The organism is Streptomyces sp. NPDC050508 (genome assembly GCF_040655155.1).
GTDB lineage: Bacteria > Actinomycetota > Actinomycetes > Streptomycetales > Streptomycetaceae > Streptomyces.
In genome coordinates, this window is sequence record NZ_JBFAJJ010000001.1 from 818,770 (window position 1) to 874,772 (window position 56,003).

The following is a 56,003-nucleotide window of genomic DNA, read 5'->3' on the forward strand; positions in this document are numbered from 1 at the left end:
GCACCGCCTGCGCCTGTGCCACTCGACCGCGCCCACCGGCCGCATCACGAACCCGTGCGCTGCCGCACGAGGACGGGTGGCACGACGAGCACCTGCGCTCCCTGGTGCGGGGAGACAACTGAGGCGTCTACAGGTCGTTGCCGGCGTAGGAGAGATTGAAGCTTTTGTTGGTCAGCGGGAAGTCCGGGACGATCGTGTCGCTCAACGCGACCGGCAGGGCGGGCCAGTTGAAGAAGGACGGGTCGACCGGCTTGACCCGTTTCAGGGTGCCGTCGGCGGCGAGTTCGACGCGAGTGGCGATGGTGCCGCGCCAGCCCTCGACGAGGCCGACGCCGCTACCAGGGGCGGCCCCCGCAGCGGGCGCGAGAACCGGGCCGGTGGTGACGCGGTCGCGCAGTTCCCGGATCAGTGCGAGGGAGGCGTCGATCTCTTCGGCGCGGACCAGGAAGCGGGCCAGGACGTCGCCGCTGGTGTGGACGGGGACGTTCGCGGGGTGCCCGTGCGGGGTGAAGGGGTGGGCGATCCGGGCGTCCTGGCCAAGGCCGCTGGCGCGGGCGACGTAGCCGAGGCAGCCGATGTCACGGGCGGCCTCATTGCGCAGGATCGCGGTGCCGGTGAAGCGGTCGCGGACGGTGGAGTGGCCCAGCGCCAGCCGGACGATGTCGCGGATGTCGTCGCCGATGGCCTCCAACTGCGTACGACTGGGCAGGGTGCGCAGGACGCTGCCGCCGAGGACCACTCCGCCGCGCAGCAGCCGGTGTCCGGTCACCGTGTCGTTGAGGCGCAGGAGTTGTTCGCGCACGCGCTGGGCGTAGGCGTTGAGGATGCCGTGGCCGACGTCGTTGCAGAGCATGCCGAGGTCGGCAACGTGGTTGTGGAGGCGTTCGAGTTCCAACAGCAACGCCCGTGCGCACTGGGCCTGTTCGGGGACGGCGGTGCCGGTGGCCTCCTCGACGGCCAGGCAGTAGGCCAGCGCGTGGCCGACGGCGGTGTCGCCGCTGATGCGTTCGGCCAGCGGCAGCCCGGCCGCGACGCTACGGCCCTGGAAGAGTTTCTCGATGCCCTTGTGGACGAACCAGAGGCGGGCCTTGAGTTTGAGGATGGTCTCGCCGACGACGGAGAAGCGGAAGTGGCCGGGTTCGATGATCCCGGCGTGGACGGGGCCGACGGGGATTTCGTAGACGCCGTCGCCGGTGACCTCCAGGAAGGGGTAGGGGCCTTCCTGTTCGCCGAAGGCGGGCGGGTCGCCGGCGTCGGGGTGCATCGGGTACCAGCCCTTGGGCCAGTGGAAGTGGCGGACCAGGCGGCGTGGTTGGGGGTGGTCGAGGGGCACGATGCCGTGCAGGTCGTGCATCTCGCGTTCGAACCGGCCTGCGGGGAAGGACAGATGGGCCAGGCTGGGCACTTGGGGGTGGCCGGGGTCGAGGCGCACGTGGAGTTCGATGCGGGTGTCGGGCGGGCCGGAGACGAAGAGGTAGACCAGGCGTACGGCGTTCTCGTCGTGGTGTGCGGCAACCAGGGCCAGGCGGTGCCCGTCGCGCAGCAGCGCCTCGGCCCGCTTGCGCAGTTCGCCGGTGTTCACCTCGTGCATGGTGTGCATCGGTCAGGGCCTTTCCAGGACGGCGGCGGCCTGGGTGAGCAGGTGGCCCAGCGGGCCGGTGGCGATGCCGAGCGCGGCGCAGGCCGCCAGACCGGCAGCGAGGGGCCACAGGGCGGAGGGGCTTTCACCGGCCGCCTCCGCGGGCCCCAGCAGCATGCGCGCGGTGCGGATGGCGAGTGCGGCGAAGGCGACCAGGACCAGCAGGAGGGCGGTGGCCGTGGCCCAGCCGGGGCCCGCTCCGGTGGCGAATCCGGCGCGGGCGATGCCCAGTTCGGAGGCGAAGAGGCTGAACGGCGGGAAGCCCAGCAGCGCCACGACAGCGAGCCCGAACAGCGCACCCAGCCAGGGATATTGAGCCAGCAGCCCGCGCACCCGGCCGATCTTCGTCGTGCCACGCAGGTGCAGGATCTGCCCCGAGGCGCAGAACGCGGTGGCTTTGGCGAGCCCGTGCCCGGCGATGTGCAGCAGGGCGGCGGACAGGGCGAGCGGGCTGCCGATCGCCGCGGCCAGGGCGATCAGGCTCATGTGCTCCATGCTGGAGTAGGCCAGCATCCGTTTGAAGTCGCGCTGGGCCAGCAGCAACCCGGCGGCCAGGGTGAGGGTGAGCAGGGCGATTCCGGCCAGCAGGACACGGGTGAAGTCCGGGCCGAGGGCCGCATCCGCGATGACGCGGTAGCGCAGGATCGCGGCGAAGGCCACGGACAGCAGCACTCCGGACATCAGGGCCGAGACCGGGGCGGGTGCCTGGCTGTGCGCGTCGGGCAGCCACGCGTGCAGCGGGACCAGGCCCGCCTTGGCGCCGTAGCCGAGGACCACCAGGCTGATGCCGAGCCGGGTGACGGCCGGGTCGAGTCGGTCCGCACGGGCCACGAGCGTGGGCCAGTCCAGCGCCCACGCCTCGGAGATGCCCGCCTGCCGGGCCGCGTAATACAGGAGCACGGTGCCCAGGAAGGCGAGGGCGATGCCGGCCGAGCAGATCACCACGTACTTCCACGCGGCCTCGACAGACGTGCGGGTGCGGCGGTGGCCGACCAGGAACGCCGTGACCACGGTGGTCGCCTCGATCGCCACCCACAGCACACCGAGGTTCGCGCTCACCACGGCCAGGCACATCGCGCCGAGGAACGTCTGGACCAGCATGTGGTAGCGCCACATGGTCCAGGCCGTCGCGTTCCCGGCGGCCCGCTCCGCCGCCAGATGGGCAGGCCCCGAAGCACAGGCGATGAAGGCGACGGCGCCGACGACCAGCAGCATCCACACGGTCAGCGCGTCAGCCCGCAGCAGCCCGGAGTACGCGGACACCCACCCGCCGTCGACGCGCGCGGAGGCCAGCAGTGCCGCGCAGGTGAGGATCACCGTCGGGGAGGCCAGTGCGGCCCAGTCGGACGGGTGACCGGCCCGCGCCGGGGAGGCGACGGCCGGCTTCCCGGGTGGGGAAGCGGCTGCCGCTTCTTTCCTCTCCGGAAGGCCCGCAACGCCCGCCGCAGTGAGCACAGTGGCTTTCCGCCCCCGCGGTGGACGGCTCTCCTGCGTCCGCCGGACCGCGGGCAGCCCGCGCGGCACCTCATGCCTGACGAAACCGGTGAGCGCGTACCCGGCGGCCACGGCCGGCGGAACGGCTGCGGGCGCGGTCAGCAACAGCGCGGTGGTGGCGGTCATCAGTCGTGCAGCTCCCGCAGGTCGTCGATGTCGGTGGTGCCGAACGCCTCCCGCACCCGCACGGTGAGCAGCTGCAGCACCAGGACGGCGAGCAACACGTCGAAGGAGACGCCGAGTTCGACGATCAGCGGCACCCCGGAGGCGGCCAGGAACGCGGTCGCGGTGATGCCGTTGTCCAGCAGCAGGAAGCCGACCACCTGGGCCAGCGCGCGGCGCCGGGTGACCAGGACGAAGAAGCCGATCAGTACGACGGCCAGGCCGACCGGCAGCGCACGGGTGGCGGGGGTGGGATCCAGTTCGACCAGGGGTCGGGCGACGGCGTAGGCGAGGAGGGTCAGCGCGGCGGCGGTGAGCAGGGATGCGGCGACATTGACCAGCGGCTGGGTCTCGCGCGCCTCCTCGCTCCCGCCGTGCCTGCCGGGCCCGCCGTCCCGCTCGGCCACGAACGCCGTGAGGGCGCGGCGGATCAGGTACGGCAGCAGGCCGGCCCGCAGCGCCCCTATCCCCACCGCCACCACCAGCAGGCCCCACCGGTCCTCGTGCAGTCCCAGGAGCAGGGCGATCGCCGCGAGTGCGACACCCTGGAGCGCGAAAAGCCTGACGATCGCGGCGAGTTCGCGCCGCCACAGCACCACCACGGCGGCCAGCAGGAACGCCCCGCAGGCCAGATCGAGCAGCTGGGTGAACAGGCCCTTGCTCATCGCGCTCCTCCCTCTGTGCCCAGGAAGTAGGAGGCCGTCACCGCGAGCAGCGCCAACAGGAAGGACCCGGCGAGGAGTTCGGGCACCCGGAACAGCCGGAGTTTGGCCCAGAAGACCTCGGCCGCCGCCAGCGCCATGCCCAGGACCATCACCTTGAGCACCACCAGCAGCAGGGCGAGCAGCACAGCAGTGAGCGAGGCGCCGGTAGCGATGCCCCACGGTACGAACAGCGAGGCCAGCAGCCCCAGCAGCACGGTCAGCCGCAGCTGGGCGCCGAACTCGACCAGCGCCAGGTCGGGTCCGGCGTATTCGAGGACCATCGCCTCGTGGACCATGGTCAGTTCCAGGTGGGTGGAGGGGTTGTCCACCGGCAGCCGGCCGCTCTCGGCCAGCACCGCCACCGCGAGCGCGGCGATCGCCAGCAGTCCCGCCGGAGAGGTGAGGCGGGCGGGCTGGTCGGCGGCTCCGGCGACGATGACCGGGAGGTTGGTCGACCCGGCCGGTATCGACAGCGCGAACACCGCCACCAGGATGGTGGGTTCGACCAGCGCGGCGATGGTCATCTCCCGGGAGGCGCCCATGCCGCCGAACGCGGTACCGGTGTCCAGGCCCGCGAGCGCCAGCGCCAGCGTGCCGAGTGCCAGCAGCGACACCACCAGGATGAGGTCCGCGCGCGCCCGCACCGGTGTGTCGGTGGAGACCAGTGGCACAAGGACGGCCAGCACCAGCGAGGTGGCGACCAGCAGCGGCGGCGCCCAGCGGAACGCGGGGCCGGTGCCGATGGGGGTGATCGGTTCCTTGCGCAGCAGTTTGCGAACGTCCCGCCAGGGCTGGAGCACCCCGGCGCCGGCCCGCCCCTCCAGGCGTGCTCTCGTCTGCCGCATCAGCCCGGTCAGCAGGGGCGCCCCTGCCACCACCGCGCCCACCTGGAGGACGATCGCCGCGTATCCGACCGTGTTCACCAGCCCACCACCAACACCACCAGCAGGGCGACCAGCCCGAAGAAGCCGTAACCGAGATACGTATGCACGCTGCCGCCCGCCAGTCGCCGCGCCGACTGCCCGGCCGCGGCGAGGAAGTCGAGGACCGGCCGGTACAGGCGGTGCTCGATCCTGTCGGGCACCCGGTTGCGGAAAGCCACCCGCTCCACGAGATACGCCGACTCGCGCACCGGCGTGACATCCACGTCCTGTTCCGGGGCGAGCACGTCGTCGAAGACCCGCTGCAGCGGCTCCGCGAACGAGGTCGCCGTGTACGCCATCCGCGGCGTCGGCGCCCCGCCCCCGCAGTCCCACAGCCGAGCGTTCATCCGCCGCCGCTGACGCCGCGACGCCCACCTCGTCGTCGCGGTGACCGCGCCCAGCGCCACCGTGAGCGCCGCCACCACCCACAGCGGGGACAGCGAGGCGGACACCTCGTCCAGGCGCACCCGCAGTCCGCCGCCGGATACCGGGTGCGTCCCGGCGAAGCCGACCACTGCCACCGCGCGGTCCAGGCCGTCGCCCAGCAGCCCCGGCACCAGGGCCAGCGCCGTACACAGGGCCGCGAGCAGTCCCATTCCGGCCAGCATCAGCAGCGGCGACTCCTGTGCCGCGGCGGCCTGTTCGGTGCGCGGCCGGGCGAAAAAGCCCACGCCGAGTGCCTTGACGAACACCGCCGCCGCCAGCCCCGCCGACAGGGCGATCACCGCCACCGCCAGAGGCAGCACGATCGCCGTGGTCACCCCGGGCACGGCCAGCCCGTGGATCATCGACTGCAGCAGCAGCCACTCGCTGATGAAGCCGTTGCCCGGCGGCAGCGCCACCGCCCCCAGCGCACCGAGGGCGAACAGTCCCGCCGTGATGGGCATCCGGGCCCGCAGCCCGCCCAGCAGATCCAGGTTCCGCTCCCCGGTGGCCCGCAGCACCGAGCCCGCCGCGCCGAACAACAGGGACTTGAACGCGGAGTGGTTGACCACGTGCAGCAGCGCCGCCGCGAGCGCCAGCCCGGCCAACGCCTTGTCACCGGCGTGGGCGAACAGCCCGGCCGCCCCGACACCGAGCACGACGAGCCCCATGTTCTCGGAGGTCGAGTACGCCAGCAGCCGCTTGAGATCCGAGGCCATCGCGGCCTGCAGGATCCCGTACACCGCCGACAGCCCGCCCATCGCCATCACCAGCAGCCACCACCAGGCCGGCCCTCCGCCCAGCAGATCGAACCCGACCCGCACCAACCCGTAGACACCGAGGTTCACCATGGCCGCACTCATCAACGCCGAGACCGCGCTGGGCGCCTCGGGATGCGCCCGGGGCAGCCACGCGTGCAGCGGCACCAGGCCCGCTTTGGAGGCGAACGCCGTCGCCGTGAGCACGAACACGAGCCCGCGCACGGTCGGCGACATCCCCGCGGTGCCGACGCGCAGGGCGGCGAACGTCTCTCCGCCGGCCTGCGACGCATACACGGACAGGCCCGCGAGCAGCAGGACAAGGCCCAGGTGGGTCATCACGGCATACCAGACGGCCGCCTCACGCACCGACGCTCGCGCCCTGTGCTCGGCCATCACGAGGAGCAGCGAGGTCAGTGCCATCAGCTCCCACAACAGCAGGAACGTCGAGACCGAGGCCGCCGCCGGCACCAGCACGAGGGTCAGTGCGAACAGCGGCAGGAGCGCCTGCGCGCCCCGCGAGCCGAAGCCGTGCGCGCCGTGCCCGGCCACATAGCCGACACCGTAGACGGCCACCGCCGCCACCACGGCCCCGGCCACCGCCATGAACAGTCCGGACAGAGCGTCCACCGCGAAGTGCGTCCCGGCCAGCGGGAGCAGCCCGGGAATTTCGGCCGACCAGCGGCTTCCGCCCAGAGCGGCCACACCCGACGCACCACCCGCCACCCCCACACCCGCTGTCAACACACCCACCACCGCACCCCGGCCCCGCTGCGGCAGCACCAGCCCGGCCGCAGCACCCGCCACGCCCAGTCCGGTGGCCGTCGCGAGGGCGGCCGGGATCAGGCTCACCGTCCGGTCACTCTCCGCAGCGCGGCGACGATCTCGTCCGGCCGCGGCGGGCACCCGGGCACCACCAGATCGACCGGTACGACGTCGGAGACGGCGCCTTCGACGCCGTAACCGCCCGCGAACTCCCCGCAGTCGATCGCACAGTCCCCGACCGCGACCACCAGCCGGGGCTCGGGCATCGCGGCCACCGTGCGGCGCAGCGGCTCGGCCATGTTCCGCGTGACCGGGCCGGTCACCAGGGCCACGTCCGCGTGCCGGGGCGAGGCCACCAGGCGGGCACCGTACCGTTCGGCGTCGTAGACCGGGTTGAAGGCGCCCGCGATCTCGATCTCGCAGCCGTTGCAGGACCCGGCGTCCACACAGCGCACCTGCACCGAGCCGCCGAACTCCCTGGCCGCGAGCGGCTGTTCGCCGTCCGGTTCGGGCGGGGCGGGCTCGGCCACCCGCCCGGTGTCCCGGATCTTGCGCAACAGGCCCATGAACCCTCCCTGACACGGTGAGGACTTGTCAGTGGGTGTCCGACCGGCCACCCACGAGCGGAGATACGGAACTTGGAGACGAAGGCGGCCGCCTCCCGGTGCCGTAGAGCGCTGTCCAGCTCTCGGGAGACGGCCACCGATCGGGGGCCGCCGCTACGACGGCGGTTTGGCCTGCGCCTGGGCGGCCTGCAGGTCGGCGAGGAGTTCGGCCTGCCCGGCGAGCACCCCGGACAGGATGGTGCGGGCGACCCGGAGCAGCTCGGCGATGTCCGGGCTGGTCAGCGAGTAGTACACGGTGGAACCCTCTTTCCGGGTCACCACCAGGTTCGCCCGCCGCAGCACCGCGAGCTGCTGGGAGAGGTGGGCGGGCTCGATGCCCACCTCGGGCAGCATCTCCGCGACCGCGTGCTCGCGCTCACTCAACAGCTCCAGCACCCGGATACGGGCCGGGTGGCCGAGCGTCTTGAAGAACTCGGCCTTCAGTTGGTACAGCGGCGTACTCATCGTGTCGTCGCCTCCCCGGTGCAGCACGGCCGCACCCGACCGTCCTCGGCGCATCGCATCCACCTACTCGTCACACACATGCGGCCCATCCTCGCCTGCGGCGACGGTCACACCGAATCCGCGCACGAGGACCCAGTTGCCCGAAACCAGCGGCAACGACCTCAACAATTGCTAACATTAGCAAGTCTCTACGTGTTGTGAGGGAGGCTTGCGTGAGAATCATTCCGCTGCGCGGCCCCGGGGTGGCCTGGTACAAGTGCCCCGCCTGCCGCCTGAAGTGCCGACCCAGCGCCGTCGGCGCGGAGGGCGCGTGCCCCCGGTGCGGGCACTCCCACATGATGCGGCTGTCCTTCGGCGGCCGGACCACCACGCCCGCGTCGGACGGCGAGCAGAGCTGAGCCGCGCGCGGCACGCGGCTCGACGCAGGGGGCAGAGTGTGCCGGTGGTCGCCGTCTGCTCTGCCTGCGCAACACCGCCGCGGTCGGTAGCTGGCTCACGGCCCACGGTTACGGCACTCGCCGACGCGGTCGCCGCAGGCGTCTCCGGCCAGGAGCCGGCCTCGACCGGCTTCGCCGAAGACGTGGCCATCGCCGCGGAGCGGGACGTCAGCACCGTCGTGCCCGTGCGGGACGGCAATGGTGCCTTCGCGCCCGGCTGAGTTCGGCGAGGTCAGGCCCGAGGCTCGTCGGTCCGCCATCCCGTCGTACGCCACTCGTGTCGGCCCTTCATCGGCTCGCCGGGCCGTGTGCCGTGCGCGGCGAGCGCACCGGCCCGGTCGGGGTGCACGGGGATGGGCGGGCAGTCGCCGTCGGGGACGAGGGATCCGTCGGCAGGGATGGCGGCCAGTTCCAGGGCGCGGCCCGCTGCGGCCAGACGGCGCGCGGCCTCGGTGATCGCCACCTGTCCCTCGGCCGACCAGCCGCGCAGTCCGGTCAGATCCACGATGACCGGACCCCTGCCACGCCCCACCACCCAGCCGACAGCACCCGCGAAGCGATGGACGGCGTCCGGGCCGAGGTATCCGGAGACGGAGAGGACGCCGAGATCCTGCTCGACGGTGTAGCGCCACTCGATGGTCATGATCGTCAACTCCCTTGCGCGGTCAGTCTGTGTGCTTCAGAGGGGGAGGGTGATCCAGATGCTCTTGCCCTTGCCGTCGGCATCGCCCCGGACTACCGCGGTGCCACCCAGACCGAGAGTGAGCTCCATGACGGTGGCCAGGCCGCCCGTGCCGGTGTCGGTGAACGACGCGTAGAGGGCAGGCTGGTAGGGGTGGCGGTCGTGCACGGCGAAGGCCAGACAGTCCGCGCCCGCCGCGTAGATCACCGTCACCTGGGGGGAGAGCACGGCGGCGTGCCGGACGCTGTTGGTGACCAGCTCGCCGAGTATCAGCAGGGCCGGGTCGATGGCGGGGTGGCGCAGGCTGATCCCCCACTCGGTCAGCGCGCGCTCGGCGGTCTGCCGGGACAGCCGGACGGCGGACGGCTCGCTGGGCAGGGTGAGCACATGCCGGTGGGGCAGGGCTTCGAGCCGCGTGGACATCAACTCTCCCTCCCTCGGGCCGGCCGGAAACCGGAAAGCGGCTGGGGATGCAGACAATGGGGGAGGGCGGCCTCGTTCGGATCCGTGATCGCCTCGGCGGGCCCGGCCACCGGCACCGTCCAGCAGGTGCCGGTCGCGGCACGCACCTCGTCCACCTGGTACGTCGCCGTGAGCGGGACTGCTGCCGCCGGCACCGGAGCGCGCACCACCAGGCGGCCGTACTCCCACGTGTGCCGGCCGGGCCGGATGACGGTCAGGTCCCGCTGCGGGTGCATCAGCTGCCCCGGCTCACTGCTCTCCAGCAGCCACAGGGCCTCCGCGCCGGAGACCTCGACCATGCGCAGCGATGCGGGCGGAGTGCTCATCCGACGGTTTCCTCTGTTTGCTCGTCAACGGGTCGTGGCGTCCGGGCGGGGAGCGGTGGCACGACGCCGGCGCACTCCAGGTAGCTGCGGGCGCCTTGGATCGCCTCCGGTGTGGCGGCGTACTCGCGCCCCTCCAGACACAGCAGCTCCAGCGCCCCGACCGAGTCCAGGACCTGGCGCTGACCGGGGCGTATCCCGGAGGTCATGACGACGATGCCGCGCCGGTTCAGCTTCTCCACCACGTCCTTGAGGACGAGGGCGCCGGTGGCGTCGATGGTGATCACCCGGGACATGCGCAGGATGACCACACGGACGTCGGCGACTTCGGCCAGCTCCAGCAAGAAGCGGTGCGCGGCGGCGAAGAACAGCGGCCCGTCGATCCGGTACGCCACGATGTGCTCGGCCAGCAGCGCGTGCTCCTCAGCGCTGTGGTCACCGCGGTCCAGGGGGACCTCTTCGAGCCGGGCCTGCATGGCCACCGCGCGCAGAGCAAGGACGCCCGCCACCGCCAGGCCGATGATCACGGCATACACGAGGTCGAGCACGAGGGTCGCGACGGCGGTCAGCGCCAGGATCAGCGCGTCGGAGCGGGTGGCCTTCGCCATCGCCTTGAGCGAGCCGACCTCGACCATGCGGATCGCCGTGGCGAGCAGCACACCCGCCAGCGCGGCCACCGGAATCCTGGAGACGAGGGGCGCGGCCGCGAACACGATCACCGCGAGAACTGCGGCGTGGACGAGGGAGGCCAGCCGGGAGCTCGCGCCGGTACGGACGTTGACCGCGGTCCGCGCGATCGCGCCGGTTGCCGGGACGCCGCCGAACAGTGGGGCGGCGATGTTGGCCAGGCCCTGGCCGAACAGTTCGCGGTCAGGGTTGTGTTTCTGGCCTACCGTCATGCCGTCGGCCACCGACGCCGACAGCAGGGACTCCAGCGCGGCCAGCGCCGCCACCGCTGCTGCCGGGCCGAGCAGGGACCCGAGCGTGCTCGGGTCGAGGAAGGAAAGTGAGGGCGCGGGCAGACCGGACGGCAGGTCGCCGATCGGCTTCGCGGAGTCCAGGCCGACAGCCTGGGCCACTACCGTGGCCGCGATCACCGCGAGGATCGAGAACGGGACCGTGGGCCGCCACCGGGCACCGATCAGCATCACGGCGGCGACCGCCACCGCGAAGGCGACGGCGGTCCAGTTCGGGTTCTTCCCGAACTCCTCCACCGCGCGCCAGGTCACCACCAGCACGCGGTCGCCCTCCGGCTTGGGCACCCCCAGCGCGTTCGGGACCTGCTGCAGACCGATCACGCAGGCGATGCCGAGCGTGAAGCCCTCGACGACCGGGGCGGGCACGTACTGCATGTACTTGCCGGCCCTCAGCAGGGCGAGCGCGACGAGCATCACGCCCGCCATCAGCCCCACCGTCAGCACACCGGACGGCCCGTGGGCGGCGACGATCGGCACCAGCACCACCGTCATCGCGCCCGTCGGCCCGGACACCTGCAGATTCGAACCCCCGAACACCGCCGCCAGCGCGCCGGCGACGACCGCGGTCGCCAGCCCCGCCTCCGCGCCAAGACCGGAGGAGACTCCGAAGCCGAGCGCGAGCGGCAGCGCGACGATCGCCACCGTGAGGCCGGCCAGCAGGTCCCGGCGCGGGTCGCGGCGTATCTCCGCCAGATCCATACGGCCGGGAAGCAGCGCGGTGAGCCGGGCACCTACCCGGCCGATCGGCATCTTCATCGGGCGGCGACCCCGGCTTCCCGCAGCTCGGCCAACAACTCGTTCCGCCCCACGAGCATGTCCGCCAGGATCCGGCGCGCCGCCCCCATCAGGTCCGCGACATCCCCGCTCGCGAGGGCGTACACCACCGTCGAGCCCTCGCGCCTGGAACTGACGATGCCCGAGCGGCGCAACATCGTCAGCTGCTGCGACAGGCCGGAGGGCTCCACCTCGATCGCGGCCAGCAGATCCCGTACCGGCATCGGCCGGTCCTGCAGCAACTCCAGCACCCGTATCCGCACGGGATGCCCCAGCATCCGGAAGAACTCGGCCTTGGCCTGGTACAGCGGAACGGACACGGCTCCTCGGCTTCCCCGACGCCCCACCCGGGAGGCAAGTGAAGGCTGCGCCCGCGACTACCTGCAGACACAGCCAACACAGCATCTAACCAATTGCGAAATTTTGCAATTAAGCATCAAGCTACTGCCCGGCACTCCAAGCGGGAGGGGCGGGCGAGTCAGCCCTTCTTGACCACGCTCGACTTGAGCTGCATCGCCCCGAAACCGTCGATCTTGCAGTCGATGTCGTGGCCGTCGACCCCGTCGACCAGCCGGATGTTGCGCACCTTCGTGCCCGCCTTGATCCCCGACGGGCTCCCCTTGACTTTGAGCGCCTTCACCACGACCACGGAGTCACCGTCCTGCAGCACATTGCCGACAGAGTCCTTGACGACCCGCTCCGCGGAGTCGCCGGGATCCGAGCCGGCCTCGGCGGGCACCCACTCGTGGCCGCACTCCGGGCACACCACCAGGGCGTTCATCTCGTAGGTGTACTCACACGAGCACTTCGGGCAGGGAGGAAGATTTTCGATCATCCCGGCAGCGTATCCGGCCCTCCATCTCGGACGATCCCTCCGCCGGGCTGTCGTTCTCTTCTCCAGGGCTCGTCCCGGAGGCCACCGAGGTGTGCATGGACGCTCGCTGCTTGCCGGGTGGGAGTGCGGCTCGCGGGATGGGGTGGCTTCCGAGGGCGGCGCCACACCACGGGCCGCCCTCGGAAGCCGATCCTGCACGCCCTGGACCCTGACACGACCGCACATTGCGAGCATGTGGATGTGATGAGTTGAAGAAGTCTTCACATCATGGGCAGGCGTGGTCCCGGCAATGCCGGCCGGGCTAGATCTCGATCTGCCCCTCGACGCGTTTGAGTTGGTGGCGGGCCATGGCCAGGTTCGAGCGGGCCTTGTCGAGCACGAGGTACAGGAACAGGCCGTTGCCACCGCGGCCGGTGATCAGGCGGATCAGGTGGTACTGGCTGTCCAGTGTGATCAGGATGTCCTCGATCTGGCCCTTGAGGCCCAGTTGCTCCATGGTGCGTACCTTGGCGCGGATGACATCGGTGTTGCCGGCCGCGGCGATCGTCAGGTCCAGGGTCTTGCTGCCGCCCAGGGTGCCCAGCGCCATCCCGCTGGTGTAGTCGACGACCGCGGCCCCCAACGCCCCCTCAGTTCCGGCCATCATCTCCTTCAGCGACACTTCCACATTCGCCACAATGCCTCCCCTTGTTCCGTTGACTGCGGCGGACCGGTGCAGTCGATCCGCCTCGGTGTGCGGACCGTACGCACGCGGCCCTCGCCCGCGGGGAGTCTCTTCGGGACTGACCCGCGACGATCGAACAACGGCCCGACAGGACCTGTTGATGTGCCAGAACTGGCCCGACTCGTACGGAAGTTGACGCCTGATCCGGCGCGAGCCGCAAACCCGGATCGCCCGGCTCGGGAGCCCGGACGGACCTCGACCCGCTGCGAACCGGCCCTGCAACTCCAGGACAAAGCGGGGGTGTTGCCTCGCGGCGGCGACAACGTCCCGCGGTCCGGGGCTGACTTCGACACTGCTCATCTCCCGGACCTGAGTGGACATCGAACCGGACGTCCTCGCAGGCCCTGGACCCGGAGGCCCGAATCCAACCGTTTCACCCGGAAGGCCCTGGTCGGCATCACCGGCAGCGGTCATCCCCTCTGCGCCCAACTGATCGATGGCCACCGTCTCGCGAGGGTTCCGATCAGCGGGCTCCGCTCCCGCCAGAAGGCCAACCCGGCGGTGGCCGAGGCCATGGCGGAGATGGGGATCAATGTGTCCGCCGAGGCGCCGAAGATGCTCACCAGCGGCGACGAGCGGCGCGAACCCGCCCGCCGGCCTGGGCCGGATCTTCTGCCCTCGCCTCTGCCCTTCCGCCTGATCGACACCGAATCCAGCCCAGTTCATCTTGCCGAGGAATTGCCGGCCCTCATCAAGATGGACTGGAACCAGACGCAGCTCGACGCCCGCCACCCCACGACCATCCGCACTGCAGACCAAGTCGACCTGTGCCTACGCCGGCGCATCAGTGACCGGCCGCCGCGCTCGGGTGTGCCGTTGACCCACGGGCCGGAAACGCAGGCGCTGTTCGCGAAGAGGTGCAGGTCTCGTCGGCGTCGGGTGGCCCCGGTTCGGTTGCTGTCGCCGGCTGTGGCGCGCTGTTCGAATGGAGTGGCAGTGCGGCTCAGGACGACTCAGTGCGGCCAGGGGGCAGTGCCGCCGTCGACGCCGAGGGTCGTGCCGGTGACGTAGCTCGCGCGGTCGCTCAGGAGCCAGGCGGCAGCTTCAGCGATCTCGTCCGGTTGGCCGGGGCGGCCCAGGGCGGCGAGGGAGCTGAGGTGCTCGACGATGCTCGGGTCGCGCTGCTGCCGGGAGACCATCATCTCGGTCATCGTGGCACCTGGCGCGATGGCGTTCACGCGGACACCGTCGCGGCTGTATTCGGCTGCGGCGGCGCGGCTCAAGGCGATGACCGCGGCCTTCGTCGCCCCGTACACGCTCTGCCCGGCAGCGCCGAAGGTGCCTCCGATGCTGCTGATGTTCACGATCGAGCCACCAGCAGCGCCCTCCGCGGTCATCGCCAGCCACACGCCCTTGAAGTTGGTCTCAAGGACGGAGTCGAAGGTCTCGTCGGTGACCTCCGCGAGGCGACGGCCACCCTGGGTTCGGCCGGCGTTGTTCAGGGCACTGTCGACGCGCCCCCACCTCTCGACCGCGGCTGCGACGGCTCGTTGCAGTTCGCCGGCGTCGGTGGTGTCGGCCTGAACGGCGAGGACGTTGCCTCCATCGGCGGCGATGTCCTCGGCGACACGGTCGAGTTCGGCTTTGCGGCGGGCTGTGATGACGACGTTCGCGCCTTCGCGTGCGAACAGACGCGCGGCGGATTCGCCGATGCCGGACGAGGCGCCGGTGATGAGGATGGTCTTGCCTGCGAGCAGATCGGTCATGGGTGTTGCTCCATCGTGCGGGTTCTCGCTCGGTCGGGGCCCGGATCGGCGAGGAGTCAGTTATGCGCCCGGTCTCCGACGAGCGCGTGGATGAGCGCGTCGCGGACGACGGCGGACGTCGCGTCGTTGTCGCCGTTGTCGGGGTTCACGGCGACGGCGTGGGCGACACCGCGCAGGGCCGCGCGGAGCGCGTTCGTCGCCAGCGCCGCGGTGATCCCGGGCCGGAGGGCGCCTGCCTGCTCAAGCTCGTCGAAACCGGCGCGCAGCAGCGCGCCGCTTCGTTCGACCTGGCTCGGCAGCGGGCCGGCTGTCGGGTACATCGCAGGGTAGAGACCCGGGTAGGCGAGCGCGAATGCGATGTGCGCGTCCCATCCTGCGGCGACGCGGGCACGCGGGTCCGCGTCAGCGACCGGGGTAGCGGTGTCCTTGCGGTGGAAGTGCTCCTCGAACGCCGCGTCGACGACCGCGCGGATCAGTCCCGACCGGTCGCCGAAGTGGTGGTACAGCGACGGGGCCTGCACACCTGCGGCGGCGGAGACGGCACGCGTGGAGACCGCGTCGACACCGTCACGTGTGGCGATCTCGAAGGCGGCGGCGAGCAGTCGCTCGCGGGCGTCACCGGCTGCATTCTGTAGCACCGCTATAGAAGCTCTCGAATCGCGCTGCTCACTGGGGTGCCGTTCGTCATCGCGTGACCGGCCGATCCGCTGCTGGGCGGGGCGCCGCGCCACGGCCTTAGGTCTCGGAGTTGAGCCGTCCCGATCGGAAGGGCTCCACCCGGCGGGGCAGTTCGGCGAAGCCCGCGTCCGCCAGCGCCCCGGCGAGCCCGGGGAGCGCGGAGATCCGGTCGACGAGCGAGGCGTCCACTTCCAGGCGGGCGGTGTCGCCTAGGTCGCGGACCCGGAGGTCGGTCACTGTCAGTCCGGCGTCGGCCAGGATCGCGCGCACCGCGGTCTCGGCCCGGTCGACGCGGGCCAGGCGGTGCGGGGTGACCTCGATGCCGTAGCGGATGCGGCTGGCCAGACAGGGTGTCGCGGGTTTGTTCCAGGTCGGCAGTGACCAGTGTCTGCTCAGCAGGCGCACCTCCGCCTTGGTCAGGCCGGTGTCGAGGAGCGGGGTGTGGATGCCGCGTTCCCGGCCGGCCCTGATGCCCGGGCGGTGCGGGTCCCGGGCGTCGTCCGCGTTGGTTCCGGTGGCCACCAGTTCGTATCCGTGGTCGTGGGCGAGCACGGTGATGGTGTCCAGGACCTCGGACTTGCAGAAGTAGCAGCGGTCGGGGCCGTTGGCGCGGTAGCCGGGACGGGTCAGTTCGCTGGTGCGCGGGGTGAGATGAGTGACGCCGAGGTCCGTGGCCAGGCGGCGGGCGTGCGGTAGTTCACCGGCGGCCAGGCTCTCCGACACGGCAGTGACGGCGAGAACCCGCTCCGGGCCGACGGCACGTACGGCGGCGGCGAGCACGAGGGCGGAGTCCGCGCCGCCCGAATAGGCCACGGCGACGGCGCCGATGGCGCGCATGCGGTCCAGAAGCCGGTCGGCGAGCGCGTCGGCGTGTACGAGCGCGGCCGCTCCCTCGTCTGTGACGGTCATGGTTGTCCTCCTGCGAGAAGGTCGGTGTGCTGAGGGATGGCGACCCGGCCGCTCTTGGCGAGTGCGCGTGCCGCGACGGTCCGGAGGGGCATGCCCAGGTCCGCGGCGACGGAGGCGAGGTCGTCGTGTTCGGGTTTTGCGCCGTGCGGACCGTGCTTGATCCGAACCGGGTGGCCGTCCACGTGCACGGTCTCGAAGTCCCGCGGCAGCGCGGTGCGGGTGGCGTCGACGCGACGGATGCCGAGGCTGCCGGTCTCCGACAGTACGAGGTCGCGCAGCCGACGCTCGTCCTGTCGGGTGGTCAGGACGTGCAGCACGTGCGCGGGACGGTTCTTCTTCATCATGGCGGGCGTCACCCAGGCGTCGAGAGCACCGGACTCCATCGCCCGGGTGATGGTGTGTCCGAGGACCTCGCCGGTGACGTCGTCGAGGTTGGTCTCCAGAACGACGACGTTCTCCGCCGGAGGGTCCTGACTCGAAGCTGCCGGGGCGGGGACTCCCAGGGTCACCGCCGTGACGTTGGCCCGGTCCGGCAGGCGGCGGGTGCCCGCCCCGTACCCGGTGCGGCCCAGGGTCATGGGGGGCGGCGGTTCGTACCGCGCTCCGAGCGCGCGCAGCAGTGCGGCGCCGGTGGGCGTCACCGTTTCGCCGGGCAGATCGCTGCCCATGACGGCCGCTCCGGCGAGCAGCGCCAGCGTGGCGGGTGCCGGGCAGGGCAGTACTCCGTGCGCCGAGGTCACCCGCCCCCGGCCCAGCGGGATCCGTGCGCTGAAGACGTCGGAGACGCCCAGGGCATGCAGGGCGGCCGCGACGCCGACGATGTCGACCAGGGTGTCGTGGCCGCCGAGTTCGTGGAGGTGGACGGTGGCGGGGTCGGCGCCGTGCAGGCGGCCCTCCACCTCGGCGACGGCGGTCACGGTGGCGACCGCGAGGGCGGCGACAGGTTCGGGGGTGGCCCGCGAGGCGAGGCGGATGACTTCGGCGGCCTGCCGCTCGGTGCACGGGTCGGTGACTTCCACGTGGACCCGGGTGGCGGCCAGCCCGTGGTCGGTGACGCGCTCGGCGGTCAGTTCCCAGCCGGTGAGACCCGTGGCGGCGATCGAGGACCGGATCGCGTCCAGCGGTGCTCCGGCGTCGATGAGGGCGGCCAGGAGCATGTCTCCGGCCAGCCCGGTGAACGGGTTGATCCAGACGATCACCGGGCGCCTCCGGGTGTGTTCACACGCCTCTGGGTGTTCGCAAGGCTTTGGGCGATGCGGTGAACCGCCATCGCGGCCGAGAAGCCGGAGTCGATGTTGACCACGGTCACCCCCGCAGCACAGGAGGCGTGCATGGCAAGCAGTGCGGTGACGCCCTCCAGGGACGCGCCGTACCCGGTGGAGACCGGCACCGCGACGACCGGTGCGCGCACCAGACCGCCCACGACACTGGCGAGGGCGCCCTCCATCCCGGCCACGACGATCACCGCGTCGGCGGCCTGGAGCCGGTCACGCACCTGGAGGATCCGGTCGAGGCCGGCCACCCCCACGTCGTGGATGGCGGTGGTGTCCAGGCCGACGGCGGCGGCCACGGCGGTGGCTTCGGCGGCGACGGGCCGGTCCGAGGTGCCGGCGGCCACCACCGTCACGCAGAAGTCCCCGGCCTGAGACGGCCGCCAGTACAGCAGCCGGGCCTCGGCGTCGTACGTTCCTGGGCCGTGTGGCTGACCGTCGTACGTACCCGGGGCGTGTGGCTGCCCGTCATACGGCCCCGGGCCTCGCGTCTCCTCGTCGTGCACGCCGGGATCCAGCCGTGCCATGACGGCCTCGGCGGTCTCCGCTTCGATCCGGGTGACGAGGACAGGGCCGGTGTTGTGTTCCAGTAGCCCGGTGACGATGCCGCTGATCTGCTCGACTGTCTTGCCGGGCCCGTAGACGACCTCGGGGAGTCCCTGCCGGGCCTCGCGGGCGAGGTCAAGCCGGGCGAAGCCCAGGTCCAGTACTCCGCTCATGCCCCGCTCCTGTCGACGTACGGGATGGTCTGCGGTCCTTCGGGCAGGACGCAGAGACGGGCGCCGGGACCCGCTGCGGCCAGCGCCTCGGCGACGGTGGCCGAGATGTCGCGGGTCTGTCGCAGGTGGGCGGTGGCCAGTTCGGCGTCGCTCAGGAAGCCGGTGTGCATGACGACCCGGCTGCCGGACTGGATACGTGCCTGGATCTGCACCTGCCACTGGTCGGGCACGGTTTCGGTGCGGGCGCTGATGTCGTCGAACAGGGCCTGAGGGGATGGAGCGGAGGCCAGCACCTCCCGGTAGGAGCCGTGGTCGGGGAAGCCGTCGCGGCACTCGGCTGCGCAGACGATCATGCCGCCGGGTTTGACCACCTGGTAGGCGGCGGACATGCCCTTGACCGCCTGGTAGAGGTTCTGGTCCAGCGGGAAACCGGAGTTGGTGGTGACGACGACGTCGAACCGCGCCTCGACCGGCCGCATCGCCATGCGCTTCGCCGTGGCCGTGGCCGCGGCGTGCATCGGCGCCAGATCGCCTCCGAAGGCGGCCACGATGTCCTTGTCCCGGTTCAGCACCACGTCCAGCGAGAAGGTGACTCCGGTCGCCTCGGCGATGGCCCGTACGTCGTCATGGACGGGGTTGCCGTGGGTGTTGCCCCAGGTGGCGCGCGGGTCGCCGATGCGGGCCGCGTCGTGCAGGACGAGGACCGTCTCCAGCGCGGCCAGGCCGGGGGCCACGAGTTTCGGACCGCCCGAGAAACCGGCGAAGAAGTGCGGTTCGACGAAGCCCGTGGTGATGCGGACGTCCGCCTCGGCCCACGCACGGTTCAGCCAGACCGGGACGCCGTTGCCGTACCTCCCCATCCAGGTCAGTTGTCCGGGGTCGCGGGCGTCGTGGTTGACGATGCGTACGGCGTCCACGACCTCGTCGCCGAACATCTCGCGCAGCTCCGCCTCGCCGTTGCCCCGGTGGGTGCCGGTGGCGACGAGGATCACCACGTCCTCCAGAGGGACGATCCCTTCGAGTTCGTCGAGGACGGCGGGGATCATCAGATGGCGCGGCTGGGGGCGGGTGCCGTCGCAGGCCGAGATCGCCACCGTCTGCCCCGGTCGCACCCGTTCGCGCAGCGGGGGCCCGGCGACGGGGGCGCGCAACGCCTCGCGCAATACGGCCATTTGGTCCCCGGCGGCCTCGTGGTGAACGGGTTCGACGACGGTCGCCGTCCGCGGATCCACCTCGATGTCGAGCCCCGACTGCCCGTAGGCCAGACGTATCTTCACAGGTATTCCTTCCGCAGTCGGTAGGCGCGGGCCGCCGTGCCGCCGAAGACCTCGGCACGTTCGGCGACGGTCAGCCGGTCGGTCACTTCCTCGGCCGCGCGGACGGCCTCCCCGTAGGAAGCGGCCGGCAGGCACACCGGCCAGTCGGAGCCGAACATCACCCGGGACGGGCCGAAGGCGTCCAGCACCACATCGGCGTACGGGCGCAGATCCGCGACGGTCCAGCCGGTGCGGTCCGCCTCGGTGACCATGCCGGACAGCTTGCAGAACACGTTGGGTTCGGCGGCCAGTTCACGGATCAGCGAGACCCACGGGTGCAGTTCGCCGGAGGCGATGGGCGGCTTGGACAGGTGGTCGAGGACGAAGACCAGCTCGGGCAGTGCTCGTACGGTGGCGATGGCGGCGGGGAGTTGGCGCGGGAGGGTGAGCAGGTCGTAGGCGAGACCCGCGTCCGCCACCTTGCCCAGTCCACGTCGGACGTCCGCCCGGTTCAGCCAGCCCGGGTCCGCCTCGCCCTGCACCAAGTGCCTGACGCCTACCAGGAGTTCACCTCCGGTGCCCGTCCGCAGCGCGGCCAGTGTGTCCGTCAGGCGGTCCGAGGTGAGGTCCGCCCAGCCGACGACACCGGCGATCAGGTCCGCCGCCCCCGCCAGGGACAGGAACTCCACCGTCTCGTCGGCGTCGGGGAGGACCTGGACCAGGATCGTACGGTCGATGCCCGCCGCCTCGGCCTCCGGTGCGAGGTCGTCGAGGGTGAAGTCACGGCGTACGGCTGCCATGTCGGGGGCGTCCAGCCAGTCGTGCGCGCGACGGCTAGGGCCGGAAGCGGTCCTGGGCCCTCTCGGAGCCGTCTCTGCCACAGGCGTCGCGGGCAGGGGCCGCCAGACGTGGTGGTGTGCGTCGATCCGTGTCATGGCCGGGCCCCCGCCAGGGCGTCGAGTTCCGCCCACAACTCCGCGGGGATCTCCACCGTGGCGTGCGCGATGTTCTCCGTGACCTCCAGTGGACTGCGCGCGCCGAGGACCACACCGGTGACCGCCGGGTGGCGCAGCGGGAACTGCAGCGCGGCGGCGGCCAGCGGCACCCCGTGGGCTGCGCACCGCTCGGCCAGGGACCGGGCGCGGCGCAGCACTTCGTCGGGGGCCGGGGCGTAGTCGTAGGTGGCGCCCGGGGACGGGTCGGCGAGGATGCCGCTGTTGAAGACGCCGCCGACCAGGACGCCCACCTCGCGCTCGGCGCACAGCGGCAGCAGCACGTCGGCCGCGCCGCGGTCCAGCAGGGAGTAGCGGCCGGCGACGAGTACGCAGTCGAGGTCGGTCTCGGTGACGAAGCGGGTGAGCATCGCCGTCTGGTTCATGCCCGCGCCGATCGCCCGGACCGCTCCCTGGTCGCGCAGCCGGGCCAGTGCCGGGTACGCCCCTGTGACCGCGTCCTCCCAGTAGTCGTCCGGGTCGTGGATCAGGACCGTGTCGAAGGCTTCGAGACCGGACCGCTCAAGGCTCTCGGCGAACGAACGGTAGACGCCCTCGGCGCTGTAGTCGCGCACCCGGACCAGCCCCCGTTCGCCGTGGTACGCCTCGTCCCCGAGGGCGGCGTCGCCCGGCACGAGCAGCCGTCCCACTTTTGTGGACACGGTGAACTCGGCGCGCGGGCGGCCGGTGTCGGCGAGGAAGGATCCCAGCCGCCGTTCCGCGAGCCCGGCGCCGTAGTGCGGGGCGGTGTCGAAGTACCGGACACCGGCCGCCCAGGCCGCGTCGAGGGTGGCGGTGGCCTGCTCGTCGCCGACCGCCGAGAACAGCCCGGCCAGCGGTGCGGTGCCCAGGCCGATACGGCTGACGGTGGCCTGGGAGCGGCCGAGCGGGACGCGCTCGGTGAACCAGGGCGGGCTCGCGGAGGTCATCAGGCCTGTCCGAGGACGTGCCGCTGGCGGCCGAGCCGGTCGATCTCCACCTCGACCACGTCGCCGGCGACCAGATAGGGGAAGTCGTTGGCGCCGAAGGCAACGCCGGCCGGGGTGCCGGTGCTGATCACGTCTCCGGGGTCCAGCACCATGAACTGGCTCAGGTACCAGACGATATGGCGCACCCCGAAGATCATGTTCTTGGTGTGGCCGTCCTGGCGCAGTTCGCCGTTGACCCACAGCCGCATGGCCAGCCCCTGCGGGTCGCCGGTCTCGTCGGGGGTGACCAGCCAGGGGCCGAGCGGGTTGAAGGTCTCGCAGGACTTGCCCTTGTCCCACTGTCCGCCCCGCTCGTGCTGGAAGGCCCGCTCGGAGACGTCGTCGGCGATCGCGTAGCCCGCGATGACGTCGTCCGCCGCCTCCGGCGAGTCCAGGTAGCGCGCGGTGCGGCCGATGACCACGGCTAGCTCGATCTCGTAGTCCGTCTTCTCACTGGTGCGCGGCACGAGCACGGTGTCGTCGGGGCCGACGACCGTGTTGGCCGCCTTCATGAAGACGACCGGTTCGGCAGGGGGCGGTGTCGCGGTCTCCGCAGCGTGATCGACGTAGTTGAGCCCGATGCACACCACCTTGGCGGGGCGTGCGACCGGGGCACCGACCCGCCGGCCTGCGATGTCCGTGCGCGGCAGCACGTTCTCGGCCAGGGCGGCACGGGCGCGTTCCACGCCACCCTCGGCCAGGAACGCTCCGTCGATGTCGACGGTCAGCGGACTCAGGTCTCTCGCGGTGCCGTCGGAATCCAGGACCACGGGCCGCTCGGAGCCCGCCGGGCCCACGCGCAGAAATCTCATCGGTACTCCTCGGTGAGGTGAACAAGCCCGCCCGGTGACCGGCAACTCGGAACCCGGGAGCGAGACATAAGGAATGGAAAGGGATAACGGGCGCACCAGTAGTCAGTGAGGAAGCCCCTACGCGGCTGAGCCGTCCCCGGGGAGCCGACCGTCCCGTTCCAGGTGCGCGCGCAGCCACCGCTCGGTGGTGCTGACGTGCATCAGCGCCGCCGCCTGGGCGAGCACGGCGTCACCGTCGGCCAGCGCTTGGTAGATCGCCTCGTGTTCGGCGAGGGTGCGGCCGGCGGCGTTGTCATCGACCAGTCCCCGCCAGACACGGGCGCGCAGCGTCCGGCCGGAGATGCCCTCCAGGAGGGTGGCCAGCGTGGCGTTGCCGGTGGCCGCGACCACGGCCCGGTGGAAGGCGGCGTCGTGCTCGTTGAGGCGTTCCACGTCGTCGCGGGCCGCTCGCATCGCGTCCAGGTGCCGCTCCACCTCGCCGAGCTCGGTGGCCGAGATCCGGGTGGCGGCCAGCGCCGTGGCGACCGGCTCGAACAGGCGGCGCACTTCGGTGAGTTCCAGCAAGGTGTCGCCACGCAGCAACTCCACCGCGGTCCCGATGCTGCTCAGCAGCAGCTCCGGTTCCAGGCTGGTCACGTAGGTGCCGTCCCCGCGCCGGATCTCCAGCACCCGCGCGACGACCAGCGCCTTCACCGCTTCCCGCATCAGATTGCGGGACAGGCCCAACTCCGTGGCGAGCTGTTGCTCGGGCGGAAGTTTGGCCCCGGGAGGCAGCTCGCCCGACTGGATGAGGTCCCTGATGCGGTCGATGGCCTTGTCGGTCAGTGACATGCGTGGCTGCCCTCCTCGTCGTTGTGTGCGCAGCGGCACCGTAGCAATACATCCCATGACGTAGGAAGACATGGGATGATTGAATCGGCTGCCGCAACCACGAAAATATCGTCTACTTCGCAGGTCAGAGGCAATCGTGTCCGGCTATTTTCGTTTCAGCTATGGACACGGCGGCGAGCGGTGCCTAAAAATCCATCCCATGTCTGGAGCTGCTGCCGCAGAACAGACATGCCATGCACACATGACGATGGGCGGTTGCCATGACCCCGAAACGACACCCTGGCCTCCCGGCCGCGAAGGCCGGGCACCATGAGTGAACTGATCAGCGCCGTCGACGCGGTCGACGTACGGTTCCCGACCTCTCTGGAACTCGACGGCTCCGACGCGATGAACCCCGAACCCGACTACTCGGCCGCCTATGTGACGATCCGTACGAGCGGCGGCGACGAGGGCCACGGGCTCGCCTTCACCGTGGGGCGCGGCAACGACGTGGAGGTCGCCGCCGTACGTGCGCTGGCCCCGCTGGTGGTCGGCCTGCCGGTGGAAGAGGTCCTGAACGACCTCGGCGGTTTCTCCCGGCGGCTGACCGGCGACAGCCAACTGCGCTGGCTGGGCCCGGAGAAGGGGGCCATCCACATGGCCGCCGCGGCGATCGTGAACGCCGTGTGGGACCTGTACGGCCGCCGTACGGGGAAGCCGGTCTGGCGACTGCTGGCCGAACTGTCCCCGGATCAGCTGGTCGACCTGGTCGACTTCCGCTATCTGCAGGACGCGCTGACCCGCGACGAGGCCCTGGACATCCTGCGCCGCGCCGAACCTGGCCGCGCCGAACGCGCCGCGCATCTGCTGGAGCACGGTTATCCGGCGTACACGACGACACCCGGCTGGCTCGGCTACGACGACGAGAAGCTGGTGCGGCTGTCGAAGGAGGCGGTCGCCGACGGGTTCTCCCAGATCAAACTGAAGGTCGGCGCCGACCGCGCGGACGACGAGCGCCGGATGCGGCTGGCCCGCGAGGCGGTCGGCCCGGACATCAGGATCGCCGTCGACGCCAACCAGGCGTGGGGCGTCCAGCAGGCCATCGACTGGATGCGGGCGCTGGTGCCCTACGACCCGTACTGGATCGAGGAACCCACCTCCCCGGACGACATCCTCGGCCACGCCGCCATCCGCAAGGCGCTGGCGCCGGTGAAGGTGGCCACCGGTGAGCACACCCACAACCAGGTGATGTTCAAGCAGTTGCTCCAGGCCGGCTCGCTCGACATCCTCCAGATGGACGCGAGCCGCACCGCGGGCGTCACCGAGAACGTCGCGATCCTGCTGCTGGCCGCCAAGTTCGGCGTCCCGGTCTGCCCCCACGCCGGCGGGGTCGGCCTGTGCGAGATGGTGCAGCACCTGGCGATGTTCGACTACGTCGCCGTCAGCGGCACCACCGAGAACCGCGTGATCGAGTACGTCGACCATCTGCACGAGCACTTCACCGACCCCGTACGGATCCGGGAAGGCCACTACCTCGCGCCGACCGCCCCCGGTATCAGCGCCGAACTGCACCCGGACTCCGTGGCGGCCCACCGCTACCCCGAGGGCCCGGTGTGGGAAGCGAAGGCCGGGACATGAGCATGAACGAGTTCGCCGGGCTGACCGCGCTGGTCACCGGTGGCGCCTCCGGCATCGGCCTGGCCACCGCTCAGTTGCTCGCCGCACGGGGGGCGCGCGTGGCCTGCCTTGATCTCAAGCCGGACGACGTGCCCGAACCCCTCATCGGCATACAGGCGGACGTGGCCGACGACAGCGGTGTTCAAACGGCCGTCGAGGAGGCCGCGCGTCGGCTCGGGGGCATCGACATCCTCGTCAACAACGCGGGGATCGGCGCCCAGGGCACGATCGAGGACAACACCGACGACGAGTGGCGTCGCGTCTTCGAGGTCAACGTCTTCGGCATGGTGCGGGTGACCCGTGCCGCGCTGCCGCACCTGCGCCGCTCGCACAGCGCGGCCGTCGTCAACACCTGCTCCATCGCGGCCACGGCGGGGCTGCCCGACCGGGCCCTGTACTCGGCCACGAAGGGCGCCGTCCTCTCCCTCACCCGGGCGACCGCCGCCGACCTCGTGCACTCCGGGATCCGCGTCAACTGCGTCAATCCCGGTACCGCCGACACCCCCTGGGTCGGGCGCCTGCTGGACAGCGCCGCCGACCCCGCGGCCGAACGCGCCGCCCTGAACGCCCGTCAGCCCATGGGCCGCCTGGTCAGCGCGGAAGAGGTCGCCGCGGCCATCGCCTACCTGGCGAGTCCGCTCTCCGGCTCCACCACCGGCACCGATCTCGCCGTCGACGGCGGCATGCACGGACTGCGGATCCGCCCGCGCGCCTGAACACGGCTGTCCGGCACACCGCACCGGCAAGGAGATGGAGAAGCTGTTGTCGTTCCGGAGTTGAGGACTGCGTTTTCGGTGGTCGGGCGTAGGGTCGGCGGTCTTGTGGCAGTAGCGGCCTGCTGTGCTGTCGCTGCCCGGGAGGTCGTGGATGCCGTCGGTGGTTGGGCTGTTGGAGCTGCGTACTCGCCGCCCGCCGCCTGGTCCGCTCACGCCCGCAGCGGACGTGAACCGGCTCGGCGTGGGCTCGGCCGACGGCGAGTCGATCCCTGCAGCCGTCGGCTCCGCGTCGCGGCCCACCCTCTCGCGGATCTGTCCGCGCAGCCGGCCCAACCCCAAAGAGCTCGGAACGACCAGCGCCTTCGTCCCTCTGACCCAGCTCATGAGTATCGCTTCCACGAAAGCGACGGGTCAGCACTTCAGGCGAGATACCGACCGAAAACCTCCTGACTGTCAGGAGTGAAGGTCCACTGCTGCAGATTCCGCCGCAGTTCGGACTCGGTCAGCCACCCGTGCCAGGCCACTTCTCCCGGATCGGGGGCGCCGATCTCCGCAAGCTCGGCATCGCACACCCCAAGCCAGTGAGGGCTGAGCCCACCCCGGTTGAGGAACTTGAACCGGAGGCGCACTGTCGCCCGCGCCCCCAACTCCTCACTGAGCTCGCGGGCAGCGGCCTGCTCATAGGACTCGCCGACTCCCGCAGCGCCCCCCACACCGAGTTCGTAGTGCCCCGGGAAACGGGACAGCTGTTCGGCACGCCGGTGAACGAGAAAGCGGCCCTGCCCATCGCGGCACACCACCACGCCAACCCGGTGCAGCCAGCCCTCCCGAACAGCGTCCCGCCGACTGACTACCCCCAGCACACAATCCTGCGCATCAACGCGCTCCACGAGTTCATCCACGACGCACACGATCGCAGGCCCCACTGACATCCGCCCGGAATGCCCGGACAGGCACGCAGTCAACGACCGTCGGACCGACTGACTTGCCGCTTGATGCCGTAGTCAACGAGGTCGCGGATCGGATCGAGTAAAGCCCGGTGGCAGTAAGCCTCCGGCCGGCCGCCCACTCCGCGTCCGTCATGTCCGTCGGATATCTCGGCTGCCGCCACCCGTTGTCGGCGGCGTTTCCGAACCGCGGTCCCCGAACTGACAGTCGCCTGGGCGCTGTCCTTCGGGGCGCGTTTCATCGTCCTCGACGAGCCGACCGCGCTGTTGGACGCCACCGCCACCACCCTGACCAGCTACTTCAAGCGGGCGCAGCTTCACTGAAGCTTGCAGCTGCGGAGCGTCACGGAGTCCGCGTAGGTTTCCGAAGGTCGATCGCCGGTTGCCGGAGAGTCATATGTGGCGCGGTACAGCTCCGTCCTGCCAGAGGTAGAGGTAGCGCAGGAGGGAGATCTCGGCGCCGCGGGCGGATTCTCCAGGTCGGCCTCCGAGAGCTCGCGGACCCCCGCGTAGGCGAATGTCTCGGAGTCGACGTCCTGGCCGCCGAAGTGCCATCCGACCCGATAGCCCAGGCAGGAGACGATGATGTGCGCCAGCCGCCAGGCAATCGTGGTCACCGGCGCAGGCACCGGGCCAGGGGACGCGAAGTCCATCGTCCATTCCCCCGAACCTTCCGACATCGGTGCGGCGGACGTGCCACGAGGGCGGATGCTCCAGCAGTCGCGCACCGGCTCCCAGAAGTACTCCTCATCGGCAAGACACTGCAGCCGCGACCAGTTGGTCCGCGATTCGCTCGCTCCTTGTCATTTCCGCACGCTGCATACAACGGAAACCTGGCTGGGGGCTGCTGTGCCCTTCGGGCCGCGCCGCCGCGAGCGGCTGTTTGACATTGGCAACCCGGTTGGCCGGGCTGGGTTCAATGACCCACATGTGACAGCCTCGACCGATGACATGACGGATGATCAAGACCGCAGACTCCCGCCCGAGACCAGCACGAGTATCCCGAGCGAGCGCCACGCCAGCGGCTCCGACCTGCATGTTCGAAGATGGCGAAGACTCACTGTACGTACGGCGACTTGCCAACCCCACCCATGGTGAGGCGGGCGTCGTGGTCCATGTCCATGTCTTCAAGGGCCAGGGCGTAGTGATGAGCGTGTCCGGCGGGGACCAAGGCGATGCCCCGCTCGGCACGGATCGTCCCGCTCGACTGACGCCGAAGGGCCGGCGCCACACCGTGCGTCGGCTCATGAACAGGCTCACATGACGACCCCGGCGGGAGCCCGGCGGTCGGCCGGGCTCCCGCTTTGTGTGCTGCCCGTTGAGGTGAGCCGGTGTCTAGGACGACACCAGCACCAGGGACCACAGTTGAGAGGAGGCGCCGGTGTACGCCTGCTGGACGATCTGTGCGCCGTCGGTGGTGGCTGCTCCGGAAACGCTGAGGGCGAGGCCCGAGTTGCGGTTCACCAGCTTGTAGTTGGAGCCGACGGCGACCACCTGCCACTGCTGGTCGTTGCCGCTGTTCTGCACCCACTGCACGGCGCTCGCGCCGCTCGACGTGCTGGCCGCCAGGATGCCGAGGGCTCGGCCGCTGTTCTTGTCGAGCAGCGTGCTGTATCCGCTGCCGACATCCGTGACGTGCCACAACTGGTCGGCCGACCCGTTGTCGGTCCACTGGACCACGTTCTGCCCGTCGAGGAGGTCTGCGCCCAACACCCCGAGGGCCTTGCCGCTGTTGACGTTGACGAGCTTGTAGTACGCGCCGGTGGAGTTTCCGAAGTCGATGTCCGCGTAGGAGATCGTGGTTGTCCCGCCGACGATCTCGACTCGGCCCGTGTTGGGGATGTAGGTGAGGCTGCGGCTGTAGGAGGACGCCATCGTCGTGTGCTGCTGCGTCCACGCACCGGTGCTGCTTCCGCCGGCGTTCGTCCAGACGTCCCCGCTGCCTGCGGCGTTGAAGAGGATCCGTCCGTTCGGCATGCGCATGAGCACCGGGCTTCCGCCGCGGGACAAGGCACTGGAGCCCGATGTCACCGAGAGCGAGGTGACGCCGGTGCCTGCGGTGCCGCCCACCGAATAGAAGTGCAGCGGATCGCTGGCGATCTTGTAGCGGACGTTGTCACCGCCACCCCAGTATTCGTAGGTCATCATCCACTTGCCGTCACTGGTCTGGACGACATTGGTCATGCCGGGGCGGCCACCACCGATCTCGCTGTAACCGGACGAATTGGTGACCGTCGTTCCGGAGACATCGACAACCGCGTTGCTCCACGACGAGCTGACGCCGTCCCATGTCCGGTGCGCGAGGATCTGTGTGGCGGGATCCGGAGTTGTGCTGTTGTTCGGATCGAGCGTCGGAACGCCCGTCGACGAGTCGTAGCCGGTGTAGTCGTTCTCGTCGGAGTAGTAGGCGACGAGCTGGTTGTTGTAGACCATCAAGTACGGTTCCCACACGGGGTCGTTCTGGTGGTTCGTGTTCTCGGTGGCCGGGTAGTTCGCGCCGTTGGACCAGCTGCCCGTCGTGATGACGTTGACGACATTCCACGTCGAGCCCGAGTCGGTGCTTGAGTAGAGCGCGATCGCCGTGTTGCTGCGGTCGCCGTCGTGAGTCGGCGTGTAGCTGGAGTTGGTTGCTTTCTGGTCGAGGTAGTTGTAGTCGTCGCCCGATACGACGGTGGCCATCAGCAGTGTGCCGGATGCGAGATTTCCGACTGCCTGGGGCAGCACGTACAGATACGGGTTGGTCCAGTTACTGGTGTACGAGGAGTAGGCGGGGTTCGACGACGCGTACGCCGGTGCCTTGACGTCTGCCAGGTGTTGCCAGGTCGTGCCATTGTCGTCGCTCTTGTACAACGGCATTGTCTGGCCGTCGGCCGAACCCGAGGCGGCCACCGTCGACTTTTCGAACGCCGCGACGAGCCGTCCGCTCGGCAGCGCGGCCGTTTTCGGGTACAGGGCACAGTTGTTGGTGGCCTTCGTGCAGGATGCCGTGCTCGGGAGCTGGTAGAGGGTGGCGGGTGTCGGTGTGGACGCCTGCGCAGGCATCGCGAAGGTCCACAGCGTCGCGGCTATGGCCAGAACGAGGATCAAAGCTCTACGCGGATGTCTTGTGTCTTTCATCTTTCCTCCCGAAAAGATAGACAAGATCGGATCTTGGAGTCCGGAGCGGGCCGGGATCCGTATGCCGGCGCGGGTTTGTCTTCCCCTGGTCCTTTTGGAGCGTCCCGTCCGTGCCGCGGCAAGGGGAAGCCAAATGTTCCAGTCGCGGAATGAGCCTGCGGATCGGCGCAGTCGAGTCGAGCCCTGGGGTGTCAGTTTCCCTGGTTGGCGAATGGGCGAATTCACGGCTTAGGGCGTACGCATGCGTCCACCGCTCTGCTGTATGCGCTCGTCGCGCGCGATTCCGCCGAGGGTGCGCAGTGCGTGAATTCCGAAGGCAGTCGAGCGATCTGTCCGCGACAGCTGTTCCCAGAGGAAGGCAGCGTTGCGGTTTCCTCAACTGTTGGCAGTGACAGGGGAATCACTGATGTCACATCGCTGTCGGTGCTTTCGCGGACGGCGCGGACCGGATGGGTGGCGGTCCGTTCAAAAGAGGCAGGCAGTGTGCCATTCCGGCTGCGGTTGTAACGCAGTTCCAGTGCCTTCGTGCCGTCGCGAACAAGGCAACCCCTTCACCTCCTTTGAACTCCCCGACGGGGAACGGGGATGGGCCAATTATTCGGGCGTGGGGCATCCGTGTCACCAGCGCGTTTCGAAAGTGTTTCGCAGAGGGGCGGTTCGTTGAGTATTGACGTGTCGGCGCGGCGGCTCGACAGCTCCGGGCGGTGGTCCGAAGACGGAAGACAGCCCAGGCACAAGCGGCCCGCGTCTCTACTTCCGTTTCTCCCTCGAACTCTGCGGCAGTGCGCCCTCTTTCCTGTCGTAGGGAGAGCCGGTGCTGTCCATCTGTCTCCAGGCCGGGAAGATCACCGGGCACAGTGTGGCGAGCAGATACACACCGCCGACCGTGATGAGCGTGGAGGGCAGTCCGACCGAATCCACGAGGAAGCCTGCGGCCAGTCCGCCCAGCGGAGTGACCAGTTGGACCGAGGCTGTTGTCGCGCTCAGCACGCGGCTGCGGAGTTCCTCCGGCACCGTCTCGTACGTCACTGTGGCCATGATGGGGTTGAGCACGCCGCAGGCGAGGCCCTCGACCGCCATGATCGCGGCCAGCGGCGTGAAGGTGTCGGTGAAGGCGGCCACCACGAAGCGCGGCAGGCCCACGATGAGAAACGCGATCGTGAACACGGGCCACCGCCGAAAGCGGCTGCCCACCGCCCCGTAGACGAGCGCCCCCGCGAGTGCGCAGATGCCGAACGCCGCGTTCAGCAGACCGAGATCGATGGAACCATCAAGCTCCTCACGGGCATCCACGGGGAGGAGCACGGCGCTCCATCCCTGGTCGAGGCCCCTGGTGACCAGGGTCATCAGGCACAGGCTCAGCAGTAACGGCGTGGCCGCCACGAAGCGGAAGCCTTCCGCGAGTTCACGACGGTAGGCGCGCAGCGACGCCGGCTCGACCCGCCGTCGGGCTTGTGCCTCAGGCAGGCCGCGCACCCCGAACGCGAACAGCGGCGCGGCCACGGCGAAGGTCGCGGCATCCACCAACAGGACGTTCTCGGCTCCGAGTCCGGCGATCAGTACGCCTCCGAGAGCGGATCCGGTCAGTGCCGCGCAGCGTGCCGCACCGTCGTACAGTCCGGCAGCCCTGGTCAGCGGCATTCCGGCGCGTTCGGCGAGCGTGGGCAACAGCACGCCGCGGGCGGTTTCACCCGGCGAACGGCACAGCCCTGTCATCGCCATCAGCACGCACAGCATCCAGAAATGCAGGATGCCGGCGAACTGCAGCAGCGGGATCGCCGCAACTGCGATCCCGCAGGCGAGATCCGAGGCGACACTCACCCGCCGTCGCCCGATCCGGTCGATGACCGGACCGCCGACGAGCGCGGCGAGCACCACAGGCAGCAGCGTGCAGAACGCGACGATCCCCACCTTGGTGGCGCTGCCCGTGCTCTGCAGCACGAACCACGGCACGCCCATGTACGTGAGGCAATTCCCGGTGATCGAAACGAGGTTGGCGGCAAGAACCGCCGTCAGGGGACGGCGATCACCCGTCAAGAAGTCTTCGGGCACGACGGTGGTCTCCCATGAGGGAAAGCGCCCACCGTGAACGAAGGAGTCAGCCGGTGGGCGAAGCGAAGTGGTCGGCGTCTGGCGCGCACAGCGAGGCGCACCGCGATGCGGTGTTCACAAGCAGCGCCTCCAACACTTCGCCGGGATGACCACCCGGCACCTCCACGCATTGTCACTTCGGGCACCGGTCCTCCGCAACGGCGATGCCGTTCGCAAGGGGCGCTCGCAGAGGGAGTCGAGGAAGAGCGGTTGCATCACGACGTGACGCCGGTCCTCGGCTTGGAGGAACCGGACCCCTACCGTCCTGCGGGGGCGCACCGGATCCCTCATCCCGACCGATCCGAGAAGTCCGTGTCGGTCGGGCGGGGCCGCTGCCTTGTCGGCCTGACCAGACCGGTCTCGTAGGCGAACACGACGGCCTGGACGCGCGCGCGGGCGCCGATCTTGGCGAGGATGCTGCTGATGTGGCTTTTGACTGTGGTCGGGGCTATCGAGAGCCGTTCGGCGATCTCCCTGCTGCTCCAGCCGGAGGCGAGAGCGGCTAGCACCTCGCATTCGCGCTCGCTGAGATGAGACAGCCTGTGTCTGCGTTCGGTGAGGTCGGCCCGACTCTGCTCACGGACCGCGTCGACGAGTGCGCGGGTGAGGTGGGGAGACAGGACGGCACCTCCGAGCGCGATGGTGCGGAGGGCCGCTGTCAGCTCGTGGGGGAGGGCGTCCTTGAGGAGGAGTCCGTCGGCACCGGCGCGCAGGGCGGCGCAGGCGGACTCGTCGGCGTCGAAGGGGGTGAGTATCAGTACCCGCGGGGGAGTCCTGCCTGGCCCGTCAGTGTCCGGTGCCATGGGACCCTCGTCGGGCCGGCTGATGCGATGTATCGCCTGAATGTGCTTCTCGTCCGGCCGGCCCATGTCCATGAGGACGACGTCAGGTCGGAGTGTGTCGGAGAGTCGGACTGCCTGGGCGTAGGCGGTCGCCTCGCCCACGATCGTGAGGTCGGGCTGGGCTTCCAGGAACATCCGCAGGCCGAGGCGTTGCAGAGCCTGGTCGTTGACGATGAGTACGGTGGTCATGCGGGTGTTCTCCCGGCGGACCTGGCCCTGGAGGCGTTCGGTCGGCGATGGTCGGGGCGGGGACGGTGTGTGGGGGGCGAGGGCCCGGCCACGGATCTCGGGACGTTCCGGATCGTGGCCAGGCCCTTCACCCGCACCGGACGCCTGTCCCCACGGACGACCGATGCGGACCGGACGCGCGCTCCGCTTGAGTACGCGCGACCGGAGTCGCGGGGCGCAGGAGGCAGAAGGCCGGGGTGGCCTGCCGGATGGCCTCACTGCTGTCGGACTGTCGTGTCCTCAGCTCTTGACGGTGCTCAGGACCGCGGTGGCCATGCCTTGTTCGCCCCGTTCGTTGGGGTGGACCATGGCGGCGGGGCTGCTGGGCTTGAGGGGTTCGATCCAGCGGGTGGCCGCCGGGGAGCAGGCGTCGTGGCCGGCGGACGGTGTGAAGGTGTCGACGTACGTGGCTCCCGCGGCTCGCGCGCGTTCGCCGAGCATGGTGTTGAGCTCCTGTTGCTTCTCGCGCAGGAACGTGACGTCGCCGGGAGCGATGGGCAGGCCACGACCGCAGCGTGTGCCTTTGGCGGGCAGGATCGACGGGTAGCCGACGACGTAGACCCGGGCTTCGGGCGCACGGCGTTGGATTTCGTTCAGTGCGCGGGTGAGGCGGTCGCCCGCGGTGCTGATCTTCTGGGCCACCTTGTCGGTGCCGCCGGAGGTGTACTTCTCCTCGCAGGGTGCCTTGTCGGTGATGTCCGTGACGCGCTCGGCCAGTTTGAAGAGCGTTCCGGTGCCGACGCACTTGGTGATCATCGAGCTGAAGCCGATGTCGTTGCCGCCGATGCCGAGCGTGACCAGCCGCGTGTCGGTGCTCAGCGCGGAGAACTGTGCGGGGTTGGTGCCGTTGCCGGTGGACTGAGGGGTGGTGAGGTCGGAGATGGTGGCGCCACTGCAGCTGACGTCACGGAAGTCGTCAGCCTTCAGGCCGAGTTCCTTGGCGACCAGGGCCGGGTAGTTGCGGCCGGAGCGGTCACAGCCGGCCGGAGTGCTGGTCTGAGGAGGGATCTTGGGGCCCGAGGTGTACGAGTCGCCGAGTGCGACGTACGGCCCCTTGGACATCTCCTTGTTGTTGCTCTGGGTGCTCTTGTTGCTGCTGTCGGAGCCCTGTCCGATGCTGACGGCGGTGACCAGTACCCCGCAGGCAAGGGCCACGCCCATGCCGGTTCGTGCCAACGGTCCCATTGCTGTGTCCTGTTCTTCGTTGTGGATGCTGGGTTGCGGGGACGTGTCGGTACACAAGGAGCGGTGTCGGTGCGGCCCTTGGGGAGCGGGTGAGCGGGGCGGGGCGGTTTACGACGGGCGGACGAGTCCGGTGTCGTAGGCGAAGATGACGGCCTGCACGCGGTCGCGGGCGTCGATCTTGGTGAGGATGCGGCCGATGTGGGATTTGATCGTGGATTCGGCGAGGTGGAGACGCTCGGCGATCTCCTGGTTCGTCCAGCCGGTGGCCATGGCGGTGAGGACTTCGCACTCGCGTTGGGTCAGGTCGTCGAGGCGGCGCTGCTGCTGCGGACTGTGCCCGGGGAGGCGGTCGCTGAAGGCGTCGATCAGTTTGCGGGTGAGGCCGGGGGAGATGACGGCGTCGCCGGCGGCCACGGCCCGGACCCCGGCGACGAGTTCGTCGGGCTGGGCGTCCTTGAGCAGGAAGCCGCTGGCTCCGGCACGCAGGGCGTCGTAGGCGTATTCGTCGAGGTCGAAGGTCGTCAGCACCAGGATGCGTGAACGGCCGCCGGACTCCACGATGCGGCGGGTGGCCTCGATGCCGTCCATGCCGGGCATCCGGACGTCCATGAGGACGACGTCGGGCCGGAGTTCGGCGGTCATACGGACCGCTTCACCGCCGTTGGTGGCCTCGCCGACGACGTTCATGTCGGACTGGGCCTCCAGGAGCATGTTGAAGCCCATGCGTTGCAGGGCCTGGTCGTCGACGATGAGGACGGTGGTCATGAGGGGTGCTTCTCCGGGGAGTTGGGCTGCGGGCTGGGGACGAGGAGGGCGCGGACGGACCAGCCGCCGTGAGCGTTGGGGCCTGCGGTGACGGTGCCCTGGTAGAGGGCGGCGCGTTCGCGCATGCCGACCAGGCCACGCCCGCCGCCCGCGCGGGGACGGTTCGCCGAGGGTGTGCGGGACGGGCCGGTGTCCTCGACGGTGACGCGCACGGCGTCCGGTTCGGCGGTGAGGGACACCTGGACCGAGGTGTCGGGGGCGGCGTACTTGACGGTGTTGGTCAGGGCCTCCTGGATGATGCGGTAGACGGAGAGCTGGATCCCGGGCGGCAGGTCGGTGAGGCTGCCGCGGGCGTCCAGGGTGACGGTGGGACCGGCGGCGCGGACGCGGTCCAGCAGCGAGTCGAGGTCGGTCAGGCCGGGCTGCGGGGCGAGCGGCATGTCGCCCGGCCGGTCGTCCTCCTCGCCGATGACGGAGAGCAGGCGGCGCAGTTCGGCCAGTGCGTCACGGCCGCTGGTGCTGATGATGCGGAGAGTCTGGGCTCCACGTTCCGGCTTCTTTTCGGTGAGGGCGGCGGCGCCGTCGGCGAGGCCGACGATGACGGCGAGGGTGTGGCCGAGGATGTCGTGCATCTCCCGGGAGACCCGGGCACGTTCCTGAGCTATGGCGAGGCGGGCCTGCTGGTCGCGTTCCTTCCGCAGGGCGTCGATGTAGGCACTGGCCAGTCGGCTGAGCAGACCCAGCGCGGCGAACGCCGCCATCGCGGTCATGGCCAACAGGGTCACGACCTCGGGGCGTGTGGCGTGTTCCAGCTGACCGCCCCTCCAGAAGACGGCGGCCCATACTCCGAGCTGCACGGTGGTGATGCCGACGGCGAGAGCGAGCTGCCGGGGGGTGCTGTAGCGGCCGACGTTGAACAGGGCCACGACCCGTGCGGACTCGGCCCCGGTCAGTACCCCCAGGGGGAGGGCCAGCACGGAGGCGGCCGTGGTCAGGGCGAAGACCAGCATGGGCCGGCGTTCCCGCCACAGGAGGGGGAGGGTGAACGCGACGATGAGCGCCAGCTGCGCCGGGACGTCGCCGGTGTTGTAGGGGTTGAGGTAGGAGTTGATGCCGAGCGCGGCGCAGAAGGCCGGTACCCCCCAGTACCGGACCTTGGGATGGGCCCGGTCGGCCCGTCGCAGCGCGGCCAGCCGGAAGATGACCGAGGCGATCACACGCTGTTCGGAATCGCTGGTCAGGGTCTCCAGGACCCGGCGGTCGTCCGGGCCGGGGGCCGCGGGGGCGCTCGGTGTGGTCACGGGGGTCCTTCACGGGTCGGGAGGCCGCCCGCCGGTCCCGGGGGATTGGACCGGCGGGCGGGGCTGGGGAATCGGCCGGTGGGAGGTGGCCGATCCGGTCAGTGGTCGAACAGCGGCCGACAGTGGTCGCTGCTGCGACGTGTCTCCGTCAGCTCTTACGGAACAGTTTGTTCCGCAGCCCCCTCGTCGGCGTTGCTTTCGGCTCGGCCGTGTCGGCCGACGGGGCGGCGTCGCCTTCGTTCGCGCGGCGCTGTCCGAGACCGGGCAGTCCCGGGATCCTTCCACGCCGGTGCCGGGGAAGCGGTGACGCGAAGACCGTCGTGTCCGAGGCGTCGGCGCCGGAGCCGCCGGTGAGGACGGACGGGGCAGCGTGGTTGCCCGAGCCCTGGTGGCCACCCGCGGGTACGCCGGCGAATACGGGTTCGGGCGCGGTGCTCGTCTCCTCGGCGGCCAGGGCCTGGCGGAGCTTCTCACCCTCGACGTCCACGTTGGGCATGATCCGGTCCAGCCACTTGGGCAGGGCCCAGGCGCGGCGCCCGAGCAGGGTCATGACCGCCGGGACGATGGTCATACGGACCACGAAGGCGTCGAAGAACACTGCGGAGCCGAGGCCGAGGCCGATGGACTTGATGAGCGCCACGTCGTCGAGGAGGAAGCCGGAGAACACCGAGACCATGATGATCGCCGCTGCGGTGACCACGCGGGCGCTGTGCCGGAAGCCCTGGACGATCGCCTGTGTGGGTTCGGCTCCGTGGACGTACTCCTCCCGCATCCGGGTGACGAGGAAGACCTCGTAGTCCATGGCGAGTCCGAAGACCACGCCGATCAGCAGGATGGGCAGGACGCTCACGATGGGCGCGGTCTCCTGGATGCCGAAGAGGCCCTTCAGCCAGCCCCACTGGAAGACGGCGACCACGACGCCGAGCGTGGCGCCCACGCTGAGGAGGAAGCCGAGGGCTGCCTTGAGCGGGACCAGGATCGAGCGGAAGACCAGCAGGAGCAGGATCAGCGCCAGGCCGACCACGATCGCCAGGTAGGGGATGAGAGCCTGGCCGAGCTTGGTGGAGACGTCGATGTTGACGGCGGTGGTGCCGGTCACCATCAGGTCGGCACCCGTGTCCTTGTGCAACGTGCTGCTCTGGGCGCGGATGTCCTTGACCAGGTCCTTGGTGGCCTGGCTGCTCGGCGCGCTCTTCGGGATGGCCCCGATCAGGGCCACGTCGCCGGACTCGTTGAACGCGGCGTCGCGCACCGTGGCGACGTCGGGCAGCTTCTTGATCCGCGCCACGGCGTCCGCGGCGGCGGCCTTCGGGTCCTTGCTGTCACGGGCGTCGACGACCACGGTCAGGGGACCGTTGAAGCCGGGGCCGAAGCCCTTGCTGAGGGTGTCGTAGGCGACGCGCTGGGTGCTGTCGGGAGACTTCATGGAGTCGTCGGGCAGGGCAAGGCGCAGGGACATGGCAGGGATGGTCAGCAGGCCCAGGCCGATCACCGCGACCGCGAGGACCTTGACCGGGTTGCGGGTGACGAAGCGCGCCCAGCGCACACCCATGGCCTCGCCCTCGCCGCGTTCCTCCAGGGCGTGCATGCGGCGGCTGAGGAGCTTGCCCTTCATGATCCGTGTCCCGGCGAAGCCCAGCATCGCGGGCAGCAGGGTCAGCGCGATGAGCACGGCGACAGCGACCGCGAAGGCGGAGGCCAGGCCCATCGAGGAGAGCATCTTGATGCCGATGACGCTCAGACCCGCCAGCGCGATGATCACGGTGAGGCCGGCGAAGACGACGGCGGATCCGGCGGTGCCCAGGGCCCGCCCGGCGGCTTCTTCCGGATCATGGCCGTCGCGGATCTCGTTGCGGTAGCGGGAGACGATGAACAGGGCGTAGTCGATGGCGACCGCCAGACCCAGCATCAGAGCCAGTGTCGAGGCGGCCGAGGCCATGTCCACGAACGAGGTGGCGATGGTGATGCACATGACGGCCACACCCACGCCGAGGATCGCGGTGAGCAGCGGGAGTCCGGCCGCGATCAGCGAGCCGAAGGTGATCACCAGAACGACCGCGGCGACCGCGAGACCGATCAGTTCGGCGGCCTTGCTGGCCGCCTTGTCCTCGACCGCGTCACCGCCCATGCTGACCGTCAGTCCGGCCTTCTCGCCCTCCGCGGAGACCTTGTTCAGGGCCTCGTGCGCGGCGCTGCTGACGTCGGACTTGGCGACCTTGTAGGACACCTGGGTGTAGGCGATGGAGCCCGACTTGCTGACCAGACCACTGGTGAACGGGTCGGAGACGCTCGCCACCTGCGGCGACGCCTTCAACTCGGCCACCAGCGAGGTGATTTCCGCCTTGTTGGCGGCGGAGGTGAGCTTCTGGCCGGAAGGGGCCTCGAAGACGACCCGGGCGGTGGCGCCGGAGGCGGAGGCCTGCGGGAACTCCTTCTGCAGCAGGTCGATGGCCTTCTGGGACTGCGTGCCGGGCAGCGTGAAGCTGTCCGAGGTGGAGCCGGTGGAACTCATGGCGCCGATGCCTACGGCGGCCAGGACGGCGATCCACAACATCAGGAACAGGCGTCGTCGCCGGAAGGCGAGCCGTCCCAGTCGATAGAGGAAGGTGGCCACGGGGTACTCCCACCAGGAGAAGAGATCATTACGTGAGCAGGGCCTGATCGACCCTTGATCTCAAGCTAGGTGCGGTTTTCCGCGCTCCCTGCCCCCTGTGGCACCGAATCGACAGGCCGCGATTAGTACCGCAGGACTAATGCCCCTCTCCTGAAAACGCGGCCATCGGCCGTGCTCCGGTCAGTCGGGAACGGTGACCACCACCCTGCCCCGCCCGCCCGCGTCGACCCGTTCGTGGGCCTTGGCGATGTCCTCCAGCGGATAGCGGTCCGCGACGTCGACGGTGAGGGCGCCGGCCGCGGCGGCTGCGGTCAGATCACGGGCGGCCTGACGCTTCGCCACGGCGGGGAAGTCGTCACTGCCGAGCAGCCGCAGGGTGACGTTGTTGAACAGCAGGGGCCAGAAGGGGAGTTCGGTACGGTCGGCGTGGGTGCCGTAGGCGGCGATGACGGCATCGAGCGCGGTGACCGCGTTGTCGAGGTCGGCGTTGGCCGACAGGGACACCTCGACGACGCGGTGGACACCGCCCGGCGCGTACGAGCGGATCGCTGCCGCCGGGTCGGCCGAATCCAGGGCGACGGCGTGGGAGACGGCGGTCGCGTCGACGTGGGCGAGGTCGTCGCCGCGGCGGACGGTGCCGATGACGGTGGCGCCGCCCCAGCGGGCGAGCTGGGCGGCCAGGGAGCCGACGCCGCCGAGCACACCGTGGACGAGGACGATCCGGCCGTCGACCGGGCCGTCCGCGAAAACGGCGCGGTGAGCGGTGATGCCCGGGATGCCCAGACTCGCGCCGAGCTCGTCGGCGAGGTGATCGGGAAGTCGTACGGCCTGCTGATCGGGTACGACGGTGTACTGGGCGGCGGTGCCGAAGGGCCGGTAGGACTGGGCGCCGTACACCCACACCCGCTCTCCCACGCGGTGGGCGTCGATGCCGTCGCCCACTTCGTCGATGACGCCGGCGGCGTCGCTGTGCGGGACGACCCTCGGATACGGCATCGAGGAGCCCAGCCAGCCACGCCGCTTCTTGGTGTCGCCGGGATTGACGCCCGAGACGGTCACGCGGACCCGCACCTCGCCGGGGCCGGGGTGGGGGTCGGGCAGTTCACCGACGTGCAGGACATCGGCGGCGGAGCCCTGCCGGTCGTACCAGGACGCGAGCATGGATGTGCCTCCGGGGTCTTTCAGGGGTTCTCGGGCGGTTGTTCGCCCAGGACCTCGCGGAGCCAGGCGCGTTCGGCGCGGCTGGTCGCGCGGGCGGTGAGGAGCAGGCCGCGCCGGTAGGGGTCGGCGACCTCCTCGGCGCGCAGGGGCCGGTCACCGTCGTAGAAGAAGCTCACCGGCTCCTCCAGGAACGCCAGGCGGCGGCGTAGTACCGCGTGCTGTTCGGCTGTGTCAGGGAGGTGCGAGAGGAAGGAGAGCACCGTGTAGAAGCGGGTGAAGTCGGTGATCTCGTGGTCGGCCGGCTTGCGCAGGCGCTCCAGCATGTCGGCGCGGCCGGCCTCGGTCAGGCTGAGCATGTAGCGGCCCGCACCCGCGCGCGGATCGGCCCGCCGTTCCAGCAGGCCCGCCTTCGCGAGGCGGTTGATGGCCGGGTAGAGGGTGCCGTCACTGACCGGCCGGGTGTAGCCGGTCAGGTCCGACACGCGTCGGCGCAGCTCATGACCCGGTAGGGGGCCCTCGGCCAGGAAGCCCAGTATCGCGAGTTCCAGCATGGGGCCATCTTCTCACAGGTGTCATCGAATCGATACTCACATCGAATCGATGTTACGGTCGATGGCGGCTCGCCTCACCGTCGAGGCCCGCACGTCCCGCTCAGCTCGTCTCCGCAGGCGCGCCCCGTCCGGGACGCCGCCGACCTCCCCGAGAGCCCCGAACCATGGACCTTCATTCCTCCTCCGCCGCCATTCCTCCGGTGACCTCGCCCGCTCTGCCACGCGACGAGGGCCAAGCAGCCGGGCTGCCGCGTTCCTCCATGGCGGTCGCGGCGTTCTCGACTGTGGTCGAGTGGTACGACTTCACGCTGTACCTGTTCATGACGACCGTGCTGTCCCGGGTGTTCTTCGGCTCGGGAGCCTCGTCCGTCCTCACCGCACTCGCGGTCTTCGCCATCGCCTACGTGATGCGCCCGTTCGGCGCGCTGGTCTTCGGTCACGTCGGAGACCGGCTGGGGCGGCGCAGGGTCCTGCTGGCCTCGATGTCCGTCATGACGGTGGCCATGCTGGTCACGGCCCTGCTGCCCACGCGCGAGCAGGTCGGTTCCACGGCGGGCGTGCTGCTGTTGCTGCTGCGCTGCGTCATGGGCTTCTCGGTGGGCGGCGAGTACACCGGCGTCATGACCTACCTCGTCGAAGGCGCCCCTCCCCGGCGGCGCGGCCTGGTCGCGTCCCTGGCCTCCGCCGCCAGCGAGGTCGGCGCGCTGCTCGCGGTCGGCGTAGCCGCGCTGACCACCGCGCTGACCAGCGGCCCGGCGCTGGACTCCTGGGGTTGGCGCATCCCGTTCCTCTTCGGTGCCCTGCTCGCGGCGGGCACTTTGATAGCTCGTTCCACCATGCAGGAGTCGCCGGCGTTCGAGCAGTTCCAGCAGGCGCACGGCGCCGAACACGGTCCGCTCAGTCAGACGTTGCGAACCCAACGTCCGGCGCTGTACCGGACGTTCACGATCTCGGCGCTCGGGTCCATCACCTACTACTTGGGGATCACCTACGTCCCCACGTACCTGACGTCCGTGGGTGGGTTCGCGGAAGGTGATGCCCTCTGGCTGGCGACGCTGGCCTCCGCCGCCGTCATCGTCATCACGCCCTTCGCCGGTGTGATGGCCGACCGCCTCAGGCGGCGGCCCACGCTCGTGGTCTTCGGTGTTCTGTCGCTGGTCCTGCCGGTGGCGATGTTCGCGCTCATGACACGCGGACATGCCGTGCTCGCCCTCGTCGGAGCCGTGGTCCTGGCACTCGTGGCGGGTGGGGTCAGCGCGGTGGGCGCCTCGTCCGCCCCGGAGCAGTTCCCGGTCGCCGGCCGACTCAGCGGGCTCGCCGTGGCAACAGTCGCTACGACGATCTTCGGCGGCCTGACCCCGTATGCCTCCCAGGCTCTGATCGACAGCACCGGATGGCGTCTCGTCCCCGGGATCATGGTCGCCGGCGTCGCTCTCGTGGCCCTGCCGGTTCTCTGGCGCCTGCCGGAGACGGCGCCCTCCCTGCTTGTCCCTGCCGAGGATCCTGCCGTTCCGGGAGCCGACACGGCCTGAGTGATCGGTCGGTCTTGGTGTGTTCCGGTCGGCTTCGGCCGTCAGGCTTCGAGAAGTCGGCCTGTCCGCGACGGTCTCCACGACGGGTCAGGTGCCTTGAGCGGCGTCCGCCGACCGCCGGAGGGGGATGAGGGCCACGCCTGCGGCGGCGATACCTGTCGCCGGCACCGCCCACAGCCCGCTCTCCGAGGGCAGTTCGACACCGTGGACGCCGATGGTCATGTGGGCGATGCACTGCAACGGTGCCGCACGCGGAGCAGAGTCCTCCTTCTGGCGGATCTCGCCAGGGATCGGAGGCCACTACTTGCTCCCTCCAGGCGGGAGGGAGCAAGGCCTTTTGCCCCTGGATGTGCGGGGGCTTCGAGGCGTGAACTCGTCGACAAATGAGTTCGCCTAGTGAAATATGATTCACCGCAGTCTGGGGTGGCCGCGTATCCCGTTTGGTAGCCCGCGTGAATCCCGTGTGTGGACCGTCTGCCCGGTGGCCGGTCCTTTGAGGAGTCGTCGATGAGCAGTAGCGAGTTTCCGGAGGCCAGGACGGTGGCGGGCGCGGTCCGCGGTCGTCGCGAGGGCGGCCTGGAGGTGTTCCGGGGTATCCCGTTCGCGCAGCCGCCGGTCGGTGCGGCGCGCTTCGCGGCGCCGCGACCCGTGGACGGCTGGGACGGTGTGCGGGAGGCGTTCGCGTTCGGTCCGCCTCCTCCGCAGGAGCAGGCGGGTCCCGAGCCCGAGGCTCCCGCCGGACTTCCGGCCGGTGACGACTGGCTGACGGTCAACGTGTGGACGCCGGAGTCGGACCCGGCCGCACGACGGCCGGTGATGGTGTGGATCTACGGCGGCGCGTACAAGTTCGGCTCCGCCGACGACCCGGCCTATGACGGCAGTCGCCTCTCGCGTGACGGCGAGTTGGTCGTGGTCACGCTCAACTACCGAGTCGGCATCGAAGGGTTCGCCCTGATCGAGGGCGCGCCCGCGAACCGTGGTCTGCTCGACCAGGTCGCCGCCCTGGAGTGGGTGCGCGAGAACATCACCGACTTCGGTGGCGACCCCGAGCAGGTCACCGTCTTCGGCGAGTCCGCGGGTGCCGGGTCCATCGCCGCCCTGATGGCCATGCCGCGGGCGCGGGGGCTGTTCCGGCGGGCGATCACCCAGAGTGTGCCTGGCACGTTCTTCTCCTCCGCGCTGGCCGGTGACATCGCCGAGGCGCTGGCCGGTGGGCTGGGGCTGCGGCCGACGGTCGCTGATCTGTCCGGTGTGGATCCGCGCAAGCTGCCCGAGGCAGGAGCCGAACTGACCGGCCGGATGCGCGGATACGTCGAGCGCTGGGGTCCGGTCGCTCTGACCCCGACCCCGTTCTCGCCCGTTGTCGACGGCGACGTCCTGCCCACCACCCCGTGGCAGGCCCTCGCGAGCGGTGCCGCGCGGGACGTGGAGCTGATCGCCGGGCACAACCGGGACGAATACCGCCTCTTCCTGATGCTGGGCGGGCTGCTCGGCCAGGTGCACGAGGGGCTGGCCTCGATGGCGCTGGGCCTGTTCGGACCCGGGCCGGAGAGCGAGTCGGCGTACCGTGGCGCGTTTCCGGACGCTTCGGCGGAGTATCTGTTCGAACTGGTGCAGTCGGACTGGTTGTTCCGGATGCCGTCGCTGCACCTGGCGGAGGCGCAGGTGGCCGGCGGCGGCCGGGCGCACGTGTACGAACTCACCTGGGCCGCGCCCGCCAACGGCGGTGCCCTGGGCGCCTGCCACGGACTCGATGTGCCGCTGACGTTCGGCGTCTACGGCGGTCTCGGCGCCATGCTGACCGGTCCCGTCCCCTCGCCGGAGACCGAGGCGCTCTCCGCGCGCTTCCGCTCCGCGTGGACGGCTTTCGCCGCCACAGGTGACCCGGGCTGGCCCGCGTACGATCCCGAGCGCCGCCTCGTCCAACTCCTCGACACCGAACCGACGGTGACCGCGTACCCGGAAGAGGCCGCCCGCCGAATCTGGGAACACCACGCCTTCGCCGCGCTGCCCCTGACGACGGTGTAGCCCCGCCACCTCCGCACCCCCGCTCCATGGCCGGCCGGATGATCACTGGTCGGCCATCCCGGCCGTCGCTCACCGGTGCCACCCTCCCCGTCGCCGAGCGAGAGGTGAGTGGCCGGAGCAGTGTCGGTCCGGGCCCGTACTGAGGCTCACTTGCGCGGACATGCGACCGGCGCACCGCGTGCTACTCCCGGACGACGGCGCTTAGTACCGCAGGACGAACGATGGTGATCGGGTCGGCATCGTGGTGCCGTCGGCGGAAGTCGCGGCACACCTAGCGTTCTTGGCAGGGCCGCCGGGATCCCCGGCGCACCCGGTCGAGATCGTGGAGGGAAACCCGCCGATGATAGAGATCCATCACGTCGTCAAGCGCTACGGCGACAAGACGGCTGTCGACGATCTGGACTTCACCGTCGAGCCTGGTGTGGTGACGGGATTTCTCGGTCCCAACGGGGCGGGGAAGTCGACGACCATGCGGATGATCATCGGTCTCGACGCGCCCACCAGCGGCCATGTGACGGTCAACGGCGAGCACTACGCCCAGCACACCGCACCCCTGCAGGAGGTCGGCGCGCTCTTGGAGGCCAGGTCCGTACATCCCGGCCGCTCCGCCTACAGCCACCTGCTCTCCCTCGCGTACACCCATGGCATTCCGCGCCGCCGGGTGGACGAGGTGATCGAACTCGCCGGCCTCGGCAAGGTCGCGAAGAAGCGTGCCGGTTCCTTCTCGCTGGGCATGGGGCAACGTCTGGGAATCGCGGCGGCCCTGTTGGGAGACCCGCAGACGGTGATGCTGGACGAGCCGGTCAACGGCCTCGACCCGGAGGGCGTGCTGTGGATCCGCACCCTTCTCAAGGGCCTGGCCGCCGAAGGGCGCACCGTCTTCGTCTCCTCGCACTTGATGAGCGAGATGGCGCTGACGGCGACCAACCTGGTCATCGTCGGCCGGGGCAGGCTGCTGGCCGACACGACGGTGGCGTCCTTCGTCGAGCAGGCGGGCGGCGAGAGCGTGAAGGTCGTCAGCTCCGACCCGGAGCGGCTGCGCGCGTTGCTGGCCGGTCCCGACGTCACCGTCACAGGCGAGGTCGGCACGGAGACCCTGCAGGTGTCGGGGCTGAGCGCGCGCGAGATCGGCCGCAGGGCCGCCGGGGCGGGCATTGCTCTCTACGACCTCACCCAGCAGGCGGTCTCCCTGGAGGAAGCGTTCATGGCCCTGACCCATGACGCCGTCGAATACCGCAGCAGCACCGACACGGAGACGAACGGGAGTGTCGCAGCATGACCAGCGTCCAGACGACATCCACCCCTGCGGCGAGCATGGCCGCGCACCTCCGCTACAAGGTGACCTTCCCCAGAGTGCTGCGCTCGGAATGGTCGAAGTTCCTCTCCCTGCGGTCGAGTTGGATCACGCTCGCGGTCGCCGTGCTGGCCACGGTGGTCATCGGCATGGTGGCGGCCTACCGCTACGACCCGGTCCACGCCGACCAGCACGACGCGGTCGCGCTGTCACTGGACGGCATCACCCTGGCCCAGCTCGTGGTGGGTGTCCTGGGTGTGCTGGCCACGGCCGGGGAGTACACCACCGGCATGATCCGCTCCACCTTCGCCGCGGTGCCCCGACGCCTGCCGGTTCTCTGGTCCAAGTGCCTGATCTACTTCGGCGTGGTGTTCGTGGTCGGGGCGGCGGGTGCGGTCGCCTCCTTCCTGGCGGGCGCGGGCTTTCTGTCCGGCAAGCCGATCGCGCTGACCCTGTCGGACACCGGCGTGCTGCGCTGCCTGTTCGGTGCCGCCCTCTACCTGGCGCTGGTGGCCGTGCTGGGCGCGGGACTGGGCATGCTGGTCCGCTCCGCGGCAGGCGGCATCTGTCTGCTGGTCGGTGCGCTGATGCTGATGCCGGTCCTGCTGGATCTGCTGCCCAGCAACTGGAAGACGGACGTGACCCCGTACCTGCCGGCCAACGCCGGACAATCGATCTTCACCCTGCACACGGACAGTACGATGCTGAGCCCCGGTACAGGCCTCTGGGTCCTGCTCGGCTGGGTGACGGCGGTGCTGGTGGGCGCGGCGTACCGTGTCAAGCACTCCGACAGCTGACAGGCGTACAGGACGGCACCCCTTTTTCCCCCGACCCTGCCCGAGGCCGCACCATGAACTCCGTAGCCGAACCCGTGTGGGACCAGCCGCTGGCCAGTGGCTGGATCCGCTTGCGCGCCGCGGACCGGGCCCGTCCGCAGGTGCTGGACTCGCTGCTCGCGGCAGGCGTCCTGGCCGCCGCGATCGCCGACCTCTTCGATCAGGAGGAGCGCGGCCTGTTCGGGGTACAGGGGGTGTCGGCCTGGGTGGTCGTGATGAACGCGGCGGCGCTGGCGCTGCCTTTGGTGTGGCGTCGGCGCGCCCCGCTGGCGGTCTTCGGTGTGGTGCTCGGAATCTGCGCGGTGCAGTGGGCGGCGGGACTGGCGCTGCGCAGCGACCTCAGCCTGATGATCGCCCTGTACGGAGCCGGTCGCTACGCCTCGCCGCGTGCGCTGCGGAACATCGCGATCGCCACGGCGCCGGTGTGCGCACTGCTGGCCTTCCGCGTCCAGCCGCTGGCCTCTCAGCCGTGGGTGTCCCTGTTCTTCGTGCTGTGCGCTGCCACTGCGGCGGCGGCCCTCGGCCTGGCGGGCCGGATGCGGCGGGCCCAACTGGCCGCGCTGGCCGAGCGGGCGGCGACCCTCGAAGTCGAGCGCGAGCAACGCGAGTTGCTGGCCGCGGCCAATGAACGCGCGCGGGTCTCACGCGAGTTGCACGACATCGTGGGACACACCCTGGCGGTGATCGTCGGTCTGGCCGACGGAGGCGCGGCCGAAGCCCAGCTGGAGCCGGAGCGGGGTCCGGAAGTCCTGCGGACGATCGCCGAGGCCGGGCGCACGTCTCTGGGCGAACTCCGCCGTGCCCTCGGTGCGTTGCGTGTCGGACTGCCCGACGACGTTGCGGGCGCCGACCTGCACCCCCAGCCGGGTACCGCCCAACTCGCCGCCCTGTGCGAGCGGATCCGGACGGCCGGGCCGACCGTCACGTACACCGCCTCGGGCGACCTCTCCGCGCTCAGCGCGAGCCTTCAGCTCGCCGTGTACCGGATCGTCCAGGAGGCCCTGACCAACAGCCTCAAGCACGCCGGACCACGCACCCGCGTGCGTGTCACTGTGACGGCGGACGCCCGTGCCGGTGAGGTCGTGGTGCATGTCGACGACACCGGCCCACCGGTGGAGGAGGCGACACCGGACCGTGCGGGCGGGAGCCGCACCCCGGGGCAGGGCCTGATCGGCATGAGGGAGCGCGCCGCACTCGTGGGAGGCCACGCCGTCTCCCGACGCCGGGCCGGCGGCTGGACCGTACGGGCCGTGCTGCCCATGAACCACGACGGGCGGACGAAGGCCGATCCGCAGGCGGGGCATGCCCGCTCGGCCCCCAAGGACCGGACCGGAGTTCAGGAGTGCCCGTGACCACGGTACTGATCGTCGACGACCAGCCGCTGCAGCGCATCGGCTTCCGGATGCTGCTGAACAGCAGCGCGGAGACGACCGTGGTGGGCGAGGCGGAACACGGCGCGGAGGCGGTGCGCCGGACGGCCGAGCTGCACCCGGACGTGGTGCTGATGGACATCCGCATGCCCGGCATGGACGGCATCGAGGCCACACGTCAGATCCTCGCCTCCGGCGGCCGCTCCCGGGTCCTTGTGCTCACCACCTTCGACCTGGACGAGTACGCGTACGGCGCGCTGCGCGCGGGCGCGAGCGGTTTCCTGCTCAAGGACGCCCGCCCGGACGAACTCCTCGCGGGAATCCGGGCCGTCGCGGGTGGTGACGCGGTGGTCGCGCCCGCGATGACCCGCCGCCTGCTGGAGGTCTTCACCACGCACCTCCCCCTGCGCGGCCCCGGCGAAGATCCGCGCCTGGCAGGGCTGACCCAGCGCGAGCGCGAGGTGCTGACCGATATCGCGGCCGGTCTGACGAACAGTGAGATCGCCGAGGACCTCTGCCTGTCCGAGTCGACCATCAAGACGCACATCGGCCGGATCCTGGCCAAGATCGGAGCCCGCGACCGGGTGCAGGCCGTTATTTTCGCCTACGACACCGGTTTGGTGAGGCCGTCCTGAAGCAGGCCGGTGGCAGGCGGGGCAACGCATCGGTGGCCCGCCTGGCATCCGGCCGTTCAGCGTGCGACGCGGACATCGGTCTGATTCGCGCCGCACGTCACGGCGTCCGTGAGGTGGGGAAGGTGTGGCGCCCGCTCGGCGACGACGGTCAGGATCCGCCTTGGAGACGCCTCGGCGGCGACGGTCCGGGCCGGACCGGAATGCCGACCCGCTCCGAGACCGTGCCCGGTACGATGCCGGCGTCGGGCCCCGCCGCCATCGGACCGCGATGGTTCAGTCGATGTCGGGGAGCGGACTCAGGCCGACCTTCTCGGCAATGGCGTTCGCCGGAGGGAGAGCGGCTTCGGGCCGGCGCCGTGGGATGAAGGAGGCGACGGCGAGAGCGACGGTGGCGGCACCGACGCCGATCGCCAGGACGGCACGCAGGCCGTTCTCGGACGGTACTTCCACGCCGTGGAAGTCGATCGTCATATGGGCGAGCAGTACACCGGCCACGGCACTGGACGTGGTGGTGCCGATGGACCGCATCAGGGTGTTGAGGCTGTTGGCCGCGGCGGTTTCGGAGGCGGGCACGGAGTCCATGACGAGCGTCGGCAGTGCGGCGTAGCCGAAGCCGACTCCCATGGCGACGACGCAGGAGGCCAGGATCAGCGTCCAGGTGGCGGACATCAGCACCATGATGAGGAGGTAGCCCACTCCCACGACCACGGCGCCGATCATCAGGGTCGTCTTCGGCCCCCGGGTCCTGGTGACGCGGGCGGAGAACGGGGCCACAGCCATCATGACCAGCCCCTGGGGGGCCATGGCCAGGCCCGCAGTGGCCAGTGACTCGCCCAGCCCGTAGCCCGTGATCTTCGGCAGCTGGAGAACCTGGGGCAGCACCAGGTTGAGCGCGAACAGCGAGAACCCGAACGCGATCCCGGCGAGGTGGGCGAACAGGACCTGGGGATGCGAGCTGGTCCGCAGGTCCACCATGGGCTGCGGGGTGCGCAGTTCGAACCAGCCCCACGACGGCAGGACGATCAGGGCCACGGCGAAGACGCCGAGTGTGGTGGCGCTGCCCCAGCCCCAGTCGGCTCCCTTGGAGACCCCGAGCAGCAGGCAGACCAGGCCGATGCCCATGCCCAGGGCGCCCGGGACGTCGACGCGTCCGCCGGGGCGCGCTTTCGACTCGGGCACGAGCAGCAGAACCAGCAGGAGAGCGACCGCGCCGAGAGCGGCCGACGTCCAGAACAGCACGTGCCAGTCGAACGTGTCGGCGATCATCGCGGATGCGGGCAGGCCCAGGGCGCCGCCGACACCGAGGGAACCGAGCATCACGGCGGTGGACACGGGCAGTTTCTCGGCCGGCACCTCGTCACGCAGGATGCTGACGCCGAGCGGGATGACCCCGTTCGCCAGGCCCTGCATGGCACGGCCGACGATCATCGTGGTCAGCGACTCGCTGAACGCGCAGACCAGGGAGCCCGCCACCAGCACGGCGACGCCGATGAGCAGCATGCGGCGCTTGCCGTACATGTCGCCGAGGCGGCCCATCACCGGGGTGGCGACGGCGCCGCACAACAGGGTGGCGGTGAGCGCCCAGGCGGCATCGGCGGCGGAGGCGTGCAGGTACTCGGGAAGGTGGGGGATGATCGGGATGATGAGCGTCTGCACCAGTGCCACTGCGATTCCGGTGAAGGCGAGAACCGCCACCAGGACGTTCACGTTCCGTCCGCCGGAGGCTTCGGCCTCGGATGTCAGGGGCGAGGGAAAGGACATGGGTCAGGCCTCCGGAGTGTGGGGGAGGAGCGCGGAAGAGCCGATGTCGCTTGTACGTCGTGCATGACCGGAACCGGTGGCCACGCAGAGGGGGCGGGGGTGCTGCGGTGACTCATCGCGTCGGTACGGTCGCGGTGCATTCCGCGGTGGGCGGTGCGCAGGTCTCGTTCGCCACCGCTTCGTGCCATGAGGTGCCTGCGGCCAGTGCCTGCCGCCAGCTTCGGAGCACCTTCGGCGTGACGCCCACGCCAAGGACCCCGGTCAGGCGGTCGCCCTTCCGGTACGCCACCACGAAGTGACGCTCGGTCAAGTCGCCCTGCACGAGGGCGACTTCGTCATGGCCGCGCAGATGTCCGTATGCCTGGATCCGCATGTCGTACTGGTCCGACCAGAAGTACGGCACCGGCGCGAACGGCTTGCGCGCCTCCGGCGCGGCGAGCAGGTTGCGGGCGGCGGCCATACCCTGTTCGGCGGCGTTCGTGCGGTGCTCGATCCGCATCGGGGTGGCGAACAACGGGTTGTACCAGCGGGCCACGTCCCCGACCGCGTAGATCCCGGGGGCCGCCTCGCAGTACGCGTCGCACGCCACACCGTCCTCCAGGGCGAGCCCGCTGCCGGCCAGCCACTCGGTGTTGGGCCGAGACCCGACGGCGATCAGAACCGCGTCGCCCTCGACCACCTCGCCGTCGGCCAGCAGCACTTCGTTGCCGGTCGCCTCCGACACCGTCACTCCGGTACGCAACTCCACGCCCCGTTCCAGATGGGCCTGGGAGAGGACTCGACCGACCTCGGTGCCCACCACGTGCGCGAGGGGCACCGGCGCGGGTTCCAGCAGCGTGACGTCGGCGCCGAGACCCACCGCGGTGGCCGCTGCCTCCGCGCCGAGGAACCCGGCGCCGACCACGACGAGCCGGCGCCCGGGACCCAGCCGGTCTCTCAGCGCCAGCGCGTCGTCGAGCGACCGCAGTACCTGCGTGTCCTTGCCGGGCAGTCTGCGGGGACGTACTCCGGTGGCGATGACGAGGCCGTCGTAGGACATCGTCGAGCCGTCCGACAGCCGCACAGACCGGGTGGCCGGATCCAGTCCGGTCGCGGCGACACCCAGACGCAGATCGAGATCGAGAGCGTCCAGGTCGGCTCCGGTGCGCAGGGCCAGCTGTCCGGTGTCCCACTGCCCGGTGAGGAACTGCTTGGACAGGGGCGGACGGTCGTAGGGCAGGTGGGGTTCGTCGCCGACGAGGGTGAGCGTCCCGTCGTAGCCCTCCCGGCGCAGCGTCTCGGTCGCCGCGAGGCCCGCGGCCGAGGCGCCGACGACCACGATCCGCCTCACCGCTCCACCAGGCGGATCGCCGCCGCGGGACAGAGCGACGCGGCTTCTTTCACTCCGTCGAGGAGATCCGGGCCGGGCCGGTCGTCGAGCAGGACGGCGACCCCGTCCTCGTCCCGCTGGTCGAACACCTCCGGAGCGGCCACGACACACTGACCGGCGGCGACGCACTTGGGTTCGTCGAGTTCCACTTCCACATGCATGGTTTTCGTCCTCGTTCTCGGCGGAGTCGGGCGAGTGTTGATTGCTAGGTTACAGAGACCTAGGTTACGGTAACCGCTATGTGGATCGACATCCTCCTTTTGGCCGAGCTGGCCCGCGGGCCGCGTCACGGATACGAGTTGCGCAGGGAGGTGGAGGCGGCGACGGGGCACTCCTTGTCGAACAACTCCCTCTACCCACGGCTGCGTCAGTTCGTCGACGGCGGGGCGGTGCTGCGCAGTGCGGAGAAACAGGAGGCGAAACCGCCGCGGCACGTCTACTCGATCACCGACGTCGGGCGGGAAGTCCTGCACGACATGCTGGCCGAGCTCCCCGAGGGGGGTACGGACCAGTCGCGCGAGTTCCACGCTCGGCTGGTGAACTTCGCCTGGCTGAGTCCCGAGGAACAACTCCGCGTACTGGAGGCCCGCGACTGGGTGCTGGTCCGCAACCGCGACCGTGTCGCCGCGCTGGCATCCGTGCGGGTGGAGCGCTGGAGCCGCCTGGCGCTCGACCACGGGATCGCCCGGATCGACGCGGAGCGCGGTTGGCTGGCCGGGATGAGGGCGGAGATCCAGAGCGGTGAGAACCCGTCCGAACCGACCCAGGAGCCTTGATGAGCACGGTGACCGACGCGAACGAAACGGCTGGTCTTCCCGTCTTTCCCGGTGAGCGTTCCGCCCGCTGTCCTTTCGACCCCCCGGCCGACTACGCGAAGTGGCGCGAGGCGGAGGGGTTGCGAAGGGCGGTGTGGAACGGCCACACGGTCTGGGTGGTGAACCGGATCGAGGACATCAAGGCCGCCATGACCGATCCCCGTATCAGCGCGGATGTCGTCGGCCGGCTCCAGGGGGAGGAGCGCGGTGCGGGCGCGCCGTCGATCTTCCCGCGGATGGACGACCCGGAACACGCCCGGCTGCGCCGCATGCTGACCAAGGACTTCACCGTCAAGAAGGTCCAGGCCATGCGTCCGCACATCCAGGAGATGGTGGACGACTTCCTCGACCGGATGGTCGGCAAGGGCCAACCGGCGGACATCATGCGCGACTTCGCGCTTCCCGTGCCATCCCTCGTGATCTCCCTGCTGCTCGGAGTGCCGTACGCGGACCACGAGCTCTTCCAGGAGCACACGGCGGTCATGATGAGCCTGCACCGCCCGCAGGAGGAGCGGACCGCCGCGAGCAGGGCCCTGTTCGGCTACCTGCGGGAACTGGTGGCGCGCAAGGAGACGGAGCCGGGAGACGACCTGATCAGCCGCCTGCTGCGTGAGCACGTCGCCGCCGGCGACATCGACCGCGACACCGTGGCGATGAACGGCCACATCCTGCTCAACGCCGGCCATGAGACCACGGCCAACATGATCGCCCTGGGCACGTTGTTCCTGCTCCGTCATCCCGACGACCTCGCGCGGATCCGGGACACCGACGACCCGAAGGTGGTCGCCGGCGCGGTGGAGGAGCTGCTGCGCCACCTGACGATCGTGCACAGCCTGGTCGCCCGCATCGCCGTCGAGGACGTCACCATCGGCGGACAGCTGATCAAGGCCGGCGAGGGCATGGTGATGAACCTGCCCGCAGGCAACAGGGACCCCGAATTCCTCCCCGAACCCGACGAGTTCGACATCGGCCGCGATGTCCGCGGACACGTCGCCTTCGGCCACGGCACCCACCAGTGCATCGGCCAGATCCTGGCCCGCGCGGAACTGGAGATCGCGCTGCCCACCCTGCTGCGCAGGCTCCCGGACCTGCAACTGGCGGTTCCCTTCGAGGAGTTGAGGTTCCGCGGCGACATGAGCATCTACGGTGTGCACGAACTGCCCGTCACCTGGTGAACCGCGACCGTACCGAGAGGCACCCATGACCGTCACAGAACCCCGGGCCTATCCGTTCGCCACCGAGAAGCTCGACTTCGACCCGCTGTACGCCGCGTTGCGACGCGAACAGCCTTTGTGCCGCGTCCAGTTGCCGTACGGCGAACCGGCCTGGCTGGCCACCCGCTACGAGGACGTCAAGGTCGTCCTCGGCGACCCGCGCTTCAGCCGGGCCGCCGCTGTCGGCCGGGACCAGCCCCGCTCCCGCCCCTATCCGGCGGGCGCCGGAGCGATGATCAGCCTCGACCCGCCCGAGCACAGCCGACTGCGCCGACTGGTGGCGAAGGCGTTCACCATGCGGCGCATCGACCAACTCCGGCCGCGCGTACAGCAGATCGCCGACGGACTCGTCGACACGATGCTGACCGAGGGGCCGCCCACGGATCTCGTGCGCGACTTCGGACTGCCGTTGCCGATCGCCGTGATGTGCGAACTGCTCGGCGTGCCCTTCGAGGACCGCGGCGACTTCCGTCGATGGGCGGACGCCTACCTGTCCACCAGCAAGTTCACCCGGGAGCAGGTGGCCGACTCCCGCGCACAGCTGCGGGAGTACGTCGCCGCCCTCACCGCCGAGCGGCGCCAGGAACCGCAGGACGACCTGCTGTCCGCCCTCGTCGCCGCCCGCGACGCCGAGGACCGCCTCTCCGAGGAGGAACTGCTGACGATGGCGGAGACGATCCTCGTGGCCGGCCACGAGACCACCGCCACACAGATCCCCAACTTCGTCTACCTGCTGCTCACCAACCCCGACCAGCTCGCGGCCCTGCGCGCCGACCTCGACCTGGTGCCCAGGGCGGTCGAGGAACTGCTGCGCTACATCCCCGCCGGAGCGGGCAGCTCGCAGCCGCGCTACGCCCTGGAGGACGTCGAGTTGGGCGGCGTGACCGTGCGCGCGGGCGAGCCCGTGGTGGTCGACAGGTCCTCGGCCAACCGGGACGAGACCGTCTACACCGATCCTGAAGAACTCGATCTGACCCGCAAGGAGGCCCCCCACATCGGGTTCGGCCACGGAGCCCACCACTGCCTCGGCGCTCCCCTTGCCCGGATGGAACTCCAGGTCACCCTCCACACCCTGCTGACCCGGCTGCCGAGTCTGCGGTTCGCGGACTCCGCGGACGACGTCGTGTGGAAGTCGGGCGTGTCCACGCGCGGTCCGGAGCGGATGCCGGTCACCTGGGACCACGCATGACCGACCTCGGATTCGACGGCAGGGTCGCGGTCGTCACCGGCGCGGGCGGGGGACTGGGCAGGGAGTACGCCCTGCTGCTGGCGTCGCGCGGAGCACGTGTCGTGGTCAACGACACCGGCGGGTCGACGGCGGGCGAAGGGACGGACCAAGGCCCTGCCGAGAACGTGGCCCGGCAGATACGTGACCTGGGAGGCGAGGCGGTGGCGGACACGCACAGCGTGGCGACACCCGAGGGAGGTCATGCCGTCGTCCACTCCGCCCTGGACGCCTACGGCACCGTGGACATCGTCGTCAACAACGCGGGCATCCTGCGGGACGCACCGTTCCACGACATGACGGCCGAACTGCTCGATCCCGTCCTCGATGTCCACCTCAAGGGCGCGTTCTACGTCACCCGCCCGGCCTGGAACGTCATGCGGGAGCGGGGCTACGGCCGCGTGGTCAACACCACCTCGGCTGCCGGACTCCTGGGCACCGCGAACAAGAGCAACTACGGCGCCGCCAAGACGGGCCTGATCGGCCTCACCCGCGTCCTGGCCGCCGAGGGCTCCGCATACGGCATCAAGGTCAACGCCGTGGCCCCGATCGCGCTCACCCGCATGCTCACCCAGTCCATGACACGAACCGGAGCGCGGGGGAAAGCCCCCGAAGGAGAGCCCGAACGTGTCGAGCAGGCGATGACCGTGGAACGCATGAAGTCCTTCGTCGACAAGCTCGATCCGGCGCTCGTCGCGCCGGCCGTCGCCTACCTGGCACACGAGGACTGCCCCGTCTCCGGAGAGATGTACACGGTGGGTGCCGGTCATGTCGCGCGGTTCTTCGTCGGCAGAACGGACGGCTACTTCAACCCGGCCCTGTCGATGGAGGACGTACGGGACCACTTCGACGAGATCCGCGACGAGACGCGATACACCGTCCCGAGGGATCCGGGCGAGGAGACCGGCCGGTTGTTCCGGACGGTGAGTAGCCGGACCGGCCCCAGATCCCCGCAGTAGTCGCAGAGTTGGCGGCGGAGATCCGGCAAGACGGCAGGAGTGCGCCCTGTGTACGACCGCCCCCGCTTCGTCTCCGCGTCCGCGCAACTTCACATCGATTCGATGCTTATAGCGATTCGATGTAACGTGAGGGAGGAAAGTGTCTGCGACCCGTCAGCTCGCGGACAGATCTCAAACGGAAGTGGTTCCGATGGAAGACCGAGAGATGCAGATCCGTACCCCCGAAGAGGTCTACGCCAGTCATGGTGCGGCGTTGGTCGCCGAGGATCTGGACAAGCTTGTCGCCAACTTCGCGGAAGATGCGGTGGTCATCACTCCGAAGGGCGTTCTGTACGGCAAGGAGGGTGTCCGGGAGAGCTTCACCCGGCTGTTCGCCGATCTCCCGAAGGCCGACTGGGAGATGAAGACCACCCTCTTCGGCGGCGAGGTCCTCTTCCTGGAATGGGCTGCGGCATCGGCGAAGAGCAGCGCGACCCACGGCGTCGACACCTTTGTCA

54 protein-coding genes and 1 pseudogene (1 of these 55 running past the window's edge) are annotated in these 56,003 nt (G+C 70.1%); 16 read left to right on the forward strand and 39 right to left on the reverse strand.

All coding sequences use genetic code 11. The features are described from left to right. Positions 1-127: 127 nt before the first annotated feature. The 7 genes from AB0I69_RS03700 to AB0I69_RS03730 form a co-directional block, all read right to left on the reverse strand. Positions 128-1,600 carry an NADH-quinone oxidoreductase subunit C gene (locus AB0I69_RS03700; RefSeq protein ID WP_363093864.1) on the reverse strand — a complete coding sequence of 491 codons (1,473 nt, stop codon included), beginning with the start codon at positions 1,598-1,600 and terminating at the stop codon, positions 128-130. 3 nt (positions 1,601-1,603) lie between these two features. Next, positions 1,604-3,259 carry a proton-conducting transporter membrane subunit gene (locus AB0I69_RS03705; RefSeq protein ID WP_363093865.1) on the reverse strand — a complete coding sequence of 552 codons (1,656 nt, stop codon included), beginning with the start codon at positions 3,257-3,259 and terminating at the stop codon, positions 1,604-1,606. Then, positions 3,259-3,960 (reverse strand): hypothetical protein, encoded by a 702-nt coding sequence (locus AB0I69_RS03710; protein WP_363093866.1) that lies wholly within the window; start codon positions 3,958-3,960, stop codon positions 3,259-3,261. The genes AB0I69_RS03705 and AB0I69_RS03710 overlap by 1 nt, the downstream gene beginning before the upstream one ends. Next, a complete protein-coding gene (locus AB0I69_RS03715; protein WP_363093867.1) occupies positions 3,957-4,922 on the reverse strand; it encodes an NADH-quinone oxidoreductase subunit H in 966 nt (321 codons plus the stop codon). The genes AB0I69_RS03710 and AB0I69_RS03715 overlap by 4 nt, the downstream gene beginning before the upstream one ends. Continuing rightward, on the reverse strand, positions 4,919-6,955 hold the full coding sequence (locus AB0I69_RS03720) for a proton-conducting transporter membrane subunit (protein ID WP_363093869.1): 2,037 nt from the start codon (positions 6,953-6,955) through the stop codon (positions 4,919-4,921). The genes AB0I69_RS03715 and AB0I69_RS03720 overlap by 4 nt, the downstream gene beginning before the upstream one ends. Beyond that, positions 6,952-7,434 carry an oxidoreductase gene (locus AB0I69_RS03725; protein WP_363093870.1) on the reverse strand — a complete coding sequence of 161 codons (483 nt, stop codon included), beginning with the start codon at positions 7,432-7,434 and terminating at the stop codon, positions 6,952-6,954. The genes AB0I69_RS03720 and AB0I69_RS03725 overlap by 4 nt, the downstream gene beginning before the upstream one ends. A gap of 153 nt (positions 7,435-7,587) precedes the next feature. Then, a complete protein-coding gene (locus AB0I69_RS03730) occupies positions 7,588-7,938 on the reverse strand; it encodes a metalloregulator ArsR/SmtB family transcription factor (RefSeq protein ID WP_363093871.1) in 351 nt (116 codons plus the stop codon). A 212-nt stretch (positions 7,939-8,150) separates the two neighbouring features. Between AB0I69_RS03730 and AB0I69_RS03735 the strand changes: the two genes are divergently transcribed. Together AB0I69_RS03735 and AB0I69_RS03740 are read left to right on the forward strand one after the other, a co-directional pair. Next, positions 8,151-8,336 (forward strand): hypothetical protein, encoded by a 186-nt coding sequence (locus tag AB0I69_RS03735; RefSeq protein WP_363093872.1) that lies wholly within the window; start codon positions 8,151-8,153, stop codon positions 8,334-8,336. A gap of 38 nt (positions 8,337-8,374) precedes the next feature. Beyond that, positions 8,375-8,596 (forward strand): hypothetical protein, encoded by a 222-nt coding sequence (locus AB0I69_RS03740; RefSeq protein WP_363093873.1) that lies wholly within the window; start codon positions 8,375-8,377, stop codon positions 8,594-8,596. 11 nt (positions 8,597-8,607) lie between these two features. Here AB0I69_RS03740 and AB0I69_RS03745 read toward each other — a convergent pair whose 3' ends face one another. The 7 genes from AB0I69_RS03745 to AB0I69_RS03775 form a co-directional block, all read right to left on the reverse strand. Next, positions 8,608-9,018, reverse strand: a complete 411-nt coding sequence (locus AB0I69_RS03745; RefSeq protein WP_363093874.1) for an anti-sigma factor antagonist — start codon at positions 9,016-9,018, stop codon at positions 8,608-8,610. Positions 9,019-9,054: 36 nt separating this feature from the next. Continuing rightward, positions 9,055-9,480 carry an ATP-binding protein gene (locus AB0I69_RS03750; RefSeq protein WP_363093875.1) on the reverse strand — a complete coding sequence of 142 codons (426 nt, stop codon included), beginning with the start codon at positions 9,478-9,480 and terminating at the stop codon, positions 9,055-9,057. Next, the gene (locus AB0I69_RS03755; protein WP_363093876.1) at positions 9,480-9,845 is read right to left on the reverse strand and encodes a pyridoxamine 5'-phosphate oxidase family protein; all 366 of its coding nucleotides are present in this window, start codon (positions 9,843-9,845) and stop codon (positions 9,480-9,482) included. The genes AB0I69_RS03750 and AB0I69_RS03755 overlap by 1 nt, the downstream gene beginning before the upstream one ends. Continuing rightward, the gene (locus AB0I69_RS03760; protein WP_363093877.1) at positions 9,842-11,575 is read right to left on the reverse strand and encodes a SulP family inorganic anion transporter; all 1,734 of its coding nucleotides are present in this window, start codon (positions 11,573-11,575) and stop codon (positions 9,842-9,844) included. Before AB0I69_RS03760 ends, AB0I69_RS03755 begins: the two co-directional genes overlap by 4 nt. Further along, positions 11,572-11,913, reverse strand: a complete 342-nt coding sequence (locus tag AB0I69_RS03765) for a metalloregulator ArsR/SmtB family transcription factor (RefSeq protein ID WP_363093878.1) — start codon at positions 11,911-11,913, stop codon at positions 11,572-11,574. Before AB0I69_RS03765 ends, AB0I69_RS03760 begins: the two co-directional genes overlap by 4 nt. A gap of 158 nt (positions 11,914-12,071) precedes the next feature. Next, on the reverse strand, positions 12,072-12,428 hold the full coding sequence (locus tag AB0I69_RS03770) for a zinc ribbon domain-containing protein YjdM (RefSeq protein WP_363093879.1): 357 nt from the start codon (positions 12,426-12,428) through the stop codon (positions 12,072-12,074). 301 nt (positions 12,429-12,729) lie between these two features. After that, on the reverse strand, positions 12,730-13,104 hold the full coding sequence (locus AB0I69_RS03775) for a hypothetical protein (RefSeq protein ID WP_363093880.1): 375 nt from the start codon (positions 13,102-13,104) through the stop codon (positions 12,730-12,732). 549 nt (positions 13,105-13,653) lie between these two features. Between AB0I69_RS03775 and AB0I69_RS03780 the strand changes: the two genes are divergently transcribed. Further along, positions 13,654-14,163, forward strand: a complete 510-nt coding sequence (locus tag AB0I69_RS03780; protein WP_363093881.1) for a hypothetical protein — start codon at positions 13,654-13,656, stop codon at positions 14,161-14,163. Here AB0I69_RS03780 and AB0I69_RS03785 read toward each other — a convergent pair. From AB0I69_RS03785 to AB0I69_RS03830, 10 genes are all read right to left on the reverse strand, one after another. Continuing rightward, positions 14,106-14,858 (reverse strand): SDR family NAD(P)-dependent oxidoreductase, encoded by a 753-nt coding sequence (locus AB0I69_RS03785; protein WP_363093882.1) that lies wholly within the window; start codon positions 14,856-14,858, stop codon positions 14,106-14,108. The two genes, AB0I69_RS03780 and AB0I69_RS03785, sit on opposite strands and share 58 nt — an antisense overlap. 56 nt (positions 14,859-14,914) lie before the next feature. After that, positions 14,915-15,496 (reverse strand): TetR/AcrR family transcriptional regulator, encoded by a 582-nt coding sequence (locus AB0I69_RS03790; protein WP_363093883.1) that lies wholly within the window; start codon positions 15,494-15,496, stop codon positions 14,915-14,917. Positions 15,497-15,593: 97 nt separating this feature from the next. Further along, complete coding sequence (larE, locus tag AB0I69_RS03795) at positions 15,594-16,445, reverse strand: ATP-dependent sacrificial sulfur transferase LarE (RefSeq protein ID WP_363093884.1); 852 nt, start codon at positions 16,443-16,445, stop codon at positions 15,594-15,596. Then, a complete protein-coding gene (gene larC / locus AB0I69_RS03800; RefSeq protein WP_363093885.1) occupies positions 16,442-17,644 on the reverse strand; it encodes a nickel pincer cofactor biosynthesis protein LarC in 1,203 nt (400 codons plus the stop codon). Before larC ends, larE begins: the two co-directional genes overlap by 4 nt. Beyond that, the gene (larB, locus tag AB0I69_RS03805) at positions 17,641-18,435 is read right to left on the reverse strand and encodes a nickel pincer cofactor biosynthesis protein LarB (protein WP_363093886.1); all 795 of its coding nucleotides are present in this window, start codon (positions 18,433-18,435) and stop codon (positions 17,641-17,643) included. The genes larC and larB overlap by 4 nt, the downstream gene beginning before the upstream one ends. Continuing rightward, positions 18,432-19,712 (reverse strand): nickel-dependent lactate racemase, encoded by a 1,281-nt coding sequence (larA, locus tag AB0I69_RS03810; RefSeq protein ID WP_363093887.1) that lies wholly within the window; start codon positions 19,710-19,712, stop codon positions 18,432-18,434. The genes larB and larA overlap by 4 nt, the downstream gene beginning before the upstream one ends. Further along, positions 19,709-20,626, reverse strand: coding sequence for an amidohydrolase family protein (locus AB0I69_RS03815; protein ID WP_363093888.1), 918 nt, complete (start codon positions 20,624-20,626; stop codon positions 19,709-19,711). Before AB0I69_RS03815 ends, larA begins: the two co-directional genes overlap by 4 nt. Next, positions 20,623-21,612: an aldo/keto reductase gene (locus AB0I69_RS03820; protein ID WP_363093889.1), complete on the reverse strand. Its 990-nt coding sequence runs from the start codon at positions 21,610-21,612 to the stop codon at positions 20,623-20,625. The genes AB0I69_RS03815 and AB0I69_RS03820 overlap by 4 nt, the downstream gene beginning before the upstream one ends. Further along, positions 21,612-22,463, reverse strand: coding sequence for a fumarylacetoacetate hydrolase family protein (locus AB0I69_RS03825; RefSeq protein WP_363093890.1), 852 nt, complete (start codon positions 22,461-22,463; stop codon positions 21,612-21,614). The genes AB0I69_RS03820 and AB0I69_RS03825 overlap by 1 nt, the downstream gene beginning before the upstream one ends. A 117-nt stretch (positions 22,464-22,580) precedes the next feature. Beyond that, positions 22,581-23,294 carry a FadR/GntR family transcriptional regulator gene (locus AB0I69_RS03830; protein ID WP_363093891.1) on the reverse strand — a complete coding sequence of 238 codons (714 nt, stop codon included), beginning with the start codon at positions 23,292-23,294 and terminating at the stop codon, positions 22,581-22,583. A 309-nt stretch (positions 23,295-23,603) separates the two neighbouring features. On the opposite strand from AB0I69_RS03830, the gene AB0I69_RS03835 reads away from it, so the two are divergent. Together AB0I69_RS03835 and AB0I69_RS03840 are read left to right on the forward strand one after the other, a co-directional pair. Further along, a complete protein-coding gene (locus AB0I69_RS03835; protein WP_363093892.1) occupies positions 23,604-24,911 on the forward strand; it encodes an L-fuconate dehydratase in 1,308 nt (435 codons plus the stop codon). A 2-nt stretch (positions 24,912-24,913) separates the two neighbouring features. Next, entirely contained in the window at positions 24,914-25,666 is a 753-nt protein-coding gene (locus AB0I69_RS03840) for an SDR family oxidoreductase (protein ID WP_363094163.1), read from the forward strand. Between the two features lie 419 nt (positions 25,667-26,085). Here AB0I69_RS03840 and AB0I69_RS03845 read toward each other — a convergent pair whose 3' ends face one another. The 11 genes and pseudogenes from AB0I69_RS03845 to AB0I69_RS03895 all read right to left on the reverse strand — a co-directional run bounded on the left by AB0I69_RS03845 (position 26,086) and on the right by AB0I69_RS03895 (position 40,468). Continuing rightward, entirely contained in the window at positions 26,086-26,598 is a 513-nt protein-coding gene (locus AB0I69_RS03845; RefSeq protein ID WP_363093893.1) for an NUDIX domain-containing protein, read from the reverse strand. A gap of 408 nt (positions 26,599-27,006) precedes the next feature. Then, positions 27,007-27,420, reverse strand: a pseudogene (locus AB0I69_RS03850) (DinB family protein). 528 nt (positions 27,421-27,948) lie between these two features. Further along, entirely contained in the window at positions 27,949-29,730 is a 1,782-nt protein-coding gene (locus AB0I69_RS03855) for an RICIN domain-containing protein (protein WP_363093895.1), read from the reverse strand. Positions 29,731-30,480: 750 nt separating this feature from the next. Then, positions 30,481-31,782, reverse strand: a complete 1,302-nt coding sequence (locus AB0I69_RS03860; protein WP_363093896.1) for an MFS transporter — start codon at positions 31,780-31,782, stop codon at positions 30,481-30,483. Positions 31,783-32,108: 326 nt separating this feature from the next. Continuing rightward, positions 32,109-32,852 (reverse strand): response regulator transcription factor, encoded by a 744-nt coding sequence (locus tag AB0I69_RS03865; protein WP_363093898.1) that lies wholly within the window; start codon positions 32,850-32,852, stop codon positions 32,109-32,111. Positions 32,853-33,131: 279 nt separating this feature from the next. After that, the gene (locus AB0I69_RS03870) at positions 33,132-34,076 is read right to left on the reverse strand and encodes an SGNH/GDSL hydrolase family protein (protein WP_363093900.1); all 945 of its coding nucleotides are present in this window, start codon (positions 34,074-34,076) and stop codon (positions 33,132-33,134) included. A gap of 108 nt (positions 34,077-34,184) precedes the next feature. Then, positions 34,185-34,841, reverse strand: coding sequence for a response regulator transcription factor (locus tag AB0I69_RS03875; RefSeq protein ID WP_043666117.1), 657 nt, complete (start codon positions 34,839-34,841; stop codon positions 34,185-34,187). Continuing rightward, positions 34,838-36,142: a histidine kinase gene (locus AB0I69_RS03880; protein WP_363093903.1), complete on the reverse strand. Its 1,305-nt coding sequence runs from the start codon at positions 36,140-36,142 to the stop codon at positions 34,838-34,840. Before AB0I69_RS03880 ends, AB0I69_RS03875 begins: the two co-directional genes overlap by 4 nt. Before the next feature lie 148 nt (positions 36,143-36,290). Beyond that, the gene (locus tag AB0I69_RS03885; RefSeq protein WP_363093905.1) at positions 36,291-38,756 is read right to left on the reverse strand and encodes an MMPL family transporter; all 2,466 of its coding nucleotides are present in this window, start codon (positions 38,754-38,756) and stop codon (positions 36,291-36,293) included. A 180-nt stretch (positions 38,757-38,936) separates the two neighbouring features. Next, complete coding sequence (locus tag AB0I69_RS03890; RefSeq protein ID WP_363093906.1) at positions 38,937-39,917, reverse strand: NADPH:quinone reductase; 981 nt, start codon at positions 39,915-39,917, stop codon at positions 38,937-38,939. A gap of 20 nt (positions 39,918-39,937) precedes the next feature. Next, complete coding sequence (locus AB0I69_RS03895; RefSeq protein ID WP_363093907.1) at positions 39,938-40,468, reverse strand: PadR family transcriptional regulator; 531 nt, start codon at positions 40,466-40,468, stop codon at positions 39,938-39,940. Positions 40,469-40,632: 164 nt separating this feature from the next. Between AB0I69_RS03895 and AB0I69_RS03900 the strand changes: the two genes are divergently transcribed. Then, positions 40,633-42,000 (forward strand): MFS transporter, encoded by a 1,368-nt coding sequence (locus AB0I69_RS03900; RefSeq protein WP_363093908.1) that lies wholly within the window; start codon positions 40,633-40,635, stop codon positions 41,998-42,000. Positions 42,001-42,087: 87 nt separating this feature from the next. On the opposite strand, the gene AB0I69_RS03905 is transcribed toward AB0I69_RS03900, so the two are convergent. Continuing rightward, positions 42,088-42,222 (reverse strand): hypothetical protein, encoded by a 135-nt coding sequence (locus tag AB0I69_RS03905; protein ID WP_363093909.1) that lies wholly within the window; start codon positions 42,220-42,222, stop codon positions 42,088-42,090. Positions 42,223-42,507: 285 nt separating this feature from the next. On the opposite strand from AB0I69_RS03905, the gene AB0I69_RS03910 reads away from it, so the two are divergent. From AB0I69_RS03910 to AB0I69_RS03930, 5 genes are all read left to right on the forward strand, one after another. Beyond that, positions 42,508-44,028, forward strand: coding sequence for a carboxylesterase family protein (locus AB0I69_RS03910; RefSeq protein WP_363093910.1), 1,521 nt, complete (start codon positions 42,508-42,510; stop codon positions 44,026-44,028). Between the two features lie 340 nt (positions 44,029-44,368). Then, positions 44,369-45,307, forward strand: a complete 939-nt coding sequence (locus AB0I69_RS03915) for an ATP-binding cassette domain-containing protein (protein ID WP_363093911.1) — start codon at positions 44,369-44,371, stop codon at positions 45,305-45,307. Further along, entirely contained in the window at positions 45,304-46,119 is an 816-nt protein-coding gene (locus AB0I69_RS03920) for an ABC transporter permease (protein WP_363093912.1), read from the forward strand. Before AB0I69_RS03915 ends, AB0I69_RS03920 begins: the two co-directional genes overlap by 4 nt. 53 nt (positions 46,120-46,172) lie before the next feature. Then, positions 46,173-47,510, forward strand: a complete 1,338-nt coding sequence (locus AB0I69_RS03925) for a histidine kinase (protein ID WP_363093913.1) — start codon at positions 46,173-46,175, stop codon at positions 47,508-47,510. Next, positions 47,507-48,163: a response regulator transcription factor gene (locus AB0I69_RS03930; RefSeq protein WP_363093914.1), complete on the forward strand. Its 657-nt coding sequence runs from the start codon at positions 47,507-47,509 to the stop codon at positions 48,161-48,163. Before AB0I69_RS03925 ends, AB0I69_RS03930 begins: the two co-directional genes overlap by 4 nt. A gap of 273 nt (positions 48,164-48,436) precedes the next feature. Here AB0I69_RS03930 and AB0I69_RS03935 read toward each other — a convergent pair whose 3' ends face one another. From AB0I69_RS03935 to AB0I69_RS03945, 3 genes are all read right to left on the reverse strand, one after another. Continuing rightward, positions 48,437-49,924, reverse strand: a complete 1,488-nt coding sequence (locus tag AB0I69_RS03935) for an MFS transporter (protein WP_363093915.1) — start codon at positions 49,922-49,924, stop codon at positions 48,437-48,439. 112 nt (positions 49,925-50,036) lie between these two features. Beyond that, positions 50,037-51,254, reverse strand: coding sequence for an FAD-dependent oxidoreductase (locus AB0I69_RS03940; protein WP_363093916.1), 1,218 nt, complete (start codon positions 51,252-51,254; stop codon positions 50,037-50,039). Beyond that, complete coding sequence (locus AB0I69_RS03945; RefSeq protein WP_363094164.1) at positions 51,251-51,448, reverse strand: ferredoxin; 198 nt, start codon at positions 51,446-51,448, stop codon at positions 51,251-51,253. Before AB0I69_RS03945 ends, AB0I69_RS03940 begins: the two co-directional genes overlap by 4 nt. An 84-nt stretch (positions 51,449-51,532) precedes the next feature. Here AB0I69_RS03945 and AB0I69_RS03950 point away from each other — a divergent pair, with 84 nt between their 5' ends. From AB0I69_RS03950 to AB0I69_RS03970, 5 genes are all read left to right on the forward strand, one after another. Then, positions 51,533-52,069 (forward strand): PadR family transcriptional regulator, encoded by a 537-nt coding sequence (locus AB0I69_RS03950; protein ID WP_363093917.1) that lies wholly within the window; start codon positions 51,533-51,535, stop codon positions 52,067-52,069. After that, on the forward strand, positions 52,069-53,283 hold the full coding sequence (locus AB0I69_RS03955) for a cytochrome P450 (protein WP_363093918.1): 1,215 nt from the start codon (positions 52,069-52,071) through the stop codon (positions 53,281-53,283). The genes AB0I69_RS03950 and AB0I69_RS03955 overlap by 1 nt, the downstream gene beginning before the upstream one ends. A gap of 25 nt (positions 53,284-53,308) precedes the next feature. Then, positions 53,309-54,511 (forward strand): cytochrome P450, encoded by a 1,203-nt coding sequence (locus AB0I69_RS03960; RefSeq protein ID WP_363093919.1) that lies wholly within the window; start codon positions 53,309-53,311, stop codon positions 54,509-54,511. Beyond that, complete coding sequence (locus tag AB0I69_RS03965; RefSeq protein WP_363093921.1) at positions 54,508-55,506, forward strand: SDR family NAD(P)-dependent oxidoreductase; 999 nt, start codon at positions 54,508-54,510, stop codon at positions 55,504-55,506. The genes AB0I69_RS03960 and AB0I69_RS03965 overlap by 4 nt, the downstream gene beginning before the upstream one ends. A gap of 190 nt (positions 55,507-55,696) precedes the next feature. Beyond that, on the forward strand, positions 55,697-56,003 hold the 5' portion of the coding sequence (locus tag AB0I69_RS03970) for a nuclear transport factor 2 family protein (RefSeq protein WP_363093923.1). It continues 62 nt past the right edge of the window; the window shows 307 of its 369 coding nt (coding positions 1-307); its start codon is at positions 55,697-55,699; its stop codon lies beyond the right edge, outside the window.

What these genes read in the sequence shown, in the direction of transcription:
- AB0I69_RS03700 (WP_363093864.1), bottom strand. Translation starts at nt 1,600, where the DNA reads ATGCACACCATGCACGAGGTGAACACCGGCGAACTGCGCAAGCGGGCC.
- AB0I69_RS03705 (WP_363093865.1), bottom strand. Translation starts at nt 3,259, where the DNA reads ATGACCGCCACCACCGCGCTGTTGCTGACCGCGCCCGCAGCCGTTCCG.
- AB0I69_RS03710 (WP_363093866.1), bottom strand. Translation starts at nt 3,960, where the DNA reads ATGAGCAAGGGCCTGTTCACCCAGCTGCTCGATCTGGCCTGCGGGGCG.
- AB0I69_RS03725 (WP_363093870.1), bottom strand. Translation starts at nt 7,434, where the DNA reads ATGGGCCTGTTGCGCAAGATCCGGGACACCGGGCGGGTGGCCGAGCCC.
- AB0I69_RS03730 (WP_363093871.1), bottom strand. Translation starts at nt 7,938, where the DNA reads ATGAGTACGCCGCTGTACCAACTGAAGGCCGAGTTCTTCAAGACGCTC.
- AB0I69_RS03745 (WP_363093874.1), bottom strand. Translation starts at nt 9,018, where the DNA reads ATGACCATCGAGTGGCGCTACACCGTCGAGCAGGATCTCGGCGTCCTC.
- AB0I69_RS03750 (WP_363093875.1), bottom strand. Translation starts at nt 9,480, where the DNA reads ATGTCCACGCGGCTCGAAGCCCTGCCCCACCGGCATGTGCTCACCCTG.
- AB0I69_RS03755 (WP_363093876.1), bottom strand. Translation starts at nt 9,845, where the DNA reads ATGAGCACTCCGCCCGCATCGCTGCGCATGGTCGAGGTCTCCGGCGCG.
- AB0I69_RS03760 (WP_363093877.1), bottom strand. Translation starts at nt 11,575, where the DNA reads ATGAAGATGCCGATCGGCCGGGTAGGTGCCCGGCTCACCGCGCTGCTT.
- AB0I69_RS03770 (WP_363093879.1), bottom strand. Translation starts at nt 12,428, where the DNA reads ATGATCGAAAATCTTCCTCCCTGCCCGAAGTGCTCGTGTGAGTACACC.
- AB0I69_RS03785 (WP_363093882.1), bottom strand. Translation starts at nt 14,858, where the DNA reads ATGACCGATCTGCTCGCAGGCAAGACCATCCTCATCACCGGCGCCTCG.
- larE (WP_363093884.1), bottom strand. Translation starts at nt 16,445, where the DNA reads ATGACCGTCACAGACGAGGGAGCGGCCGCGCTCGTACACGCCGACGCG.
- larB (WP_363093886.1), bottom strand. Translation starts at nt 18,435, where the DNA reads ATGAGCGGAGTACTGGACCTGGGCTTCGCCCGGCTTGACCTCGCCCGC.
- AB0I69_RS03815 (WP_363093888.1), bottom strand. Translation starts at nt 20,626, where the DNA reads ATGACACGGATCGACGCACACCACCACGTCTGGCGGCCCCTGCCCGCG.
- AB0I69_RS03820 (WP_363093889.1), bottom strand. Translation starts at nt 21,612, where the DNA reads ATGACCTCCGCGAGCCCGCCCTGGTTCACCGAGCGCGTCCCGCTCGGC.
- AB0I69_RS03825 (WP_363093890.1), bottom strand. Translation starts at nt 22,463, where the DNA reads ATGAGATTTCTGCGCGTGGGCCCGGCGGGCTCCGAGCGGCCCGTGGTC.
- AB0I69_RS03830 (WP_363093891.1), bottom strand. Translation starts at nt 23,294, where the DNA reads ATGTCACTGACCGACAAGGCCATCGACCGCATCAGGGACCTCATCCAG.
- AB0I69_RS03835 (WP_363093892.1), top strand. Translation starts at nt 23,604, where the DNA reads ATGAGTGAACTGATCAGCGCCGTCGACGCGGTCGACGTACGGTTCCCG.
- AB0I69_RS03840 (WP_363094163.1), top strand. Translation starts at nt 24,914, where the DNA reads ATGAACGAGTTCGCCGGGCTGACCGCGCTGGTCACCGGTGGCGCCTCC.
- AB0I69_RS03845 (WP_363093893.1), bottom strand. Translation starts at nt 26,598, where the DNA reads ATGTCAGTGGGGCCTGCGATCGTGTGCGTCGTGGATGAACTCGTGGAG.
- AB0I69_RS03855 (WP_363093895.1), bottom strand. Translation starts at nt 29,730, where the DNA reads ATGAAAGACACAAGACATCCGCGTAGAGCTTTGATCCTCGTTCTGGCC.
- AB0I69_RS03865 (WP_363093898.1), bottom strand. Translation starts at nt 32,852, where the DNA reads ATGACCACCGTACTCATCGTCAACGACCAGGCTCTGCAACGCCTCGGC.
- AB0I69_RS03870 (WP_363093900.1), bottom strand. Translation starts at nt 34,076, where the DNA reads ATGGGACCGTTGGCACGAACCGGCATGGGCGTGGCCCTTGCCTGCGGG.
- AB0I69_RS03875 (WP_043666117.1), bottom strand. Translation starts at nt 34,841, where the DNA reads ATGACCACCGTCCTCATCGTCGACGACCAGGCCCTGCAACGCATGGGC.
- AB0I69_RS03890 (WP_363093906.1), bottom strand. Translation starts at nt 39,917, where the DNA reads ATGCTCGCGTCCTGGTACGACCGGCAGGGCTCCGCCGCCGATGTCCTG.
- AB0I69_RS03895 (WP_363093907.1), bottom strand. Translation starts at nt 40,468, where the DNA reads ATGCTGGAACTCGCGATACTGGGCTTCCTGGCCGAGGGCCCCCTACCG.
- AB0I69_RS03900 (WP_363093908.1), top strand. Translation starts at nt 40,633, where the DNA reads ATGGACCTTCATTCCTCCTCCGCCGCCATTCCTCCGGTGACCTCGCCC.
- AB0I69_RS03905 (WP_363093909.1), bottom strand. Translation starts at nt 42,222, where the DNA reads ATGACCATCGGCGTCCACGGTGTCGAACTGCCCTCGGAGAGCGGGCTG.
- AB0I69_RS03910 (WP_363093910.1), top strand. Translation starts at nt 42,508, where the DNA reads ATGAGCAGTAGCGAGTTTCCGGAGGCCAGGACGGTGGCGGGCGCGGTC.
- AB0I69_RS03915 (WP_363093911.1), top strand. Translation starts at nt 44,369, where the DNA reads ATGATAGAGATCCATCACGTCGTCAAGCGCTACGGCGACAAGACGGCT.
- AB0I69_RS03920 (WP_363093912.1), top strand. Translation starts at nt 45,304, where the DNA reads ATGACCAGCGTCCAGACGACATCCACCCCTGCGGCGAGCATGGCCGCG.
- AB0I69_RS03925 (WP_363093913.1), top strand. Translation starts at nt 46,173, where the DNA reads ATGAACTCCGTAGCCGAACCCGTGTGGGACCAGCCGCTGGCCAGTGGC.
- AB0I69_RS03935 (WP_363093915.1), bottom strand. Translation starts at nt 49,924, where the DNA reads ATGTCCTTTCCCTCGCCCCTGACATCCGAGGCCGAAGCCTCCGGCGGA.
- AB0I69_RS03950 (WP_363093917.1), top strand. Translation starts at nt 51,533, where the DNA reads ATGTGGATCGACATCCTCCTTTTGGCCGAGCTGGCCCGCGGGCCGCGT.
- AB0I69_RS03955 (WP_363093918.1), top strand. Translation starts at nt 52,069, where the DNA reads ATGAGCACGGTGACCGACGCGAACGAAACGGCTGGTCTTCCCGTCTTT.
- AB0I69_RS03960 (WP_363093919.1), top strand. Translation starts at nt 53,309, where the DNA reads ATGACCGTCACAGAACCCCGGGCCTATCCGTTCGCCACCGAGAAGCTC.
- AB0I69_RS03965 (WP_363093921.1), top strand. Translation starts at nt 54,508, where the DNA reads ATGACCGACCTCGGATTCGACGGCAGGGTCGCGGTCGTCACCGGCGCG.